The following is a 57671-nucleotide window of genomic DNA, read 5'->3' on the forward strand; positions in this document are numbered from 1 at the left end:
CCAACCGCAGAACTTACTCTTCCTTTGATGAACTGAAACTGAGCATTTTTCAGTATATCAACGGTTTCTACAATTCTTTCAGACCTCATTCTCACAATAACGGCCTCTCTCCTGATCAGGCAGAAATAAATTTTTTGTGAAATTTGCTCTTTTACTTGTCTACTTTATTGACTATGGTCCAGAGTTGCCCACACACGAAGTTACAATTCAATCCGGCAGGACGTTCTATCGTTTTACGGGAAGCTACGACGGAAGCCGAAGCCTACCCCATAAAGTTTTACGGCTTATGGGGCACTCCCCTATTGATGAAAAAGACGAGGAGCGTTAAAATGAGTATAAGCAATCCTGTAATGGCAGACTGCCCGCCGATGAAAGGAGCAGAAACGATGTTAAGGCAGTCTGGCAAGATTACCGCCCTCTATTGCCGCCTATCCCGCGACGATGAACTAACGGGCGACAGCAACAGCATTGTAAATCAAAAGGCGATTTTAAGTAAGTACGCAAAGGAAAATCATTTTTCAAATCCATTGTTTTTCGTGGACGATGGATATTCCGGGACAAACTTCAACCGTCCAAGTTGGAGCGAACTTTTGGAAAAAATCGAAAACGGCGAAGTGTCCACCTTGATCGTCAAGGATATGTCGCGGCTTGGGCGTGATTATCTGAAAGTGGGATTTTATACCGAAGTCCTGTTCGTGGAAAAGGGCGTGCGTTTTATAGCTATTAACAACGGCATAGACAGCGCAAACCAGCAGGACAGCGACTTTACCCCCTTTCTCAATATCATCAACGAGTGGTATGCGAAAGACACCAGCAAGAAGATACGCGCGGTGATGAAGTCAAAAGGCGAAGCGGGGGAACACCTCTGCACCAACCCGCCATACGGCTACAGGAAAGACCCGGAAAACAAAAAGCGGTGGATTATCGACCCCGAAGCTGCCGAAGTTGTCAAGCGGATATTCGCCCTTTGTCTGGACGGTTACGGGCCGTCGCAGATTGCCCGTATTCTGAAAGATGATAAAGTCATAACGCCGACAATCCATTTTCAGCAGACAGGCAGGGCGACAAGGAACGCGCCGCCGGATAATCCCTTTAACTGGACGGGCGATACAATAGCCGACATTTTGGAGCGTCCGGAATATCAAGGGCATACAGTAAACTTCAAAACCTACAAGCAGTCCTACAAGAGCAAAAAGACCTGCAATAATCCCGAAGAAAAATGGCTTGTGTTTGAAAATACCCACGAAGCAATCATTGACGCTGACACATGGGCGCGGGTGCAGGAATTGCGGAAGAACAAACGCCGCCCGACGAGGACAGGAAAGACAAATATGTTTTCCGGCATTGTGCGCTGCGCCGATTGCGGTGAAAAGCTGTATTACTGCACAAGCAGGAACTTTGAAGCAAGGCAAGACCACTTTGTCTGCTCTACTTCAAGGCTCAAAGGGAAAGAGGTTTGCGCGACGCATTTTATCCGCGCCGTTGTCTTGGAACGGGGCGTACTCGCCCACATGAGAATGACGATTGCCTGTGTTGCGAACCATGAAGAACAATTCCGCAAGGCTATGGGTGCGAAGCAGAAAGCCGAAGCAAAAAGAGAACTCGCGGCGAAGCGTCGGCAACTGACGCAGGCAGAACGACGGATAGAAGAACTTGACCGACTATTCAAGCGTATTTATGAGGACAACGTAGGCGGAAAACTATCTGACAGCAGATTTCAAATGCTCTCTGACGACTACGAGCAGGAGCAGAAAGAACTGCGGGAAAAGCTGTTGCGGTTGAATGAAGAAATTACAGAACAAGAGGAACAGGCAGAGAATATCGACAGGTTTATCTGCAAGGTGCGGAAGTATCTCGACTTGAACGAGCTGACACCCACTATCCTAAACGACATGGTAAAGGCGGTATATGTTCACGCGCCGGACAAGTCGAAGGGTTATCGGGAACAACAGATTGACATTTCCTATGACCTTGTAGGAATACTCCCCGCGTCTTTACTGATTGACCTGCAAAACGGAGAAACGGCATAGCCGAAGCTACGCCGTTTCCTGAAAACATTCTTATGCTGTTTTATGCGTGCCGCCCCGACGGAAATCTTTTTGCGGCGCAAGCCGCCATAGCAGGGTTTGGGGAAGGCACTCCCCAACAAGTTTCCCGCGAGGGCCAAAACCGCAGAATTGCGGATTTTGGCACCGTGGTAGAAACTTGCTCTGTAACTGCCGCAGACTGCCCCTGTCTGGTTTTTGCGTACATAGAACGGACAGGGCGGGGCTTCCGGCCCGCTGTGGACGGTCTTTTTTCCTTTCGCCAAAGATACTTTTGAAAGGCTGTTAGCTACCCGCTGGACGAGGATTTTTCAAAATTTCTTTTGCCTTAGTAATCCGGGAACGGCGGTTTTGGCAACCGGCGGGGCAGAGAATTTTCCCTTTCACTCCCCACACCACCGCGTTTTGAAATTTGCCAAACAGGGCAGGCAGCTTTTTTCGGCTTCATCTACCTACTACGGGTGATTTTCGATTTTGCCAAATAGACAACAAAAAAAGCAGCAAATCTTTTTCAGACTTACTGCTTTCACTGGCCGCGCCGGTGGGCGGCTGGTATTCAATTTTGAAAATTCGAGTAAGGTTAGCCCAATGATGACATAGCAATTAAAGCAGGCTACCTTTTAATCCTTTCTTGAAAACTAACACGGCTTTGTCCGTTCCTAAAAATGACATAGTCTTAATCTGATAACTCTCCTTTTCCATTTCTGTTACTTTTTCATTGATTTTTTGCTCCACATTTTCAGTCGTAATTCCTTCAATCAATATAGTTCTATACATTACGCATACCTCCGTAAAACTCGATTTTATTGGTCTTATTATACTACGACTGATTTCTCTTGAAAATAGATGAATTGTAAACTTGCTGAGTAGCACCGCCAATGACGGTCGGTATTCATTTTTTCAATCTATCGGTCAAAGCGAAACTTGAACAGCGCGGCAATTAGCTTCTGCTTCACATATTCCTCAACCTCGGCGTTGACTTTCCCGTGTACTTTGGAACAGTAGAGGATATATCCGGCGTAGTGGGAAAGAACGGTGTCGATTGCGTCCGGGTCGCCCTCATGCGCCTTGACGATTGTTTCATAGGGGAGAAGTTTATTCATACAGGCTCACCTCCATTTCCTTCCGAAGCCGTTGCAAGGCAAGCTGGATATGCCGCCCTGCTGTGCTGCGTGTCCGGCCGATATGTACGCCGATCACTCGCTGCGGCTGGCGCAGGAAGTAATAGCGGAAAATTTCTTCCTGTGCCTGCTCCGGCAAAAGGGCAAGGGCAGCGGCAAGTTCCGCATGGTACAGAACGGCAGTCTGGCCGCAGGCGGTAAAAAGATATTCTTCAAGCTGCTCCGGCCCGGCAAGCTGGACAAACTTCTCATTCATCAAATAGTCAAGGGAAACTTCCCGTTCCCACCTCCGGCGCAGATTCAAGATTTTATCTATGGCTGCGTGACGAATGACGATCTTACAAAAGGCGTTAAAGGTGTACTGGATATGCACTTTGTAGGCTTCATCTTCGGTCATGGAAATCCCCCCTCTCTGAATAATAGTGCGGGGCGGCAGCACTCCTTGCTGTCGCCCCATGTAAAGTGATATCATCAAGGATTATTTTCGTAAGTCTGATTTTCTTCAGAAATTGGTAATTGTTCAACATTCGTGTATTCCCTGTAGGAGTTGTTTGATATAACGCCTACAATAACAAAGAATATATTGATAACAACAAATGCTACAATTATTCCAAGTACGACTTTCCAAATACGACGGGAACGACGATTTTTGATTGCTAACTGCTCATTGATACGGGAAAGCTGCTCCGCAAGCTCGTTTGTATCTTCGCAATCAGGGATATTTCCACCCAGCAGCTCGGCGACACTTACTTCAAGGATATCCGCCAGTTTTACCAGTAAATCAGCATCTGGTACTGATAAGCCAGTTTCCCTTAGTTAAAGATATTGTTGGGTATCTCAAGATGTGTCATTCGATTTTGCCGATAAAGCGGTAGAAGATTTCTACCTCCTGTTCCCGGCTTCCGTCCTCACCTTTGACCGCTTCATGGACAACGATTTTTTCAATCAGCGTATTCAAAAGTTCGGCGGTCAGTTCTGTTGGATTGACGCACTCTTTCATCAAGGCAATCCATTTTTCTGCGTCTGCGGCGCTCTGGCTTTCAGCGGCAATAGCAGATTGAAGCTGTTCAATCTTTTCTGCCAGTTCTGCCTGTTCGCTTTGGTACTTCCCGGACAGCATATTGAAGTTGTATTCCGTGATACGCCCTGCCGCCCAGTCCTCATACATCCGGGTAAACAGGGTATCGACCTCGGCTTTCCGCTTCTCCGCTTTTTTCAGTTCAGCGGCCTGCTTTTTTCTTGCGGCGGCCTGTCCTTTGTCATTGGCATTCAGCAGCCGTTTCAAAAGCTGTTCTTCATCATGCTGTACCAGCCCCGACCAGTATTGCAGACGGGAGAGAACATAGGCGTAAAGCACATCATAGCGGATGTAGTGCATAGAGCATTGGCGTGTGCCTTGCCCGTTCTTGCTGCAATGGTAGTAGCCATAGGGCTTGCTGTTCTGCCTGTTCTCCCCGTAGGCCAGCGACCAGCCGCAGTCTGCACACTTTATCAGTCCCGCAAAAATCTGTGTCGTGCCGTTCTTGCGTTCCCGTCGGCGGCTTGCGATTTGCTCCTGTACCTGCCAGAAAACCTGTTCACTGATAATCGGCTCCTGCGTGTTCTCCACCCGCACCCATTCACTTTGGGGCTTGCGTATCCTCCGCTTGTTCTTAAAGGAAATATTGGTCTCCCGGTAGTGGATGGTATGGCCGATGTAGGTTTCATCTTTCATAATGCTTTTGACCTGCGCTATCGTCCATGCGTAGCCTTTTTCCTCTGGTGCGCCAGCGTAGATATTGGCGAAAGTCCCGTCACGCTGGAAGTTGATAAATCCCGGCGTCGGTACTTTTTCCGCAATCAATATCCTTGTAATGCTGGCCGCCCCTTTGCCGTGAATGGCAAGGTCAAAAATCTTCTCCACGATCCAGCGGGTTTCCTCGTCGATTACCAGCTTGTTCTTAATTTCCGGGTGCTTCTTGTACCCGAGGGGAGCATAGGCGCTAATACGCTGTCCGGCGGCAAACTTTGCTTTGAAAGCGGTCTTTACCTTGCGGCTGGTGTCCTTTGCGAACCATTCGTTGAACAGGTTTTTGAACGGCACAAAATCGGACAGCCCCTTTTCTGTGTCCTCGTTCTCCGCAACGGCGATGTACCGCACCCGTTTTTCCGGGAACAGAAATTCCAGATAGTAGTCCATCATCACATGCTCCCGCCCGAAACGGGACAGGTCTTTGGTGACAATGCAGTTTACTTTTCCGGCGTCCACATCGTCCATCATGCGCTGGAAACTCGGACGCTCGAAGTTTGTCCCACTCCATCCATCGTCCACATATTCCCCGACCACATGAAGCCCCTGCTCTTTTGCGTACTGTTGCAGGATTGTCCGCTGTGTTTCAATGCTTACGCTGTCGCCATAGCTTTCATCGTCACGGCTTAACCGCATATAAAGAGCCGTGTTGTAAATCGTAGTATTGTAAGGTTGTTTCACCGTAAAAATCCTCCTTCTAAAGAAACAACCCACGCTTACAATACTTTTGCTCTATGGCAATTATATCATAAGCGTGGGCGTGTATCAACGATGGGTCACGAAGAAGCGGCCTTTGCCGCCGTGTGCCGGACGACATCCACAATCAGATCGCCAATCGGACGACCGCCAGCGGCGAAATGTTCGGAGATTTTGATACGGTTTTTCCCACATACAAAATACTGTGTGCCGTTCTCGTCAGTAATGACCTGCCCGGTGTGTATTGTATCAATAATGTCGCTTTCGCTTTTTACCATCCAGTGTCCTCCGTATGATTATTTTTCATCATGTAGCTTGAATTTCTGTTCATAGCGTTTACCTCTCTCTTGTTCGCTGCTGCTGTTTCAGTTCCGCCAGCACTTCCGGCGGGATGCGGTCAACCAGTCTTTGCATATTTTCCAGTTCGCTTTCCAGTTTTGCCCGTTCCATGCGGTCTTTCATCTTGCCGTTTTCGCTGGCCTTTGCCCTTGCTTCCAGCTTTTGATTTTCTTCCAAAAGGTCTTTGATCGTGACCTTGTATTTTTTCAGCTGCCCGGAGAAGTTCTCCATCTGCGGAAACCACTTTTTCAGCATGGAGAGGGCTTCTTCCTTTTTCTTTCCGGCGTTCAGCGGGTTCATGCCGTCAAGCGTGGCTTCGATGGCTCTGGCCTGTTTGGAGAGGGAAACCGCCTGCTTGAAAAGCCGGGTGGGGATATGCTTCCGGCCTGTCTTGCTGGCGCTCTCCCCACGCTCCAAGTCAGGATATTTCTCCACCATGTAGGCGTGAAAGTCATCCTGCCACTTCGTCAGGTTCGCCCGGTTGCCGATGATCTCTTTGGCGCACAGGCGGTTGTCCTTTGTCAGCGGCACAAAGGTCAAATGCAGGTGGGGCGTTTTCTCGTCCATGTGTACCACCGCCGACACGATATTTTCACGGCCTACCCGGTCAATGAGGAAATCTGCCGCCCGCTGGAAAAACGCCTGTATCTCCTTTGGGGATTTCCCCTTAAAAAACTCCGGGCTGGCAGTAATCAGGGTATCGACAAACCGGGTGCTGTCCTTGCGGGTGCGGCATCCGGCCTGCTCGATACGGCTCTGAATGAAGTGGTAATAGCGCCCCTCCGGCTTGACGATATGGAAGTTATACTTGCTTTTGGCTGTGTCAATGTCGGGGTTGCTGGCGTACTGTTCTTTCTGCCGTTCGTGATGTGCTTCCAGCGGCCTTGCCGGGTTGCCCTTGTGCTTCTCAAAACGCAAGATTGCGTGTTGTGCCATGAAACTCCTTTCCCCATTCCTTTCCCATCCGGGGTTTTCCACAGGAAAAATCCCGCCGGAAATAGCTCGGATAGGATAGGAATGGAATAGATATAAATCAATCATTTTAATCTTTGTATTTCTATATACCGTCCGGTTTCCGTACTTCAAGAGGATTGGTTATCGTACTTGCCGGGTACGGTTTTCAACCCTCCGGCGTACCAGAACCGAATTTCTTGAAGTCGGTGTTTGGAACCGCTTCATAGGATTTTGAGTAAATACGGTTGGGTTTTCCACAGCCTTGCTTCTGGATCTCTATCAGTCCGGCGTATTGCAGTTCCCGCAGGGTATTCACCGCTTTTTGTCGCCCACAGCGGAGCAGGTCAACCACTTCGCAGATGGGATAATACAGGTAAATCCGCCCGTACTCGTCCGCCCACCCATTTTTCCGGGATAACTCTGTCCGGCGCAGGATAAAGGCATACAGCAGCTTTGCCTCGTTAGACAGGGGCTTGAATGTAGGTGCTTCAAAGAGAAAATTAGGGAGCCGGGTGAAGCTGAACGCTTGTTCCGGCTGATGAATGTAAATCGTGTTTGTCATAATGTGTTTTGTGGACGGTTAGAAGCCCGTTTTCCGGGGTGGGCGATAGTTTATATCACCCGCCCCGGTTTGGGGCTTGCGAAGCCTGATAAATCAAGGCTTTTTTCGCTCCTAACTGTCCACACAAGACCTCCTTTTCCGTTCACTTTCGGTTTTTTGCCGCCTGTGAACTTTGGCGGCGCAGCCGGGGCAGTATTTTGCCCGGTTGGATTTGGGGACGAATACACCGCCGCAGACTGCACAGCGTTTCAAGTCCTTATCCCGGAAAATCTCTGCTTCCAACGCCCCGTCCAGCGGCAAGACCGCCCAGCGGAACCACTTGCAGCAGACTGAGAAAGAAACCGTCTGCGGGCAGATGCAGGCGTCCCCATCGTCAAGGGCAATGCAGTTGCCGTCCTCACAGCAACAGCACTCCCGGCGTATCAAGGCGCTTGCCCGTTTCCGCTGCGCTGGTGTCATGCGGTAAAGGGAACCGTCTGGCCTGCGTTCCAGCGGCGGCAAATCTTTGTAGGGGTTATTTTTCATGCGTTCCCTCCATTTTGCTTTCCGCTGCCGTTCTCCCCGAAAAGGCTTCCTGCCTCGTCGTCGCAAGCTGCGTATCGTTCGTTTCACCGCAAGCGGCAAAACTCACTCGCTCCGCTGCTCCTCCTCTCCCCACAAAGCCATGCGGCTTTGCGGGGGCCCCGACAATAGCGGCGTGTTCCGGCGTTGGCACGCTCCCCGCAACTTCGGGACAACTTGTCCCGAAGTGACCTCTGGACAAAGTGTCCAGAAGTACGGCTCCTTGCGGTGCTTCCCCAGCCGGGGTATTCCTTTTCGGACGGTCATTTGGTTTTCAAGGTGCTGTCCATCGATGAACTAATCTAAGTCTACACCTAAATGACCGCCCGTCCCGTATATCCGAAAGGTGGGAAATCGGCCTAAAAAACAGCCTGTTTCCACGCTCTCGGAATTGTGGTATAATGAAAAAGCAGAACAATAAACGATAATTTTGGAGTACATACCGATATGGAAATTATAGAAATCAAAGAGAATAAAAAACAATTTCTCCCCTTATTACTGTTAGCCGACGAACAAGAGAGCATGATAGACCGATATATTGATAGAGGAACGATGTATGTATTAGGCGATAATGGGGTTAAATGCGAGTGTGTAGTAACCGACGAAGGCAAAGGCATTCTTGAAATTAAAAATATTGCAACTGCGCCAGAATATCAGGGCAAAGGTTACGGCAAGGCACTAATTGATTTTGTTGCTGCGAAATATAAAGGGAAGTATTCGATACTACAAGTTGGTACAGGGGATAGCCCGTTGACCGTTCCTTTTTATGAAAAATGTGGTTTTGCCCGCTCACACAGCATTAAAAATTTTTTTATTGATAACTATGACCACCCTATTTTTGAAGGTGGGGTTCAACTAACAGATATGATTTATTTACAGAAAAAAATATAAATTCCCATTTATCGAGCAGACAAGGAGGGAGAGCATGGAACTATCTATACAGGAACGCCTAAAAGACTTGCGTGTGGAGCGTGGCCTGACGCTGGAGCAGCTTGCGGAGGAAACCCATCTCTCCAAGTCTGCGTTAGGCAGCTATGAGGGGGACAAGTTCAAGGACATCAGCCACTATGCCCTTATCCAGCTGGCGAAATTTTACGAAGTGTCCGTTGATTATCTGCTGGGCCGCTCCCAAACAAAAAATCACCCAAACGCCGATCTTGCAGACCTGCGTTTGAGTGATGATATGATTGAATTTTTGAAAAGCGGGCTGGTGGATAATGGCCTCCTGTGTGAACTGGCGACGCACCCGGATTTTCCCCGGCTCATGGCTGACCTTGAAATCTATGTGAACGGCATAGCGGCAAAGCAGGTACAGGGGGCAAACGCCATTGTGGACGCTGTGAGCGCAACCATTATGGAGCAGCACAATCCCGGTCTGACTGACCCGCAGTTAAGACAGCTTATCGCCGCCCACATTGACGATGACAGCTTTTGCCGCTATGTGATACAGCAGGACATAAACAAGATAGCCCTCGACCTGCGGGAAGCGCATAAGAACGATTTTTTCAGCGTTCCGGAGGACAATCCACTGGAAGATTTCTTGCAGACCGCCGAGGAAACCGCCAGAGAGGACAGCGACCCGGAGCAGGCGGCTATGATGTTTATCTGCAAGCGGCTCAAACTGAATTATAAGAAGCTGTCCGAGGAAGAAAAGAAATGGCTAAAAAGAATTGCACAAAAGTCTGACTTGCTGAAAAATCCAAACCCACAGCGGGGGAGAAAATAAGTGGGCGACAAAAACAAATTTTACAAAACGGAGGATACCATGAAGAAAGACGATAGAGAAAGATGTTCGTGGGCAACCACAGAACTCTATAAAGAATACCATGATGAGGAATGGGGAAAGCCCGTTCATGATGATAGAAAACTATTTGAAATGTTGGTTCTTGAAGGTATGCAAGCCGGATTATCATGGCTGACGATATTAAATAAAAGAGCTGCATTTAAGGAAGCCTTCAACGAGTTTGATTATCAAAAAATTGCTCTCTATGACGAAACTAAAATTGATGAGTTAATGCAAAATCCCAATATTGTTCGCAATAGATTAAAAATTAAGTCGACAATCACAAACGCACAGCAATTTATCAAAATCCAAGAAGAATACGGAAGTTTTGATAAGTTTATTTGGTCTTATGTTAAGAATAGACCGATTCATAATCATTTCAAATCGGAAGCGGACATTCCTGCAACAACGCCACTTTCAGATAGAATCAGTAAAGACTTAAAAAAACGAGGCTTTAAGTTTGTAGGCAGCACGATTATATATGCGTATATGCAGGCAATCGGAATTGTAAATGACCATGTGAAAGGTTGCTATTTGTATGTACCAGAATAATTCAATATTTCGGTACAATTTATCGAGAGATAGCAAAGCCAGCCGAGCCAGTCAACGGTCAAGATGAACGGCGCATAAATGCGCCGCCGTTGACAGTCCCGCCCGTCTTTGCTAAAGGGTAATCAAGGCGGGAAAGCCCTAAAATGGCTTCACACCTATTTCAATAATTGGAGGAGATAAAAATGAGATCAGAAAAGGAAGTTTATGATATTGTTTTGAATTTTGCAAAAACAGACAAACGCATTCGCATGGTTACTTTGGAAGGATCTAGAACAAATACAAATATTCCGCCTGATGATTTTCAGGATTTTGATATTACTTTTTTTGTTACGGATATGGACAGCTTCACAAGTGATGATAAATGGCTAGATATATTTGGTGAAAGGTTGATTCTGCAAAAGCCGGAAGATATGGAATTATTTCCAGCTGTAGAAAAGGGATTTTCATATTTAATGCTGTTTACTGATGATGTTAAGATAGATTTAACTTTGCTGCCGCTGGAACTGATAGACGAGTATTTTACATGGGATAAACTGGTAAAGTTACTGTTGGATAAAGACAACCGTATCGTAAAGCCGCCAATACCAACGGATATAGACTACCACTTGCAGAAGCCTACTCAAAGAATGTTTGACGATTGCTGTAATGAATTTTGGAATACTACAACATATGTAGTAAAGGGCTTATGCCGCAAAGAAATTCTTTTTGCTATTGACCATATGAATGATATAGTACGGAAAGAATTGCTTCGCATGATTTCCTGGCTGATTGGTATCAAACAGGGATTTCATTTCAGTTTGGGAAAAAACTATAAATTTATGAAGCAATATGTCCCAGAGGAATTGTGGGAACGACTTATGTCCACTTATAATATGGATTCCTATCCCCATATGTGGGAATCCTTTGAACAATGTATGGCATTGTTCCGGGAGGTTTCGTCAGAAGTGGCATGCCAGTTGGATTACCAGTATCCACTATATGATGAAAAAATCAGTAATTATGTGATTCGGCAAAAGAAAAAATATGGCATTGAAGATGATAACAAATAAAATTTTTTCAATCGAAAAAATTTATTTTGATTATTCAATTTTGAAAAACTGAATACCTCAAAATCAGAAAGAGAGCGGCCAAGCACTTTGAGGGATTGGCCGCCTTGTCCACCCATCCAGCGGGGCGGCGGGCGGCGGTCAAGGCCGGGTGTAACCCCGTTCATTTCAGCCTTGACGGTTGCCCGCTGTCCTGCTACTTTTCCGGGAGTGTGGCCACAACTTCGGGACACTTTGTCCACAAGTCGGAGCGTAGGACGAGGGACGGGGGCTTTCATATACGCCCAGTCTGCTGTTGAAACCAGACCTGTGCTTACGGCTCTACGCCACGCAAGCACAGCCCTGTTTTCCTGCCGCTTCAAATGCCCTTGCCCTCCCCGGCGGCAACGGCATTTTCACGGCAACGCCGACAGAGCGTATAACACACTACACTTTGCTTCGCAAAGTCGTGTGCCAAATGGGGGCGTTGCCCCCTTTGGAAACCCCCACAAGAAAAGGCGGTACGCTACCCCTCCACGGGGCGCATACCGCCTTTTCTTGTTATCCAGCCCTCCGGCTGTATCGGTTGAGCAAAAGTCAGCGTGGGATTGATGTGGTATCTTTATCTAAGTGAAACCCCCTTTTCCCATTTTGATACAGTCTGTCGAACGATATTGAGCCGAACAGCCAGTTCCTCTTGCGATAGTCCTTTTTTCTTTCGCAGGAATTTAAGATTCTCACTAAACATACACTATACCTCCTTTGCCTTTGGCGACTTCATTATAGCTAAAGAAGTCTCGTTGCGGCAAGCAATGCAAATTAACATCTGTGCATTTTCAGTATTATAAGGGGCGACAGCAAAAAATGCTGTCGCCCCTTGATTGCCTACCAGCAAAGGCGGGCGGGGCTGTCAACGGCGGCGCGTATGCGCCGTTCATCTTGACCGTTGACTGGCTCGGCTGGCTTTGCTATGAGTTCAGACCCTACCTTTTAGTTCTTCGAGAATTTGTTGATACTCTGGATTATCAGATAAAAACGAAAAGTCGTTACCGCTTTCCATTTCATTTTTCATCATATCAAATAGTCGTTCTGAAAAGCTATTTGTTTCACTGCCATGCAAATGACGATAAAGAGGACAATCTTGTGGTTTCCATTCTTCTTGGATAGCTGGTAACATAGATTTAAGCGCAGTTAAGCATTTCGTTTTATCCTGTTCGATAACAGAAAGCTGGAGTTTTGCAATGTAGGGAATATATGGTGGGACATGGCACAATTTTGATACTTGCTCATAAATTTCTGCGTAAAAGTTTGCGTCCTGCATTCGGTTCTCTTTTACTGCTATCTCCAACATATTCATTAAGGCAGTTTGAATTTCGGTTGCGCTATTTAAGACCCTGTGTTCCCATATTTTTAAAGCGTCCAAAAATTTATCTTGCGCTGTATAGAGAATGGCAAGTTGTTCTTCCTTATCAACAGAAGTAGATGGGTAGGTGTTAATGAGTTCTTCTGCCTTAGAGTAATTTTTTATCTTTCGATTATAAGAAATCAACATACTGATTACAGTTTCCTTGATTTCAATATTTTCACTGGTAGACAATCGTTCATAAAATTTTATGAAGGTTTCTTCATAGCGTTCCGGCTCTGCAACTCCGTAAAGAAACAACGCGCCATGTAAATACATGATTACGGAATATGTTAGACTTTCACAAGTTGGGTATTCATGTATCTTGTCAATTCCCATTTTGAAAGCAGTATCATAATCTTTTTCGCGAACAGTCTTATCGACTTCATCTACAAAATTGACTATCTCTACATCACTCAAATCGTCTTGAAAAGACATAAGTGTATTGAGGTCTATCTTTAGTAATCGCGCCAATGCGGGAAGAAGCGTTATATCGGGATATGTACTGCCTTTCTCCCATTTATTAACTGCCGGTGTCGATACGCCTAAATACTCCGCAATTTGCTCTTGTGTGAGAGATAAGGCTTTCCTTTTTTCTCGGATGATTTCATTGATTTTCATATTGCACCTCCGTTCTTCTGTAAATCATAATAGCAGAGATAATTTCACGGAACAATGGAGCAAATATTAAAAATTGAGTTTACAAAATTAACCTATGGTTAATAATTGGAATTGTGGGCTGCTGTCTATAAATTCTTGCGTGTTACTTTATGGCACATGAGCATTGAGCCGTCGGTTGTAGCAGTTGCCGGGGTGTCGATGATCCATTCGCCGGCGGTATGCGCTGCTGTATCTTTCTTATCGCCGCAGGAGCACTCATGCCAGTGGTTGTCGGCATCGTTCTTCCACTCGCTGCCGTAGCTGTGAGTATGCTCACCGCCGCCGGTTGCCGGGATGGTTTCGGTTGCCATCGTATAACCGCAGACGGTGCATTCCTTATGCTTTGAGCCGCTTGTGGTAGCTGTTGCCGGAGTGTCGATAATCCATTCACCGGCGGTATGCGCCGCCTTGCTGCCCTCGATGATCACGCCGCAGCCGACAACGGTGCACTCTTTCCAGTGATCGGTATTATCGGACTTCCAGTCGGAAGCGCTATGACCTGTTGCCGCAAGGATTACGCTTGTCTTGTCGGTAATTTCGGATGCACCGGTTGCATCCTCAAACCACTTGTCACAGCCGTCGCAGGTGTAATATGCCGTGTTGCCTTTCTCCGTGCAAGTAGGAGCCTTTGCGGGAACGAGGGTCAGATTGTGCGTATGCGGTACTGTCTTGTCATATCCGCAGGTGTCGCAGATGTTATCGCTACCGTAATCGTGAGCCGCCTCGTCCTTCTTTTCGTGGCAACGAGAGCATTCTTTCCAATGATTGTCTGTGTCCTTGCTCCAATCGCTTGCCCATGCGTGCCCGAGCTGTGTACCTGCTGCTGTAAAGGTTTCTGTTGTGCTGATCTCTCCGCAGGAGCAGCTCTTGAAATATACTGCATCGTTGGTGCAGTCGGCAGCCGACTTGAGGGTTTCCGGCTTCTGAATTTCCTGATCGTAGGTATGGGTATGGGGAATTGTGTAGGTCGCTTTCACGCTGACTTCACTGTCAGGCATTATGAAAGTAGTGGTTTCACTGTTCGCATCTTCAAGAGTAGTGTTGCCGCTTTCTACTACCCACTTATCAAACACCTTACCGTCAGGAGCCGCATTTGCGGTCAGAGTAATGGTTGTGCCTTGCGCCGCTTTACTGATTTCGCTTCCTGCACCGATTGTCGCTTTGCCGTCCGTTACGATGATGGAATACTCTTTACTCTCCCAGATTGCATAGAAGGTAGTATCCGAGCTTACTTCATAGGTCGTGCCGGAAATAACCGAACCGTCGGCACTGGTTGACCAGCCCTTGAATTGCTTGCCTTCCGGTTCAGTAAAACCGCAGGAGGGCAGGGTGTAGCTGCCGGAAACGCCGGTGACATCTGCCATTGTGCCGCCGCCACCGTTGGCATTGAATCTGACGATATACTCGGCAGGCGCGGCTTTGGTTATCGTAATAGACAGCTCCTTCGTATCGCTGCCCGCGCTGTTGGTAGCCTTGACGGTGAAGGTGGAGGTTCCCGCTGCGGTAGGCGTGCCGCTGATCCCGCCGGTATTCTCATCCAGCTTCAGACCGTCGGGCAGAGCGCCGCCGCTGATGCTCCATGTGATGGGCGCAGTGCCGTCGGCTGCCAGGTTCTGGCTGTACGCCTCACCCACCTTGCCGTCCGGCAGGGCATCCGTGGTGATGGTCACGGTATGACTGCCCGAATCATCAAACAGTACCGTCAGCTTATCCACATCCGCCGGAACATTATCGCCCGGTGCGTAGAGCTTGCCATCGCTGCCACGCCACTTAAAGTAGCTGCCTGTATTTCCGTCCGGGCGGGTCAGACCGTCAGAGGCAGGCGCGGTAAAGCTCTCACCGTTTTTTACGATGATTTGAATATCCTCAGAGCTGTTACCCAGCTTGCCGCCGCCAAGGTCGAGGGTAATGGCTTTCAGCCCGTCAGCGCCCAGGGTTTTCGGGTTCAGGACCTCAAGGACAGGACGGAAACCGATGCCAGAGCGGGACCACGTAGCATTCCAGTCGCTCCAGTTGCGGGCGGAATTGTACCCGCGACGCGCACGGTTCACCAACAAAGAACTATCAGTATCCTGCCCCCACGAATGTACCTCACCACAGTTTTTGATATATCCATCGTCCTTGTCCAGTATCCTGTCCCATTCGTTGCTTTGGGGCGTGCCGCGTCGGGAATTGCCCGAGCCTGTACCATCACTTCCCGTGGACGGCGCACGCAGCGTATAGCTTATGCCGCCGGTGGCGTAATTTTTGCCAAAAATCAGACTTGCGTCATCCAGGTTATCCCATCCTACTGTATGTGTCACGACATAATCCGCCACAAACAGGCTGTGTGCATATTTGTTCTGCTGTGCATACTCCTCTGTGGTTGCCATCGCTGATGCGAGCTTGTAAGCATCCACTGTCCCGGCATAGGTAAAGGGAACATAGTGCAGCGACGCATCCGGCAGACTGCCGTTCGCCGTGCCGGGGATGCCTACGCCGGAGAGGTCAAACCAATAGGTGTCGCCGATCGTAAGAGTAAACTGCTCATCAAACTGCGCCGTCAGCCTGGTTACATCCGCCGAAACATTATCCCCCGGTTCGTAGAGCTTGCCGTCGCTGCCAAGCCACATAAAGTAGCTGCCTGTATTTCCATCGGGGCGGGTCAGACCATTGGAGGCAGGTGCGGTAAAGCTCCCGCCGTTTTTCACAATGATCTGGATATCCTCCGAGCTGCCGCCCAGTTTACCGCCGCCAAGGTCAAGGGTAACGACTTTCAGCCTGTCAGAACCCATCGTATCAGGGTTCAGGACTTCAAGGACAGGGCGAAAACCGAGGCCCGAGTGGGAGGTCATAGCATTGTAGCTGTTCCAGTAGCGGGCCGAACCGTACCCGCGAAGTGCTCTGCCCTCCTTCGTATTACTCGCAGTATCCTGCCCCCACGAATATATTGCGCTCCAGTTTTTGATATATCCGCTGTTCTTGTCCAGTATCCTGTCCCATTCGTTGCTTTGGGGCGTGCAGCGTTGGGAATTACCCGAGCCTGTACCATCGCTTCCCACGGACGGCGTACGCAGCGTATAGTCCACGCCACCGGCAGCGTAGCCTTTGCCGAAAATCAGACTCGCATTGTTCAAGGTATTCCAACTTGCCTTATGCGTTACGGCATAGTCTGCCACGAACAGGCTATGGACATATTCGTTCTTCTGTGCATACTCCTCGGTGGTTGCCATCTCTGATGTGAGCTTGTAGGCGTCCACTGTCCCGGCGTAGGTAAAGGGAACATAGTGCATTGTACTGTCCGGCAGTGCGTCATTCACCGTGCCGGGAATGCCCGCACCGGAGAGGTCAAAGTAATAGACGCCGCCGGGCTTGAGGGAAAACTGTTCTGATAAAGCAAACTGCGCCGTGAGCTTGGTAACGTCCGCCGGAACGTTGTCGCCGGGGGCGTAGAGCTTACCGTTGCTTCCGAGCCACATAAAGTAGCTGCCTGTATTTCCGTCCGGGCGGGTCAAACCGCCGGACGCAGGCGCGGTAAACTCGCTGCCGGTTTTCACAATGATTTGAATATCCTCGGAGCTATTCCCCAATTTACCGCCGCCAAGGTCGAGGGTAACGGCTTTCAGCCCGTCAGAGCTCAGTGTGTCCGGGTCCAGGACTTCAAGGACAGGGCGGAAACCGAGGCTCGGGTAGGAGTTCGAAGCACGGTTGTGGAGCCAGCGGCGGGCCGAATAGTACCCGCGAACCGCACGGCGCGACGCAATATCTCTCGAAGTATCCTGTCCCCACGAAGACATCCCGCTCCAGTTTTTGATATATCCGTTGTTCTTGTCCAGTATCCTGTCCCATTCGTTGCTTTGGGGCGTGCCACGTTGGGAATTGCCCGAACCTGTACCAGTGCTTCCCTCAGACGGCGCGCGCAGGGTATAGTCCACACCGCCGGCGGCGTAACCTTTGCCGAAAATCAGACTCGCATTGTTCAAGGTATTCCAACTTGCCGTATGCGTTACGGCATAGTCTGCCACGAACAGGCTGTGGGTATATTCGTTCTGCTGTGCATACTCCTCGGTGGTTGCCATCTCCGATGTGAGCTTATAGGCATCCACTGTCCCGGCATAGGTAAAGGGAACATAATGCATTGTTTTGTCCGGTAAATCATCGTTTATTGTGCCTGGAATGTTCTCACCGGAGAGGTCAAAGTAATAGGTGCCGCCAGGAGTGAGGGCAAACTGCTCGGTGGCTGCCTCCTCCACCGTCAACGCTACCGTCTGAAATTGGCTGGCGTAGTCAGTCTGGTAATCACCGTTATACTGCTCGGAGAACACATGGAGTTTATAATTTCCGCTGGCAAGGTCATGCGGCAGTGTAAAGCTGAGCTGTCTGTCTGCGGCAGTGGGCTTCATGATCCTTCCATAATAGGTCGCACCGTTTTTACCCTCGATAATCGCAGAAATATATTCATTCTGCCCCGTTCTCGGCCCGGAAAAGTTCAGCGTAACCGTGCCGCCGGGTTTTCCTGCTGCGGTAGTTTCCGTTACCCTAAAAGTACGGGTATCGTCCAAAAGTGTCAATTTCCATTCGTCCCCGCTGTATTCCGGGATTTTGAACATTCCGTCAGCAGTACCTTTGCCGCCAACGGCTGCAGAAACGAGGAGGACAGAGTCCGGCTTCAGGTTGAAGGCAGGGCGGGCGGCGTTGGTTTGGCCTACCCATTCACCGATCACAGCGCCCTTTTCATTGACCGTCCCCGCAGAATCAGGGTTCATTCTCCTAGGAGAACGGAGCCACCATACGTATGCACTATCGCCATAATTGGCGATACGCGCATTGTCATCGGTAAATCCGTAGGCTGCATTTTCCGCTTCCTCTGCCGAGAGAAAAAACACCTTGTCCCCATCCAGGATGTTGTCAGAAGCGTCATAGTACATACCATATAGAGCATCACTTTTGCTGGTTGCCAAAACAGCTTTTTGCTCCGTAATGCTGAGACTTCTGCTGTAAAAGTCATTACACCAGTCCTGCCCACGGCTGCCCTTCCAGTCGTTGAAATATGGGGTCGTATAATCAAATTCTACGCCGCCATATTCCCCTGTCCCAAGCAGCACCTCGGAGAGGAGGAAAAATCCGTCCCCCCTCTGGGCATTGGCTATATTTGTTTTTGTATCCAGCACACGCCATTTGACGGTGCTGTTATTCCATGTGCCAAAATGAATATAGTCATAGCTGCTGTTTGTACTGTCATAACCGCTGATCCCACTTGTGCCAATCTGTATGGCTTTTTTTACACTGTCATTATCGGCAAAGGCGGTTGTGGGCAAAAGACCCAATACCATGCAGCATATCACCAGGATGCTGAGTATTCGTTTCTTCATTGGCTTGTCTCCTCCTGTTCGTATCGGTTCGGCTTGTCCGCCCCGTCTTTTTTCTGGTTTTCTCTGATTCTGAGCCGGAAACACAGGACTGTAATTACCACCGCTGCCGCAAAGGAAACGATGGCCACCAGCACATAGCCGCCCGCGTCCTCCCGAAGAAGCATCGTGCCGAACACTCCCCTTGTGGCAGTCTGTCCCTTCCCGATGATCATGCCCGCCGCCTGCATCAGCACTGTACACAGCAGCATACACGCGGTGCTCAATCTATATATGCCCCGCCGCTGCCTCCGGCGGGTGTTTTCCCACACCCGCTGTTTGACGAGTGCGACCCGTTTTGCGGTATCGTACATATCCTTTGACCCCCTTCCCGGTTTGTCTGAAACTGTAATAAAAACCCTTTCACTTATATAGGTACAAAAAATCGAAAAAACTCTCACCAAAAACGAAAAATTTTTTAAAAAAATTTGAGAGCCGCCAAAAAGCAGCTCTCAAATAGAGGATGTTCAGTTATTTTCTCTGCGATAATCGGAAAGCAGACAATCTTACCGCCGCCACCAGCAGCACCGGCATGGCGTAGGCGATGTACTGCACCGTACCGCCGTAGGCAATCAGCAGATTGTAGGTGGCGTGGAATGTTATCGCCGCACACAGCAGACCGCAAGTGCCGGCCACCTTCAGCCACGTCCGCTGCCATGTGTATGCAAGACCGCCGCCTACGATCAGTCCGCAGAGGACATGCATGGCTCCCGTGCCGAAGCCCCGGAAGAAAATAAAGGAAAAGCGGTCCGCTCCGTTTTGGATGAGATAGCAGACGTTTTCAAAGGTGGCAAAGGCTAGGGCAACCATGATGGCGGCAGCCTTGATTTTATTCCCCTCAGGCTCGAACACCAAAAGATAGAACACCAGCGGCAGCAGCTTCATCATTTCCTCCACCACCGGCGCAATCTCCGCCGTGGCGGCAAGGGCGTCCGCCCGGCATACCGCCGCAAGAAAGGTGTTAATATAGGCCGAAAGCAGGCACACCCCCATCCCGACAATGCAAAACAGGAAAAAGCGAAGCTGCCGCCTGCCCATGCACAGAGCGGCTACCAGCAGGGGAGAGACTATGCAGAGAAAGATGTTTTCGATGTAGGTCACGCTTCCACCGCCTTTCTCGTGGCGGGCAGCAGCCCCAGAATCGCAAGCGTCAGCATCATATCGCACCAAAAGGTAGGGCTTGCCGGTGAAGTATCCGGCCAGAAGCAGCCCACAGTCCAAAGCAGATACTCCGCAAATACAAAGCACAGCACGCCGCTATGGAAATACCGCATATTCTGCACCGTGCCCATCTGCGTTTTCGCATAGGCAAGCCCTCGAATGGCGCAGTAAGAGAGCCATATCATCATACCGCACCAGATTAGGTTGGAGAGAATGTCCCCGAAGGTGCAGTAAAACACCAGCAGCGGCACGCCAAACGCAGGCGCAAGCCATGCAGAGCGGCTACGGAAGCTGCGCTCGTCCTGAGTGGCGAGAGTTTCTTGCAAAATGTGCAGGAAGATGAGGCTCGCCACCCAGCCGAACTCCGATACATAAAAAACGTGCGGCGTGGTATTGAACAGCAGCAGATACAGCGTCCAGTAGAATGCGCCGAGGGCAAAGCAACCGTAGAAACACAGCAGAAGAAAATCCGCCTGCCTGCGGCTTTTCCAGTAGAAGATACCCGAAAGCAGCGCACCGACGAATGTGACCAGCAGTTGCAGCAGGTTTTCAATCAGCTCCATGCACATCCTCGCTTTCCTCATCCTGTCTGTCCTCTCGGTTCATCTGCCGCAGCAGGAAGCAGAGAACGGTCACGCACACGCCGAGTAAAAACGCCAGAAGCCCGATGACGATGTATCCCAAAGCCGCACCGTCGTGAAAGATGCTTGCCGCCGTTTCAAAGCACACATAATCCCCAGTCCGGATGCTTGCAGCAATGCCGGGCATGGCGAGGGACGCACCGATGAGCAGCACAAGGCACGCCGCCACGGCAGAAACCATGGTAATTGTATTACGACGCAGCCGTTTCTCCCGCTCAATTTTGGCGATGCGCCGCTTTGTCTCCGCAACACGCTCTTCATAGCTCCGCATTAGTGATTCCCTCCAGTTCTAATAGCCTTCGCAGGCTCTTTTTTCCGCGATACACCATGTTGGTGATCTGCTTTACCGTTTTTCCCGTGACCTCCGCTGCCTGTGCGTAACTCATATCCTCAAAATAGGTGAGATACAGCACCTCCCGATAGTCCGGGTTCATTTCGTCCATGCAGAAGTGCAGAACGCGGTTTCGCTCCTCCGTCCGAATGACCTCCTCCGCCAGCAGCCGTCCGTCCGGCTCGCCGGTCAGCGTATCGAGGCTGAACAGGGGCTTCCGTTTGCTCTTATGGCGCAGCGCCATGTGCCGCGCCGCCTTATAGAGATACGCCTTGAAGCCGCCGTCCCGTATCTTCGGCTTTTTGGTGAACAGATAGGCGAAAACGTCCAGCATCAGCTCCTCCGCCTCGTGAACGTCGTGCAGATAGCCGTCGATATACAGGGTCAGGGGGTCGCCGTATTTTTTCATCAGGGCATTGAGCCCTTCGTCGTCGCCGTTCAGATATTGGCGGTACAAGCTCTCGTCGCAGGCCATAGCGTTCACCTCCTTTTTGCGGATGCTTCCCATGCAGAGGGGTATCCGTCAGGTGCTTGTCCTGCCGGAATCGCGGTGCTGTCCTTGAAAGCGCGGGTCGGACGGTTTCTCCGCATTTTCCGGGATCGCCCATGAACGCCCGAACCGGGACGCGCCGGGGATCCGCCCTTCGGCGCAGTATTGGTTGACCCGCCGCTCTGACACGCCCCAACGGTAAGACGCCTCCCGAATGGAGATATAGCCCTTGATCCCGTTCATACCGCACCTCCGCATGGATAATACTCAACACGATACATTATATACGAATATCCGAATAAAAGCAAGCCCACACGGACGTTGGGACGCAGAATCTCTCCCACGTCCTCATATCTATCTGGCTTTATCTTCTCTTACCTTTGATACTTCCTTATGTGACGCTTCCTGCTTCACCTCATCCGCACCTCTAGCCTCAAATGCATCTGCATTATACTGATACTCCTGTGGTTCAGCGACCATCGGCGAATTTACAATCTCTGCTTCTACTCGCTCAGCTTCTGCCCTCTCCGGCTCTGTCTGTTTCAGATTCTTCGTATTCTCTATACGCTTTTCCTTATCTATCTGCACATTCATCGCCAGATTATCCAGCTTATCAATCGAAGCGTCCAGATGCAGCTCCATTAACACAAACATCTTTTTCACTACTTTCATAGGTGCAAGTACTGCCTTTGTAATGAAATGTTTCTGCTCTTTCTGTGAATAATCCGCCTCCGGTTTGTCAGCAAAAGTACGAAATGCATTGGCTACTGTCTGACCAGCTTCACGAAATCCTTTTGCAAGAAGCGCTGTCTTTGCTATATCATTATCCGTTGTCTTGATTGCACCTCTTACATTTTCTCGGATATCAAGAAGTCTTTTCTTAATTCCTAAGAACTCAGATACCCTGTATAATGCAGCTCTTCCCTTTGCCTTTGCTTCATCAACTATGCTCTTTGCTGTAGATTTGACCTGTGCTTTCACTTCTGATACCTGCGACTTTATCTGCTCACATCTGGTATTAAGTCGCTCCCGTGCTTCCGCCAATGCCTTTTTAGCATTATTGACAAGTGTATTCTCCTGCATTTCTTTGATCTGGTTCTGCATGTTGGTTAGTTCTTCCGTCATGGAATCAATCTTTTTCTCCAGTCCATCCACATAGCTGCATATCTCAAATACATCGTTTGCCTGCTCTTTCATGGCATTTTTCTTTAATAATTCGAGAAGTTCCCTTATGACCTCTTCATTGGTAAGTGTTTTTCCTGCTTCCATATCCATTCTGTTTCCTCCATTCTATAAGTGGGGCAGCCTTGGCCGCCCCAGTAACATGATTATTGATTATCGAAAGGGTGTTGCCTCTTTGTCCTTCTCTTTATCGGGATTGCCATGATGTTTCTCGGCACTCTCCCTCGCCTTTTCGTTGCTCTTATCCTTTGCTTTCTCATATTCCGAGATAATCTCATTATAGAGTTTTTCCCTGAAATCCTTTGTGACCGGATAGCAGACATCCTGATAGATTGGCTTGCCCTGCTCATCCACCTGCTTTGTCTTATAAGAAGGCATTGATACAAAGATTTTCTCTTTACCCTGCACGATATTGATGTTATTTACGATGAAACTGTTTTCAAAGTAAATGCGTGCAAGTCCCTTGATGTTACTGCCTTCCCTCTCATAAGGTGTCACAGTTACGGAAAACTCAGGCATTTCCTGTATTCTGTCCCGCTTCTGTGTCTCCTCTTTCTCCGGTTCCCTGATTCTTGCATAGGCATCAAGGATATTGGTATAGAGTTCCTCACGAAACTCTGCTGTGATAGGATTGCACACATCCTTATAAATCACACCATTGCTTTCATCACGCTCATTGGAGCGGTATCTAGGCATTGATACAAAAAGCTCTCCCTTGTCCTTATTCTCAAGGATTGCAATATTGGTGATCTTAAATGAATCACCGAATACCACTGTTGCAAATCCTTTGATATTGCTGCCCTCTTTTGCCCTTACTTCGTTTACCTTAATTGAATACTTCATATGCTATTCCTCGCTTTCTTTTTGTTCTTTGTTTTGCTCCGGTATGATAAACTCACACCAAAGCTGTTCTATCTGTTCACAAGACAATCTGCCATTTAACCAGTTGCCAAGTGTAACGACCATTCCGTCCTGCTCATAGTAGAGCCACTCCTGTGTTTCAATGTTCCCCTCATACACGATGGTCACATCAAAATCAGGCATAAATAATCCTTCCTCTGCATCCCATACACAGGCTATTCCCTGTCTGAGTGTCAGATTCAGGCTTTCGACATACACAGACCAGCCGCTTACGACTATCTGAAATTCATCATCAATCTCTGCAATATCATCCTCGATGTCAATTAGCTCTTCCATTTCCGATACTGCCTCTTCTATCTCACCTAACCGGTATCTCTTATTCATCCATCACCGCCTCCTTATAAATGCACCTGACTACAAAACGCATGGTTCCTTTCTGGGAACAGGTAAAAAGAGTTAGTTCTTTTTCATCGCCCTGTGTCTTGATGCTGTTATCATACGGATTTACTACCTCTGTCTCTGTTACCTCATAGATATGCTTCAGCCCATTTTTGTCGGTTATCATTACTTCATCACCTATGGATATCTGACTTAGTGGTGTAAAAAATGTGCCATATCTGCTGCCATTGTGACCGCACAATACACAGTTGCCACTCTCCCCAATCCCTGCTGTTTCTTCTATATGACCAATCCCGGCATTAAGCACTTTACTTGTGGTTCCTTCCATTACCGGATACCTGATATCTAAGCCCGGTATCTCAATGATGCCGATAACACCGCCTTCTTTAAGAATGGCTTCATCCTCTTTACTAATGGAGGTTTGCTCTTCCTCCACATCTGTTTCTTCATCGTAATCATCCTCCAATGTCTGCTCAAATTCACTTATGAGCTGTTCTGTCTGTTTTTCTCCGGTTGCCCGCCAGAAAAAAGGGACTTCCATAATGGCAATCCCTGCTGTAATCAGTAGTCCTGCGACCACTTTTCTTATGCTCATATTATTCACTCTCCTATCGTGTTCTGCCCTCTCTGTCCGCTTGATAAGCACCTTTATCCTCTGCTACAATTGCTGCAGATTCCATTCTGTCATCAGCTTCTCTTTCTTCCTCCGGTCCGCTCAGGTCTGCATCCACAGCCTTTGCGTTCTCAAGGTCAAGCTGGGCATTCAGTTCACACTGTCTTGCCAGCTTTTCTTCCAGTTCCTTGCTGTACGCAAATGGCTTGTCATACTCAGTCTTTGATGCTTCAAGGTCATTCTGGTACTGCTCAATCTTCTTTTCTAAAAAATCAATGTTCTCATGAAGTCCATTGAACAGGTTTTCCAACTTCACCATGCTGCCGACAGGACTTGTGGAAAGCTCTGCTTTGTACTCTGTCTTTCCTTGAAGCACCATATAATTGATGCCAAGGAAGTTCTTTTCCACAAGCAGCTCAAATCCGTGGAATTTACCTATTGCAGTTGTCTCTCCGGTCTTGCACTTGCTGATTGCTTCAAGCATCATGGTTCCGCCATCCACTCGCTCTGTGTAGGTTGCTTTGCCTATAGTAATGGCAAATTCCGGATTATCAATCAGCTCTTTATCCCTTGCCTTTACATCCTCTCTTACATTGGCAAGCTTTTCGGTTGCTGTCTTAATGAGCTTCGGGTACTTAATCATAAAGTTATCCTGCAAGCCATATCTCTGATTGTCATAGGATGCCTTTAAGAGCTTTAATCTCTGGACATCATTGTCAATCTCCATCTTTTCCTTGATCAAAGGATTACCTGTAGCAACCGCCTTGATCTCTGCATATGAAAGTGTAGCCTCGTCGATATCCTCGCAGCTTCGGCTTACAGCCTTGCTTGTCATAACCTGACTGATAAAACGCTGCTTATTCTCGACGAGTGACCAGTTGTATGCATCAAAGGTTCCTTTGGTGACATATCTGTAGATTGCCACCTCTTCATTTTCGTTGCCTTGTCGTATGCCTCGTCCTTCCCTCTGTTCAATAGAAGAAGGCTTCCACGGACAATCGACATGGTGCATTGCAACAAGGTGTGTCTGCACATTGACACCTGTTCCACACTTATCTGTTGAACCGATAAGAACTTTCTTTTTACCTGTCCTCATTTCCTTAAAAAGTGCATCCCTCTGTGCATCCGTTTTGGCATCATGGATAAATGCTATCTCATCTGCCGGAATACCATACTGGATAAGTGTTTCCTTCAGATAATCGTAGATGGTAAAGTCCTTATCCGGTCCCGGTGTGCCGATATCTGAAAAAATAAGCTGACAGCCTATATGACCGTTGGCATTTCCTTTCTCATATTCTTTCCAGACATTCTCCGCTACCTTATTGAGCTTTCCATCCGGATTATTTGGTGCATCCTTATCAATCAGTCTTGCATCTGTTCCAAGAAGTCTTGCCTCATGGGTAATCTTTAAGAAGTTATCCTCACTTGGATCTACTCCACCGCCTCTGATACGCTCTGCCCTCACAACAAAGTCTTCCATGACCTGTTTTACATACCAGTCAGGCTCCGACTCCACAATAATAGGCTTGCCTCCACGAAGTGCTGGCACATCAAGGTCAAGCATATCTGCTGTCTGCACATCTGCTACTTCACGGAAGATATTCATAAGCTCCGGCAGATTCGTAAACTTATTAAATCTGCTCTTAAAACGGAATCCGCTTCCCTCTACAGTAAGCTCAAGTGCTGTTGTCACTTCACCAAAGTTTGCTGCCCATGAATCAAAGTGATAAATCCCCATCTCTTCAAGTGCCGCTTTCTGTAAGTAAAGCTGCATGACATACATCTCACACATGGTATTGGATATCGGTGTACCTGTCGCAAATACAATGCCCCTGCCATCATTTATCTCAGACAAATACTGGCATTTAAGCTGCATATCCGTTGACTTCTTCGCTCCACTGCTGCTGATACCTGACACATTATTCATCTTGGAAAAAATCGCAAGGTTCTTAAAATTGTGTGCCTCGTCCACCATGATAGAGTCCACACCCAGCTCCTCAAAGGTTATAAGGTCATCCTTTCTGCTCTCATCAGATAGAGATTTCAGCTGTTCCTCCAGCTTTTTCTTCTGGCTTTCCATCTGTTTTACAGTCCATCTCTCTCCGTTACGCTCCTTCATCTCATCAATCGCATAGCTGATCTCATCAATCTGCTCATTGAGCATTCTTTCCTTTCTCTCTGCTGAGATTGGAATTTTCTCAAACTGCGAGTGCGACATGATGATACAGTCATAGTCACCTGTTGCAATCCTTGATACGAACTGCTTTCTGCGGCTTTTTTCAAAATCACGCTCTGTAGCAACTAAGATATTTGCTGACGGATAAAGCCTTAAAAACTCTGATGCTGTCTGCCCGATAAGCGGCTTTGGAACAACCATGATTGTCTTATTGGCAAGTCCGAGTCTCTTCTGCTCCATGCAGGCAGCCATCATCTCAAAGGACTTTCCGGCACCAACGCAGTGTGCCAACAGGGTGTTTCCTCCAAGAAGGATTCTTGCCACCGCATTCTTCTGATGTGGCTTTAACTCAATCGCCGGATTCATTCCCGGAAACTGTAAGTGGCTTCCATCATACTCACGCAGACGGATGTTATTGAATGTCTCATTGTAATATTCCACATACTTCTGTCTTCGCTCCGGCTCGGCAAACAGCCACTCCTTGAACTTTTCCTTGATCATGTTCTGCTTTTCCCTTGCAAGCATTGTCTCATTCTTATTGACTTCGTAATGATATTTGCCATCACCGTCATCAATCCTGTCCCTGACTGTTACAGTTTTAAGGTTCAGCGTATCCTCAAAAATAGAATAAGCATCCATGCGGCTTGTACCATAGGTCTTAGTAGCTGCCACTGAATGCTTATCCATGCTCTTATTCTCGATGAACCATTCCATGCTCATCTTATTTAAGTGTACCTGAATGCCTGTATTGTAAAACTGGCTTCTGACTGCCCTTGCCCGTCTTGGTGTATTGAGAAGCTCATAGATAAACTGCTCATAATCAAGCGGCTCAATCCATGTCGTACCAATCTTTACATCAATATCCGAGGCTTCAATCCATTCCGGCTGCACCTTTTCAAGTGCTGCCACATTTCCTGCAAATCTTTCTGCCTGCGGATTGTCTGTATCAGCCGCCATAGCCTTTGCTACACGAAGTTTGTCTCTCACATTTCCCGAAAGATACTCGTCTGCTGTCTCCCAGCCGATGTCGGGATTGTTCTCGTTGTAGCGGTCTGGATTTAGGAAAACCAGTCCGTCCAGCTCTTCCACAAGGACTGCCCTTCTAAGCTCTGCTAATGCATCATCACTTAGCGTTATCTCATCAGCTGTCTGTCCGGACTTTTCTGCAAGCTCTTCCTTTGCATTTGTAATATCCGGCTCATAGATAGAGAGCATATAGGCAAGGTTTACATATCCAAATTCATTGACGGATACATTTAATGCTTCCACAGCGGTCTCCACTCTGTCTATGACCGTCTTTGCCTTAATCGTCTGCTTATAAAACATATCCGCTTTTTTCACCTCCCCGTCTTCATTTACTTCCTCAAGACTGCAAAGAAGTGGGTAATCGCTGTCATCTCTGAAAGCTATTCTGTTTGCTTTTGAGGTAATGGCTCCATACTGCTTTATAAAGGCATCATATTTCACATTAAGAAGTCTCTGCTTATCAGAAAGCTCCTCCTCACTGCAGCCATCCATCTGGATATCAATCAGCTCTCTTGTTATCTGTCTGATTTCGTCAAGACTTCTGATTCTCTCCTCGGCAGTCTGTGATACTTCTTTTCTTACCATCTCGGAATTTTCCCTGTAATAGAGCTTTCCTTCAAAAAATGTGTAAGTGTAATTTCTCACATCCGGATCAGCCGGGATAACTTCCTCCGTCTGCTCCGCCTCATCTGCCACTCTCTCAAAATCTGTCATCTGGGCTTTGATATTACCGATAGCTTTGTTTAATACTTCATACATATTGAAGTTCTCATCATCATTCACACAGACTGTATATCTGCTGTCCTGTCCGTAAATCCTTGTATCATATTTCATAGATCCAAGCATCATTTCCGGATGCTCTGCAAAATAAGAGTTGACTGCAATGCCATTCTCAGTCACACCAAGGTGTACCCAGTCCGGCTCAATATCAATCTTTCTCTCCCTCTTCTGCAGAAACAGGATATCTGCTGTCACTTCGGTTCCTGCATTATCTTTAAATGCAGTATTCGGAAGTCTTATCGCTCCCACAAGTTCTGCTCTTTCAGCCAGATACTTTCGGATAGTAGGATTTGCCTTATCAAGTGTTCCCTTTGTGGTAATCACCGCAACCATGCCTCCCGGTCTTACCTGGTCAAGTGCTTTTGCCAGAAAATAATCGTGGATACGGAAGTTATACTTGTTGTACTTTGGATCAAATACCTTGTAATCACCAAATGGCACATTTCCGACAACCACATCAAAGAAGTTATCCGGATATGTGGTATTCTCAAATCCTGTGATACTGATATTGGCATTCTGATAAAGCTGCTTTGCAATTCTTCCTGAAATGCTGTCAAGCTCCACCCCATACAGCTTACTTCTCTGCATAGGTGCCGGCATACTTCCAAAAAAGTTACCGATACCCATAGATGGCTCTAATACATTGCCGCCTCTGAAACCAAACTGGACAAGTGCCGAGTTCATGCACATGGCAATCTCCGGTGAAGTATAAAAGGCATTGTTTACTGTTGCCCTTGCAGCACTGTATTCCTCATCGGATAAAAGTTCTTTCAGCTCTGCATATTCTTTGCTCCAGCCTGCGTTTTCCTCGTCAAATGCCTGTGACAGTCCGCCCCATCCGACAAACTTCGACAGAACTTTCTGCTCCTCCGGTGTGGCAAGCCTGTTTTCTGATTCTATCTGCTTTAAAGTGCGGATTGCATCCATATTCCACTGATATCTGGTCTTGGCACCGCCTTTTTCCATTTCCCAGAGATTGTAGTGGAAGTTGTGTTTTTTCTGTACTGCATCATCTGAAACCACATGTCCATTCTCATCAATCTTGGTTTCCCAGCCATTCGCTATTGCTCTTTCCCTGGTTTCAAGACGGTTGGCTTTTACACTATCCTCGATATCAAAGAATCTCTTATAGACCGGATTCATCTTATCCCTGTCAGCCTTCTGTTTTGTCTCCTGATAATACTTCTTCTGGTCTTCTCCACAGTAAAATGGCTGTTTTACCATATAGGATAAAATCTCGTATAACTCACGCCAGTCGAGTGCACCTTCCTTACGCACACCATTCCTGTTCTTATAGCTGATCTTCACATAACCGCTTCTGATTGAGTACTCCACAAGACCATACTTATTGTTGGAATATGCCTTTCTTTCTGCATTATCTGTCCCTAATGCAATATCCCTGATAAGGTCAAGTTTATTGGGCATAAATGCAAAATCAGACTGCACCACATCCATAAGGAATGCCCTAAACGGAGTGTAGCAGTTGCAATCTGTTACAAGAATCTCCGCCACATCACGCAGGTCTTCATCAAGCTCTGCAATACGCTTGGCATAATCAATCGGTGTAATATACTGAAGCTCTGATGGATCTTTTTCAGTTGTTTCAGCTTCTATCTCTGCACCATATTCTGCCTGTGTTACCATGCGGTCTTCATCGGCAGTGTCATGTGGTGTCATGCCTTTTGCACTTACATAATCTCTGTTAGAAGCATAGCTCTCCGGCTCATCCGGTATTGCATAATCATCAATCTCTGCTTCTGCCTCCTCCGGTTCCACTTCCCGGTATTCGGCATCAATGACCTCATCATCCTCACGGAGTCCGTCCATCGCAAGCTCATCAATACGAGGTGTCTCAGGCTGGTATTCCCCTGTAAGAATAAGTACACCAAGCTCTTTTTCGATATCTTTCCACGAAACATATCCTTCAACCTCTCCATCCTCATCTCGCCATTGAAAACGCAGTCCATTCCCATGAAATGTGTCATATCCGTGCAGTCCTAGTCCGTCAACCGGCCAGCCTGCACCTCCCTGACCATACTCTGCTTTGATACGCTTTGCCCTGGTTCCTGCATCAATCTCTGTTTCAAAAATCTTGCATACCCTGCCCTTGCCACCGATAAAACCTGTACCTCTCATAAGCACCTGTTTGATATACTCACCTGGTACTATTGCAGACTTTTTTGGATTCAGGTAATTATATTTACCTGCTAATGCAGCTTTTCTGTCCTGCTCGAACTGACGCATAAACTGATTATTGTTTTCGTCCTCAGTATGAATGGTGCCAATGCTTGCCTGCCCGTTCTGGTCGAAAAAAAAGGAAGCCTGTGTATATTCGGCTTCCTTACTAACACCCAATGAATTGATTTCATCAAGTTCCCTATTCAGTTCTGTATCCTCAGATTCTAGTGGAATCGCATCACTATCTGATGGAGTACCACTTCCTCTGCCTGCATCTTCGCCTGCTCCCTTATCTTCCACATCTCCATTGTCGATGACGGATTCTGTGGCTTGTGCTTCGCCAGATACTGCATCTCTAACTGGTCGTACAGCTGGTTCGCTTCCTCCTCTACCGCTGACATCTTCTCGTACATCTTCCCGAATCTCATCAGCGTCTTGTATCTTGCCGGCTCGTTCTCCTGAAGATAACTCATCGCCATCCTTCCGTATTTGCCCAGCTTCGTGAGATCCTCCGTCTCGTCCGGCATCTCTATCTGCGGGTAAAGCAGTCCGTCCACTTCCTTGTAAGCCATTTCTTCTAACATATCCAATTCTCCTTTCGCTCTCGATTGCCTTTAAGTTACGACTAAATTCTCTAAGAACACTACAGGAGACATCGCATACAATGGAACCAAGACGGTAAATGATCTCTTCGTCTTTGATATTTACGATCTGACTAAAATCCTGTTCTTGCACAGATAAGTCAAATCCGCATCTCGTCCCTACAGCATACATGACACTTGTATATACAAGCTGCTCCATGTCCATTTCCTGCTGTAAGCCATTGCGTTTCTTACTTTCTTCCTTTATCACACTACCTGATAGCTGCATAAGCTCGGTCATTCGGTCTCCGAACTCTTCTTTTATTATAAGCCAAACATCTGTTCCTGTAAACTGTTTTAATATATTTTTTAGAGACTCCCTGTCGCTGTTATCGTACTGCTCAATCTGACCTTCTGACACAAGAAAATCCACATAATCCTTAAGATTTTCTCCCTCAAGGTCCCATGTCAGTTTGACATTCTTCCCTCCGGTATCACTGATATCAAAGATATATCTCATGCGTGGATTCAGTGCCCTTGATGGGAAGATAGCACAGCCTTTCGCACCACGCTTTACATATCTTCCCACCTTTTTCCAGGTATCATAATCTGCCATGAGTGTGCTTTTTTCCGGAGGTCTCTGAGCTGTTACCATAACGATATTGTCAAATTCATAGCGGTATAACTGACCTGCAACCTTTAACACATCCTTCCAGTTCTTTTCTGATCTTGTGATGTTACCAATTTCAGAATCGTATATCGCTTTGACCTTCATATCAACGCCCATACCTTTGTCCTCCTCTACTTAAACATCTCTGCAAACAATCCCTTAAATAGCTTTAACTCATCCTTATCCAGCTCGATTGCAAATTCATTGTCGATTGCCTGTTTTTCGCATTTATCCTTTTTCTTTGCAATCTTACGCACCACACGAAGAATCACATAGCACTCCTTGGACTTTGCAATGCTCTGTTTAAAGGTCAGCTCATCCTCATCGACTGACTTCTGTGTCTGATAGATAATCTCTTTTAACTTATCATTGATACCATCTACTTCCTCAAGGGAAATAATAACGGATGCCTTAGAAGCACCCGATCTGTCCCACTCCTTATGAAGTTCCTTTACTAAAAACTCCATGTTCTTAATTACTGTTGTTGAATCACTTTTCATCTTGCTTTTCCTCCGTTTTCTTTTAATGAATAAGGGAGCTGACCTTCGCTGATAGGCGCAAAATCAACTCCCTTCATGTCCTCTGCTCCAAGGACTATCTGCTCTGCATAATACATATCCATTGCCTTATTGATGGCATCGTCAAGCGACTCTGCCTTTACTTTCTGTACTCGTGAAAGCACTTCTTTTATCTCAACATCAAATTCCTGTTCCATATGATATCGCCTCCTGTAAAAATCTCATCACCGGCTCTTTTCTTCCTTTACCTGTCTTTCCTTAAAGCCTTCATCGTACTTTCCATCTTCCAGCCTGTCGTAAAAACAGTCCTCTTCAATCGTTCCAAAATCCTCATACATCTGGTGAAGGAAGTCATTCTGCAGCTTCTTCGGTACATCATCATCCTTTGACATATCCTGATAAAAATAGAACTTCTGCTTTAGCTTTGCCCTGTAATCATAGATATCCTCTATCTTTTCCGGTGTGCCATACTCCCTCTTGCATGCCTTGAAATTTGTAGTTGAAAGTGTGGAACCTAGATAAATGCCATGCTCCCACGATACCCCGATTGTGGTATTGTCCTTTGTAGGCTTCTCATCCTTCGGATAACGCTTATACTCTGTCGCACCAAGGGCGATTGTAAGAGAACCTGACTTCATATCCATCACCACAAGATTTCTTGGTGATAATGCTTCAAGCACCATGTAATCATGGTCATTGAAGTTATGAAATGTCTGTCCCCTTTCAAATGAGCGGTTCTCCATTTCATAATGCAGGTTAAAATCATCCACCCAGCCCTTATCGGTCATTCCAATCTCCTTAAGCTTTGCAACACATTCATAAGAACTGGCTTCTTTATCAAACCGAAATTCTTTGGAATCGTTATAAAATCCCTGAAGAAAGTGTCCCAGCTGAATATCATCCAGACAGAATCTCGCAGATACCGTTACATTTGCTGCCCTGTAATACTCTGTGAAGTTATCTGGTTTACCAAGCGTCCTTCCAAGCTGCAACAAATTGTCTGCAAGCTCTGACATGTCATCAACTGCTATAAAACTCTTATAATCATCCAGAGTCATCAGCATATTTGTCTCTGTTCCCCTGTCGTTTTCTGTTACCAGTATCATATCTTTTAAATCCATTCTTACCTCCAGTCTCAGAGAGGGACTATGCCCTCTCTGCAAATTTCCTGTTATGGTCTTCCTATCACAACTATCTTCCCTGTGCTTGCCACATCCCTGTAAACAACGCCAAGACTTTCATTAAGTGCCTCTACCACCTTGCCATTTCCGACGTATACTGCCACATGGCTGATGTTCTTATATCTTCCATTACTTGTAAAACTGTAAAAGATAAGGTCTCCCGGCTGTAACTCATCAAAGGAAACAGTCTTTCCGGCTTCATCCAGTCCCTGTGCCTCCGCTGCCGCTGTGGTTGCACCACCGTAACTAATATCCACACCTGCATCCTTCCATGAATAATAGGCTAAGGAACTGCAGTCATAATAGTTACCGCTGTCTCTTAAATCCTGACTATAAGGGAAGCCAACTCTGTGTAGTGCATAGGAGCAGACTGTTTTCTGCCTGCTGTCTGTAATTCCACTAAGGATGGCATTGATTTCATCCTCAGTCATGGAGCTTACTCCCGGACTTCCGCCTCCGCCACCACTTCCGCTTCCGGCATATCCAAGCTGTCCCATAAACTCCGGACTCATGATCTGCTCAAGCATTTCCACCTGATCAGAATTAAATCCATAGACCGAAATCATATCTCTGTACGATTTCAGTGTGACATTCACATACAGAACCGACTTCGTAACAGTAGTTACATTACCGTCTGCATCCGTTTCTTCCACATCCTTTGTTCCTGTGCTTGTGGTGTATGAACACATATCATTTACAACTGCCTGCAGCCAGCCTTTTGAAGTCTCATTCATGACTGTTGCAGTATCTCCGACACCATGCTTGACCATATAGACTGCCATGATGTCATAGTAATTGCTTGGGGTTTCTTCCATACCTTCATAATCCACATAGACAAGCTCTCCAAGGTCATATCCGGTATGCTCATTCACTTTCGTATTCACATCCCGGTTAAACTCCTGCACATAAGCACTCGTTACTATCTGCACGGTATCTCCTGATTCAAGTGGTGGCAGAAATAAAGCAAATGGAGAATTGTAAAGGATTGCTATCACCGCTATAACCGGAACCGCAATCATGGCAACTACAAGTACAAGTAACAACAGCACCAATCCAATAATCGGTGCAGCTGCCTTTACCCAGGTAATCACTTTTCGCACAATCAGATCCTTTACCAGCTTTGCCACGCTATCTGTCTGATTCTCCTGTGCTTTCATCTTATCCAGAAAGAATTTTATCTTCCTGCTCCGGTTGGTCATCTTTTCATCCTTGACCTCTATGGACACACCTGCAGCATATCCGGCTGCCATGCCGATTGCCGTGCCTACTCCCGGTGCAACTGCTGTTCCTGCCGCTGTAGCAGCTGCCTTTGTAGCAGTTTTTGTTGCAACCTTGGCAGTAGTCTTGGCTGTTTCTTTTGCTGTCTCTTTAGCTACAGTCTTTGCAGTATCTTTGGCAGCTTTCTTTGCTGTCTTTTTTGCCAGCTTCTTTCCTGCATCTACCTTCTTGATACGCTTCCTTGCCTCGGCTGCCGCCTTTTTCCTGAAAAGTGCTGCACCCTTAGAAGCAGTTCCGGTAACAGGTCGGCTCGCTTCATATGCAAGATATGCTGCCTGCGATACCTCCTGCCCGCCTTCCACCTGCTCCGTTACTGCCCCGGCTGCAAGTGCACCTGTTCTTCCTGCTATGTGAAGATTGGTGTTCTTGGTCTTGATGGAAGTGTTTGATTCTCTATAGTTTCGCTTAAATCTTGATAGTCCCCTATTCTTCGGCTCTGACTGATGAATGGTACTCTTGCGATAGGACTTCTTTTTATCATCAGATACCTTTGCACCGATAGTCTTAGGACCTCTCTCTACTGTATAGATGTTGCTGCCTTTAATCTTGGCACCCTTTGGCTCGTGGGCATGAATCTTAGCTTTCTCCTTTGTGTGAATGATCATCGGCTTGTCATCCACCTTTTTTATCTTCAATGTTCTCACCTTCTTTCACTCAAAATGCAAAACAGCCACCCAGCTTCCCGGATGGCTATGCTTTGAGGTCGCAAATTGCGACCTCTATCAACATTATTCGACATTTTTCTGCATTTCACGTTTCTTCTGTTCCGCAATCTTCTCATGAATGTTGGTATTATACAGCCTGTACAAATCTGTATCCTTACTAATCTGATTATCAAATGGAATCACCACAGAACCACACTTGATAAGTCCCATTCCCGATGCAGTATTGGTTACGAATCTTAGCTGTGCCTCTGATACCCCGATAACTTCCGCCATCTTGGAACTGTCCGTATTTGCCTGCTTCAAAAGTGCCACAAACTCAGAGTTTGCAAGCATTGTGGTTGCTGTGTAATTCTGCAACAGATCGACGACATTCTGCGTGATACCTGTACAAAGACCTCCCTGCTTTCTTACTTTCTTCCAGAGCTGCTGCAGATATTTTGCAGAATACTCAGAATTAAGTAAGACGTGGAACTCATCAATATAGAGCCATGTTGCCTTGCCTCTCTTGCCATTCTCAACAATCCTGTTCTGAATAGACTCCATCATGACAAGCATTGTGATAGGACTAAGCTCTGTACCTAAGTCCCTGATGCCATATACTGTGAATCTGTTATCCACATCCACATTTGTCTGGTGATTGAAGATGTTAAGTGAACCATTTACGAAAAGCTCTAGTGACAATGCAATGTCCTTTGCCTCGTCCTCCGGCTGTGCCATAAGGATATCGTAAAAGTCACTCATTACAGGGATATACTTCTCTTTGCTCCTTGCAATGTCGATATACAGTTTTCTCACACAGCGGTCGATGATTGACTTCTGTCTTGAATTTAAACTGTCCCCGATACACTGCTCACAAAGTCCAAGCATAAACTCGCCCTTCTCTCTAACCATTCCCTTGGAATCATTCGGATCAAGGCTCCATACATCCATCTCCAGCGGATTCACATAGTTATCCGTGTAGGTAGACATATTTACCACTGTTCCACCATAAGTATCAGCTATATCAAAGTACTCGTTCATTGGATCTATGACGATTATCTCATCATCTCCCGACAAGAATACGCTGCCCATCTCCATCTTGCAGAAGAAGGATTTACCGGAACCCGGCACACCAAATACAAAGCCATTTCCGTTGATAAGCTTCTTTCTGTTACCGATATTCACATTCTTGCTGATCTGGTTGATACCATAATAGTTGCCTGTGCTGTCATTAAGCTCCTGCACATTGAATGGCATAAGTACCGCAAGTGACTGAGTAAGAAGGGTACGCATTGTCTCCACCTGTCTTACACCAATCGGAAGTGCTGTGTTGAGAGCTTCCCTCTGCTTTAAGTAGTGTATATCAATCGTGCAGCTGTTACGCTTTCCGATGGTCTCCACAGTCTCACATACACTCTCAAGCTCCTTCTTGCTTTCTGCCATAAGAATAATGGTTACTCCCACGAAGAAAAGGCACTGGTCATTCTCACGGACGTCATCCATGATTTCCTCAATTTCTTTTTTCTCCGTTCTCTTGGCGTATGAAATTTCCGTAGAAAAATCGTTATTCTTATTACGAACTCTCTGCTGTTTGATAATATCCGACTCAATACCAAGGTATTTTTTCTGAAGCACCTTTGTTGTCAGATCCTTTGGAACAGGCACCACATCAATACTCGTGATAGAATGAACCGGAAGGGAAGTAATCTCATTGATGAATCTGTCTGACAAACTGCTCGGATACTTTTTGATAAAAAGTGCCTTGCAGAATTTACTCTCATCCTCAAAATGGTCCGGGAAATATTTCACCATCCCATTGCACAGGTCATTTCTAAAATCTGCCCCGACCTTCTTTGCCTTTTTGATATCAAAATCAAAGCTGCCCTCATCTCCAAGATGATAATAGTCATAAAGCACTTTCAGCCTCTCATTTCCATTAAGAGGCACAATCTCCGCACCAAGCTCAATGAAAGCCTTGTGTATCGTTGCCTCAAGGGTTGCAAACTGTGCCTTCGCCTCCTCAAAGTTCTTTCTCTCAATCGTGATTGTCAGGTATCTCTCCTGCTCAATCCCCTGTCTGCCCTCAATAATCTTCTCTTCAATGATGTCATTGTAAATTCTTCTGTAATTATTGAAACCATCATTTTTCTCAGCAATCAGAACCTTGTCACGGAGTTCATCCATGTTTTTGTTCTTATTGTTGATCGTAATCTTATAATTACAGTCCAGCGAATTTAAGAACTTGCAGTATCTCTCGAAAATACCGATCTGCTCATCCTCGGTTGCTGTCGTGTAATTGATGTCCTGAAAGCGGTAGCATTTGGAATACTTATTTTTGCTTACTTCAAAAATGCCGTTTTCAGCCACCGCCATAATCTCTATGGTTTCCTGAATGGATTTAGGTGTCTTATACAAAGGCTCACTCGCCTTCTTTAATAACTTAAATCCGTCTGTAAATAAACCCATGTCTCTAACCTCGCTTTCTTATAATGAAAGCCCGCCGGGAACTTCACCCTGCGGGCTGTGTTCCCGACCTTTCGGTCAGATACTATTCGTTTCTAATGCATTGCCTTATATGCTGCAATGCCTGCTACTGCCGCCACAATGACTGCAACAAGTCCAAACAGCATGTTTCTCGTCTTTTTCTTCATTGCTTCAAACTCCTCCTGCTTCTTTACAGCCGAATCAGCTGTTACAGTCTCCGGTTCAGCCTTTCTGCCTTTCTTCTTTACCTGTTCATTCTGCTCTACTTCTAACTGCTTTATTGCAGGCTCTCCTTCTGTTGATACATAGGTAAGTGCCTTGTTTCCAAACATAAAATGCAGTTTCTTTCCCATATACTCGTAGAAATTCATCCCGTTAAAGGAATAGAATCCGCCAAGTGCAATCGGTGCCACACAGGGAATTGCCACATAAGCAGAACCCGTAAGACCGATATACTTGTAAAGAAGAAGGACGATACCGCCACCGACTACTACGCTTGCAATAGAAAATATAAGCTGCCTTGCAGTAAGTCCCATCGCAACCGATTCCTGATAGCGGTCAATATCCTTGTTTACTTCGATTACCATTGTCCCTGCCTCCTATCTTGATAAATCCTTTGTCTCCGGCTTTCTTGTCATTCCAATATTCGCCTCATACTTATCCATTCCATCCGGACACAGTTCTCTAAGCTTATCTACATTGAACAGATAAAGCGGATATTCGCAGAAACCACTCCTTTGCGTGAATCCTGTAAACTCTCCAAGGTCGTTATCTGTAATAAACTTTTCAATATCCGGCATGTCATTCACATTCAGATATCCGCAGTAATTTGGTGCTGCAACCGGCAAATTCACAGTCACATCCCCAAAAGGCTCCTCATATCCATCTTCATTACACATAAGACCGATAAACATTGCCCTGTTATTCATATACTGCTGGATATCAAATGTCACCTGCGTTTCTCCGGTTATGCTTGAATTATAAGTAACCTGTTTCTTTTCATTATCCATTTCTGCCTCCTTCTATAATCCAAATGCCTTGCTTGTAAGTGTCTGTGCACCCTTCACACTTCCAACAGTCATTGCTATCGTAAATGTCATTTCACACAAATAAATAAGCGTCTGTGCCCAGTCAGCGTAACTTCCTGTAAATGCTGGAAGTCCTGCATTGATAAATGCATTACATACCACAATTGCAAGTGCCATCGTTACTGCCTCGAATACACACGAAAGAAAATATTTGCAGTAGGTAGCCATTGTATGACTGACCATTCTGTTTCCTGCCATTGTGGAGCATGCAATCGCACCAAGCGGCACAATAATCAGTATCTTTAAGAACCTGAAATACACTGTGTAGATGATAAAGAATCCACAGATAATAATGATGATTGCAAGCAAAGCTGTAAGTATCAGCATTACCAGACTTTCACCAAATCCGAGTCCTTTAATGATATCTGCCTGTGTACTGTCAATGGCAAGCTGCGTCGTTGTCCCGGCAGATATAAGTCCTACCAGATTTCCTATGGAAGTAAAAAATGCTTTCATGATCGTGACATTATTTGCAACAAACCATTCTGCAAGTCCCAGTCGGATAAGCATACGCAGGATTGATTCAAACCTCATCTCATCTTTTACATCTATGCTTTCCGAGCAGAAACCGATAACAAAGAACAGCACAACGAGGGAAGAGCCGACCGCTACAAAGACCGGCTCTATCCCCTCAATGACTGCCCAGGGACCTCCGCCCTTGAAACTGACCGGTGACTGTCCAAGCATTGCAAAGACCAGGGATATCTGATTGTTCCAAAACCCAAACACTGCCTCAAGAAGTGCAAGGATCTTGTCTCCAAGCTTAAAAATATCCATACTTGTTATTCACCTCTTTCCTTTTACTAAAAGGGGAAATGCATTTCCCCAATCTTAGAAGCCTAAGAATGTCAGTACTGTTGAAATACCAGCCATCATGACACCTGCTACAATTCCTTTCAGTGCAGAGTTCATGGTAGATGAATCCTGCTGCTGGTAGGCTTGTGCGAACTCCATAACATTCTTTGCAAGAATGATGACACCAACCGCACCAATGACTGCAATGATAAGTGTCTTTAAATTCTCAAGCGGCTGTGTTACTGCGGAAGTACCTGTACCTGCTGCAAAACAGGTAGTGCTCATAAGCATCACTCCCATAAGTGCTCCGGATAATGCCGGAACGAATCTCTTTTTTAAGTGAATGAATCTACTCTTCATGCCTTTCTCCTCCATCTGATTGTTGTTTGTTGTTGAAATAACCTGTTCTTTTCTCATGTTGTTTAATCTCCTTTTTTGAAGTGACAGAAGCGGAAAAAGCCAGAAAGGAATACACATATTCCAATCCGGCTAGCTTTCCGAACGGAATATATGCATTCCTTTCTGTCCTGTTGATAGTTACTCTATGATAATCAGGCAATGCCTGTTGTACTGGTTAATCGGGCTTTCCCCGATGCGTTTTTGCTGTGACCATCTCCTTTCAAGGTATGAAAAAAAGCACCTTAACCATATGGCTAAAGTGCTAATTTACTCTCAAATTTGCTTTATTCTAAAAGCATTCCATCAATTATTGCAAACTTTGTCTTAAATATAGATCTATTCTGGCAATATCGTAATATGACATCCTGTACATAAGGTCTTGTACAATAACTGTCTACCACAATCTGTTTATCTTCCTCTTTCTCTATCCTCTTAAATATGCCTTTTGCATTCCAATCCGTCTTTACAGCATCTACTAAATCATTACTCATCTCAAGATGTGATAAAATCGTGGAATTCAACTCGGTTTCTTTAATTTCAGATATTTGTCCATAGTCATTAAGTTGCTTCAATTCTCTCTTAATTGCCTCCGTGTAACTTGTCATACTATTATCTCCTATCAATAAGTATTCAGGTGTTACATCTAGTGCCTTTGCTAGTTGTAAAAGATTATACGCACTTGGCTCTTCATTGAGTCTACCTTGTTCATAACGTCGTATACTCTGAACAGATATATTTGTTATCTTACCCAGCTCTTCCTGTGTATAGTTTCGTATATTACGCAACTCTTTTAATCTATCTGCAAAAGTCTTTTCCGTATTCATCCTGTACCTCCAATATAAAATAATTTCTGTCTTTTGTAACTGCTCACATGTTAGTAGTCCAATAAGCTGAAGCATACTATGTGAGCAAATTATATCATATACTCTGTAATATATCTAAAAACATTACTGCTTCTTTCGATATGAACTCATCTTCTCCACAGTAACCTCCGGATAAAAGTAAGTAAGAATCGTTGCCTTCGGAACTCCTGCCGCAAGTGCCTTCTTCACTTCCTCTTTCTGCTCCGGTGTATATGACCAGTGCAGCATTCGGTTTGTGATTGTATCCTCCCACTTAGGCTTTTCCCTCTCAGGATTCCTTACAGGCTTAGTACCAGCACTTCCATTAGAAGAGTTAGCACATTCTGTAGTATCAGACTTCTGTGACTCATCGACATACTCAAGCTCATTTGCCTGCTCCCTGTCAATCTTTGCTTTCTGCTCTGCCTCATCCTGCATGGAGAATCTTCTGCTTAACTCCGCATCACCAAGCATCATAAACTGCTCATAGGTAAGAGAATCTATATACACATTCTCGCCCTTATCCCTCAGCTTTTCATAATACTTAACTGCCTTGTCTGAAAGAATCTCAAATGGCGGACCGATAAGATTATCTGCTCCTCTTATCTGATGAACATAAGGCTCTCCCTTGCCATCTGCTGTCTGGTTAAACATCGAATGATTGAACGGTATGAACTTATTGTCCATGATAGGATCAAAACCACGGATAAAGATAATACATTTCTTATTATCCAGCTTTCTGACTTCATCGGGTGTAAACAATTCTCTGCCTAATACATCATAGTTTCTTGAAGAGCTTCCCTGTCTGCCCTTTGTTTCTCCACTTGACTTCTTATCAATCGTACCTTTTCCAAGCAGCTCTGACACATACTTATGCGTACTCTGCTCGTTTCCACCGAGATAGATGAACGTATCGCAGTTGCCGGGAATTGTCTCCCAGGTATCTTTAAAAAGTGCTTTTAACTGGGCAAAGTTCTGAATAATGATAATACTTGAAATCTCACGGCTTCGCATTGTCGATAACAGTGAACAGAAGTCATCTGGCAATGCGACATTCGCAAATTCATCTAACATAAATGTCACATGGATTGGCAGCCTTCCACCACAATTAAAGTCTGCCTGATAGTACAATTCCTGAAATATCTGCGTGTATAACATACCGATAATAAAGTTATAGGATTTGTCACTATCCGGGATTACACAAAAGAGTGCTGTCTTTGTCTCCCCATCTCCGTTTACACCAATACCGATATCGGACAGATTAAGCTCATCTTTGGAGAGTAATCGTAAAACCTGCTTATTTTCAAGAAATGCAAGTCTTGAGTTGGCACTGATGATAATGGAACGGACGGTATCTCCTGCACCTCGCATACATTTGTTGTACTGCTTTACTGCCGGATGATTAGCTCCGAGTGGGGAACTCTCCTCTAAGAACTTCATTCGCACATCCAGTTTCGACGCCTTTCCCTGCTCTGTCACTTCTGCTTCTCCAAGAAGCTTCAGTACTGTCTCAAAGTTTCTCTTTGCCGGCTGTACTTCAAGCCACACATAATAAAAGATTGACTGTAAAAATAATCCTTCTGCTTTCTCCCAGAATGGATCACTTGGAGTGGAACCCTTTGGTGTGGTATTACTGATAAGATTGGTAATCAGCTTTACAACATCTGTTTCCTCTCTGATATAGGAAAACGGATTATAGCAGTCCGACTTATCCATCTCAAGCAGATTGATGACCTTCACATTGTATCCGTTATTCTTTAACATCTGCCCGCAACTTCTAAGAATCTCACCTTTTGGATCAGTACAGATAAAAGAACAGTTATGTGGCATCTGCATCAGATTCGGCTTTACTTCATAAAATGTTTTTCCTGCTCCGGAACCACCACAGATAAGTATATTTCCATTGAGCTTGAGTCTCCTAAAATCCAGCGACATCTTCACATTTTGGCTGAGTATCCGGTTGAAATTCTCATCCTTATCTGCAAGTATCTTGTTGACCTGCTTCGGATTTTCAAATCTTGCCGTACCAAATTCCTTACCGGGCATATAGTTTCTCTGACTGGTGTAATACATGACAATAGCCATCGCATAGATACCTAATGCAATGGCTACTGCTTTTACTGTATTGGAATTGTAATAGTTGGCAAAGGGAACAGCACATACTTCATTGAATCTGTCCATAAATTCATTAAAGGCAATCCCTTCTGCCCACGCACCATTTATCAGATAACCAAGATACCCGGCTAACACTGCACCCACAAGGATGAATATCAGTGACGGCTTTTTCTTTGTTGTCTGCATAGGCTGCTACCTCGCTTTCTTCGTGGTAACAGTTTTCTTCTGTGTGGTCTTTTTCTGCTGCTTCTGTACTTTCTCGTAACGCTCCCTGACAGATGACTCCACCTTGTCGTAGTGAGTATAAAGCTCGGTTCCTTTCTGGGTTGTCACCACACGATTCTGCTCATCGTAAAGCTTATAATCCTTGGTGGAATCAAGGAAAGTAAGCATTGTCTTTCCACCATGAATCTCCATGATGTTTTCCTTACGGAGCCATACATATCTTGCCTCTTCTCCCCATGTGCCGGGAACTCTGGTCTTAACAGCATGGTCATTCTCTTCGATAATCAGCTTCTTGCTGATAGTCACATCTGATAAGTTCGCATTCTTTGATGCTGCAACTGCCCTCATTCTCTCAGCAAGGTCCTGATAGCCTCTAACACGATTGATAAATGCATCCTTGTCCATCATGACTGTATGGGTGCCATCCTCATTTTTCTTTCCAAGCACACCGATTGTCTCTAGCTGTTTGATAACACTTTCAGCCTGCTCACCATTGATACTGAAATTCTCCTTGACCTGATCCACACTGATAGCTTTCTTTTCCATTGCAAACATTCCGACCTTTTCGATCAGTCCGTCAATAGCGGTATTAACCCTATCCCCTTCTATCGTGTGGCTTTTCTCGTTTCCCTGCTGTTTCTTCAAAAAATCCATCAGCTTGCCAAGGGATTTTTCATCTCCATTCTTCAGATAATCGTCAAATGTGGCAATCTTACCAAACTTGAGCTTCTGTATCATCATATTCACACGGGGAACTGCCTCTGTATGAAAGATTACCTCACTCAGTCCATCTTTCCTGTTACAGTCTGGAAGTACCGAATACAGGATTCCATACTTCTTTGCCATCTTTTCAACCTTTTTCATATCTTCGGTATTAAACTGTAACACCTGTAAATCGCCACCTTTTAAGATCAGCTTTCTCATGGATGTCTTGCCAAGTGACTTTTCATAATCAAGCATCCCTTTTAAGAAATCTATTGCCTTCTGCATGGCAGCAATGCCGCCGCTTCCTACCTTCATGGCAATCTCAATGCCATCATAAGCTACACGGATGATCTGCACCGCTTCCTGAATCTCTTCTGCCATTATCGCACCTCCACTTTCTCTCTAACTGTTGTTTTAAGCGTTTCTGTCTCTGTAGTACGGATTTCCTCGGCTGATACATCAATACCATAAGTAGTCAAAATATCTGCCAGATGATTGATTGCTTTCTCCTCCTCGATACGATACATTTCAAGTGCCACAAGCAGGTTTTCCACCTGTTCCACCCATGCAGGCTTCATATCATATTTAGACCTGTATGTGACCATAATCTCGTCCGACTCAGCCTTATCCGCTGAATGTGCCAAAGCTTCAATAAGAGAAATCGTGTCTTCCTTGCTGCCGCTTCTGAATGCGAACTGGACAACAAAGTTTTTCTCTTCCTCTGTAAATTGATGCTCCACACCATTCATCTCTGTTACTGCTTCATTTACTACTGCTAAATTCATAAGTTCCTCCTAATCTGCCATGCTGTTTTCAAGCACAGCAATCTCAATGATCTCCTTCATCTTTTCCGCTGAAATGTTGTTGTTTATAAGCTCTACAAGCTGTGACTCAGTAAGTCCCTTTTCTATTGCACTCTTAATCTGCACAAGCTGCGCCGGAACAAGGTCTCCCGATGCAACCAGCTTTACAATGTCTGCTCTTGACTTTTTCTTAAATGACAGTCTTGCAAAAAGACTTGCCACTCCGCTGTTGCTGCTCTTTCTCACACTTCGCTCAATCGGAAGTCTCTGCACCACATTTCCAGTACCATCAACTACCGGAATCTGATAATAGACCGGAATTCCATTTGCCACAGCCTGCATATTCTGAGGAACTGCAACTGTATCAACCATCTTTTTATCTGCCTGTGATACGGACTGGCTTTCCTGCGGCTCTGCCTTACTTTCTGCCTCTTTCTTATTCTCTGTGGCAACACTTATGATCTTATCTTCCAATGACTCTATTCTGTCTCCCATACGCTTCATCTCCTTATCCTTTTTCTCAATATCATCCCTAAGTCTTGCAATCGTACTGCTTGCCTTATTCAGTTCATTCTGCTGACTGTTGATAAGAGCGTCCTTATCCTGGTTCTCCTTGACCAGACGCTCCCTGACTTCCTCGTCATCTTTGGAAGTTTCTATTTCAGAAAGCTTCTTATTCAGGGCATCATACCTTTCATTCTGATGATTAATCTTTGCAACCACTTCATCCATCTGAGCTACAAGACTTTTCACATACTCTAAATCCTGTGGCATCTGCTCTTTGGCTTTATTAAGCTTTTCTAATACCACATCAAACATCCTGCGCATGTTTACTGCTGTATCATCTTTTTGGACTACCTCTCTGATTGCATCAATCGGCACACCTTTTTCATAGTAATCCAATGCTGTCTGCATCTTAGGTGCTGCCATCCTGCTATCTTTCAGCAGCGTTAACAACTCTTCTGATACACCCTTATGCAGACATTTTGATAACACCTTCATCTGCTCAATGTCATAACTTTTGTTAAGATACAGACCGATTTCATCATCAGTCAGTCCATATTCATAATCGCTTTTGACAAGAGCAATAACCTCACTGTCCATATGCTTATTACGAAGAATCTGTATCTTTCTCTCAATCGCCATTTCACTTAATGGCTCTCTTTTTTCTTCCATATATGCCTCCTAACCACTAAAAAAAACAGCCTAACGTACCGGCTGTTCTTTTCTGTCTCTTATTGTTTCTTTGTCATACTGCTTCTCTTCTGCCGAAGCTGATACCGTAAGTTCCTTCCATATTGATCTTCCAAGATTAAGTTCCTTTGATACCGCCCGTTCTGCCTTACAGTCCTGTGCATACTTGCTCTCATATTTTTTTCTAAGACTCTCGACCTCTTCCACACTGTATCCCTGTGCCAGAAGCTCAGTGTTAAGCCTTTCCCATGCATTGTGCTCATCTTCAAAAAAGGTATCCCCACTCTGATAACACGATTCCGCATCATCAAGCCCCCGGATCTGTTCAGCCTTGTCAAAAATATCTTTGAATCTCTCCTTAGCCTTATAGGTCTTACTCTTTTCCTTTGATGCTTCTTTTTTCTTATCCGTCAGATTATCAAGTACCGATACAAGTTCTTCCGCACTCTCAATCTTATGCCTTACCAGAAATAGATACTGCTCCTGCAGCTTATGCATCTTTCGGATATCATCCTTATACTTCCATACCTGACTATATGGCTTCTTTTTCAGCTTTCCAATCCGGTAAAGCTTTGCATAATATCTTTTCTGCAAGCCTGACATCTTCGCCCTGCGGTATCTTTTGACATAGCACTTTACTATCGCTGCCTGCCTTTCCTCATTCTGTGACTGGTAAAAGGATAAATCTTCCTTCGCAATACGCTCCACAATAGCTTCCTGTGAATAATTCTCGCCAAGAGTCTTACATCTTCTGAATCTTGTCATCCCCTGTGGTCTGACTGCCAGATACTTTCCCTGCTTGACCTCATATCCTTTTTCCGACAGCAGCTCCAGAAATCCACTAAAATCATTTGCCTGTAAAATGCAGGCATCAAAATCTCTTTTTATCATATCTGCCCACACAAAGCTGCCTTCACGATATTCGCTCCAATCCTTATAATTCTCGTGCTGTTTCTCTTTGCTGCCATCCTCCACATCTATAATGGAAAGACCATACTCCTGACACAGCTTATTGGTAATTGGCTGGATATACTTTGCCCAGTCACCTTTCTCGTAGCGATACTTTTTCCCATCCACAAAGCTTACACTGTTAAATACAATGTGTGAATGAACATGGTCTGTATTATCATGAACCACAAATACCGCTTCATAGGCATCACCAAGATATTCTGCTACAAACTTCTGTGTTATCTCAAAAGCCCTATCCGGTTCCACCTCATCCTCTTTGAAAGAAAGAATGATGTGATACCCCTGTCGCTTGTCTGTTTTTCCAAACTGCTTCTTTGTATCCATCATCTGTTCAAAAGCCATATCTGCCTGGCAGTTTATAGCTCCCACAAGTCTTCCTCCCTGCGTTTTCTCAGGATTCATCACATAATCCAGTGCCCGTTTCAAATGCCTTGCATGAAAAGAATTCCCGCTGTCCTTCATATGAAGTATCTTACTGATTGCCAATCTTTACCACCGCCTCGCTGACAGACTGATTCAGCTTTTTCATATATGCCACAAGCTGTTCCTTATCTTTCTTGGAATACAGCTGTGCATTGCTGTTAAATACAATCTGATTGATGTTAATGCCGATTCGGTTTATCTCATTGATAAGCTCTTTAAGAAGTTTCCTTACTTCCGGATAGTCATTTGGTTTCTGACTGATTAGAAGCCTGATATATTCGGCTTCATTCATTCCATTTGCCTTTGCCTTATCAGAAAGTACCTTCGCTTCCTGTGGCATAAGTCTTAGTGTTTTCCTTATACAATGAACTTTATCAGCCATAGAATCACCTTCCTCTCTTACCCGTACTGTATTCTCTTACTCCTTCTGCTACTGTTACAGCAGCTTTTTCCAGTTCTTTATTACCCAGCTGGGCAATAACCCTGTCTGCAAGCTCTGTAGCAACTTCTATAAGTTCCTTACCATAACTGGTTTTATCAAACAATCTGTCCAGTCTCTTTTCATCTGCTTTCAGACTTTCATACTTGCTCTGATACTCGTTATAGTCGTTAAAATCCTTTGGATCACTCCTGTGTGCTTCCGCATCAAGTATCAGTTCATAGTTCCATTCACAGACAATATCTATAACATCATCAATCAAATATGGTTCTATCTCGCCATTCTCTTCAGCAATATCCTGCCTGTACATCTTCCCATCTGAATCTATGCCAATGGCATAATCATGTCCTTCCATATAGTTAAGCAGAATTGCAGCATCTTCTATCGAAGGGTTTAGTAAGATATCAAATGTGTCTGCCCAGGCAATAAGTTCCTCTGGTTCTGTGATTATTGTAAGTTCTTTATCCATTGCTTTCCTGCACCTCCCTTATCCGTGTTTTGTATATCTCTTCCACCCACACGCCTGTCTGAATCTCTTAGGTTTACGGCTAGATACGCATTAGAGACATCTCTGTCCTAATGCCATCTAGTTAGGGAGAAAATCTCCCTAAAACCCTCTGTTTATGAAAGTGGGGGCGCTTTTTGCCCCCACTTTGCTATTTTGGGGGCGCTTTCTGCCCCCACTTTGTTATTTTGGGGGCGCTTTCCGCCCCCACTTTTATTTTTACTTCAGTCCGGATTTTCTCGTGTCCAAATTGTGGGGGCACTTTCTGCCCCCACTTTGACATTTTGGGGGCGCTTTCTGCCCCCACTTTGCTGTTTTGGGGGCGCTTTCTGCCCCCACACATCAAAATCCGTTTTCTCATGCCCTGACTGGTTCATCTGCTCGCTTATTCATCCTGTTCAGATTAAGCTTTGCCACTACAAGCCACTCGTTGTAATCCTTATATCCGGCAGGTGGCGGACAGTCTTCTACCTCATATCCAAGCTCATAATACTTTCTCATAAGTTCAGCTGCTGCTTTTCTCCCCGGCTCATCTCCATCAAGGCAGAACCGGATGGAAGTAATCTGCGGATGTTCCCGAAGAAAAGTCTCAAGTGGTGCATCTGCAAGCATCCCAAGTGCCAGCTTATTTGATTCATAATCCGCGAAGATATCGACATAACTCATAAGGTCGATTGCAGCCTCAAATACTACAAGCTCTGTACTGTTAACATTTACCACATTAAATCCATAGTTCTTATCATTTCCTGTGACATCACACTTGAATGGCTTGCCCTGCTTATCAAACACTCCCCGCATACTTGCAAATCTTGTCACTCCATTTTTATCATTTCCTTTGAAAACAACATTGTGGTAATGCCTGCTCTCATAAATCAGTCCTTCTTTTAAAAACAGATCTATGACTGCTCTGCTGATTCCTCTCTCCTGATTCAGATAGGAAATAATATAGGAATTATCTCCTGCCGGTTCCGGTAGGACAAATGGCTTTCTCTCCTCTGCCTGCTTCTGCGATACCTGATGAACAAGAGGCTGCTTTACAGGCTTCTCAATTCTTTTGTATCCTGCGAAATCTAAAAGCCAGAACACAGCCTCTTTTACACTCATTCCACAAAATACCCGTAAGAAATCTATCTGTGAGCCGCCATTGTTGCCTTTGTCAAACTGCCTTGACCATCTGTACCAATGGCTTCTGTTATAGATACGGATGGAATCCATCTCCTTTAAAGTGTGGTATTTGCCAATCCTCTTTACTGTATACCCAAGGCTTTCAGCAACTGCACACAGGTCAACACTCTTTGCTATGGCAAGCTCTTCATCCGTAAATCTTCCATCCATGCTTTCACCTTGCCTTTCCCTGCTCTGCTACAAGCGGTGACTTGATATCAAGTGTCCGGTAATCTGTGCTCAGGGTAATCTTAGGATTATCAATCATGCCTTTTTCCCTGAAACTGAAAAATTCACGATTGTCTCCACCGACTATGATATGGTCAATGAGAGGTATTCCCATCAGCTCACACAGCTTGTTCATGCGATCCGTCATCATCGTGTCTGCCTTGCTTGGGAATACGTTCCCGGATGGATGACAATGGATTAACATCATGCTTGCAGCATTGCTTAAGATACTTGATTTAAACAGTTCTCTCGGATGTGCCATTGCCTCATTTAAAGAGCCAACACTTGCAAAATGCACATTGATAGGTTTTAAATCTGACCTTAGATTGACCACACACACTACTTCCCTGTCAAACTGGCACATACAGTCTCCCATGACAGCAGCTATATCCGCCGGATTGTTAAAGGTGTGCTCCGAATAAATCGGAGCATCCTTTACAAGTCTTACCGAAACCACATCAAGCTTGAAGTCATTCTTCTTTGGCATCAGACACCGCCTCCTCTCCAAACTCGACACGGATAACAAAGTCACCTTTCTGGCTGTTTATGAGAGCAATGAGTTCTTCCATTGTAAGTTCCTGCTCCATAACTGCCTCCTATCTGGACTTTTCCTTCGCATCATATACAAGGGGAGGTTCTGCAACGATACCATCAAGTCTCTTGTTCGGTGTATCAGTTGCAAGGGTAAGTTTTCTTAAATCCTTATCATAGTGATATACCTGATTGGAAAGTCTCTCGTCCAAAGACACCTCCTGCATATTTACCTCAACTACCATCTGTGCAAGCATCTCAGGGCTTCCCATATCTGAAGATACAGCAATAACCTCATGCACGCTCGAAGGGAGAATATAAAGGTCACTCTCTAAACTCTCTGCCAGCTCATGAAGCTCATTCTCATAAAGCATGGATGCTGCGCCATTGATACCCTTTTCATTGGAAATCACCCACATTGTCTGTTCCGGTGGAATCTCGGCTATCATCATATCTGCAATCTCCTGTGGCATCCCATCCCTTGCGAACATTTCTTTCATAATGTCATTCATGCTTCGTACTACAGGTGGAAAGAGCCTTCTTGTGTTTTCAGCAGCACACTTAAAGAGCTGTTCCTCGCTCATCCCAAGTCTTTTTGCAAATTCATTTGTAATTTTTGAACTCTGCACCGCATCCTTATCGGCACTGATAATTATCTTGTACACAATAGAAAGATCCTGGAACTCCCTGTGAGGTACCTGTTCCAAAAAGGTCTTATTCTGCTCTGTATTGATGAGCTGGAATACAATCTTCTCGTTAGCATCTCTCATAATGCTGTCCACATCAACAACCGGAGCCTGCTCATATGCCCTTTCCATAAAGTCACATGCAGCCATAAGTGTTTCCTCAAGATCACCACAGTCCTGATACTTCTTATACATGTCATTGATATAAATCGTAGGCGAAATGTTCCTGCCTTCTTCTCTTAAGATGATGCCATCAAGAGTCACATTCACCTTTTCCACTGGCTCTGCCACAAGCTCCATTCCTTTGAACTTCTCAGGCATATAATCCATAAACTTTTCTTTTACTACTTCCTTAAAAATCTCATAATTCATCATATTACGGTTCCTCCTTAATCTAAATTGTCATACAAAATCCCTTCATCCTCGGGATTTTTGTGTTCTCTGTAACTGTTGTCTTCTTCGATTCCCATATCAAAAGTGGTATGAGATTTTCTTTTCTTTCTGTAATAATTCTTGAGAAACATGCACTTTCTACAGTCCTCACAGAATAATTCTTCCGGCGGAATGCCAAGTGCCTTTGCAATCCTGTTCAACGTTCCCGTCCTTGGAACTCTTGAACCATTTTCGTATTGGGCAATTCTTACATCACCTCTATTTTCAAAACCACTTTTCTCGCCCAGTTCCCTGAGTGTCATTTTTTGTCGTTTTCTGTAATATCTGATTCTTTCTCCTACCACTGTTTGTCCTCCAAATCAAAAAAGCGGAGAACATAAGTCACTGGCTTACATTCCCCGCAAGGTTAATTGTTACTGTTTATTCTTTTTCTTTCTTCCACGAAGTCCGACTCCAACACCTGTAATAAGTGCAAGTGCACCAATTCCAAGATAAAGAAGCGGATTTGCATTGTCGCCTGTCTGTGGAAGCTTAGGCTCTGTCGGTACATTGACAAGCTTAAGAGTTGTTACAACAACATCCGGTGCATTGTCATCATATCGAAGAGTTACATCATGAGCTGTTTCATCAAGGATATATCCGTCAGCTGCTTTAGTCTCAACAACTGTATAATGGATATCTTCTTTGAATGATCCATCCTCGTTGTAAGTACAGATAGGAAGCTCCTTGCTCTCTGCATGACCATTCTTGTCAGTAGTGAGTGTATCAAGCACCTTTCCGTCCTTATCCCTTACTTCAAATACAACACCCTCAATCGGCTTTCCGGTTACTTTGTCAGTTTTCTCAATGACAATCTTACCTACTGCCTGCTCATCCTTCATGGATACCTTCTGAATCTCGGCAGTCTCCTTTACCTCAAAGGTCACATCCTTCGCCACCTTGTATCCATAAGGAGCTGATTCTTCACGAAGTGTGTACTTTCCAACAGGAAGTCTTTCGATCATATAAGTCTTTCCAGCCTCAGATGTCCAGCTTTCTACAAGCTTTCCATCAGCATCAATTACTGAAAGCTTTGCTCCAGGCAACTCTTTCTCTCCTGTGATATCAGTCTTTGAAATTTCTACCTTAATAGGTGCATTTTCAAATGCTGCCTCAAACTCGATAACCTTTACCTTATCTCCCTGATATGAAGCATCCACATCAAAAATCTTATCAGACTTCACATAGCCCTTTGGGGCCTCAATCTCTTTGACATAATACTGTCCAAGCGGAAGGTCAGAGGTAAATGCAGCCTTTCCATCCTTGCCTGTTACTGTTCTCTCAATCTGTGTATCAGCTTTTACGATTACCTTGCCATCTTTGTTCACAATGTCTTCTTTCGCAAATAAACCGAATACTGCTCCCTCAAGTGCTTCCTTAGTCTCTGAATCAGTCTTGGTTACAGTAATCTGCACTTTCTGACGCTCATTTGTCACATCCATTCCTGCAAACACAACCTTTGTATTCTGGTCGATATAGGAAAGGTCTGCTTCAATCGGTGTATCATCTAATACAAATCCATCAATGGTCTTTGTCTCAACAAGATAATATCTGCCAAGTGGAAGGTCATCAATTCTTGCGATACCCTTATCATTTGTCACGATGGTTGCCACCTTGTCTCCTGCCTTATGATATACAGTGTCAAGTCCGTCAGCACTTACGATATCCTCTTTTGCATATACATCAAAAGTTACTCCTGCAAGGCTGTCCTTGAAGAAATTGAAGATAAAGTCGTACCAGTACCCCTTCATAAGAGTGGTATCTGTTACAAATTCGCCGTCCTTATTGATAACGATGGAACCTGTAGGAACTTCATCCTTCATCTCTACATGCTGCACTTTGCCTGTGTCCTCAACTGTAAACTGGATATCTGCTGCCTTGAGATATCCGTAAGGAGCAAATTCCTCACGAAGAGTGTAAATCTCTCCAACTACAAGTCTCTTGATTACATGTGCTTCCTTAGCATCAGATGTCCATGTGTCTACCACATTTCCATCCTTATCAAGTACAGTAAGTGTTGCACCTGTAAGCTCTGCACCGCTTGTGATATCTGTCTTTGTAAACTCAAAGGTTGTAGGAGTGTTCTTATACTCGCTGTTATATACAGCAGTCTTAACATCCTGTCCCTGATATTTTGTATCAAAGTTTACTGCTTCCTCATTTGTCACATATCCGGCAGGCTTTACAAGCTCCCTTGCAACATATTTTGCAAATGGATAATTCTTAACAAAAGCAATCTTTCCATTCTCATCAGATGTTGCCTTCTCAAGAAGTGTGCCTTTCTCGATAATAACTCTGCCATCAGCATTCTTGATATCCTCATCTGCATAAAGACCAAATACTGCACCTGCAATCGGTGTGTTATCTTCTGCATCAAGCTTAGTCACTGACATATCAAGCTTCTGTCTGTCATCTGAGAAAGTAAGGCTTTCCTTGATAACAGGTGTCTTATCATCCACATATGTGAATGTCACTTTCTGCTCATTCGGATTTAATACATATCCGTATGGAGCTTCCACTTCCACAACTCTGTACTGTCCAAGAGGAAGATTCTTTGCTGTTGCCTTTCCATCCTTGCCAGTTGTAAGAGTTGTCACAAGGTCTCCCTTGCTGTAATACTTAATGCGGTTTCCGTCTGCATCCTTCTGGTTGTCTGCTGTGTAAATATCTTCCGCAGCATAAACTTTGAATTTTGCTCCGGCAAGTGAGCCTTCCTTATAAACAAACTCTTTCTCATATGAGCTTGCAAGAAGTCCACCCTTGAATCCGTCAAGTACCTCTCCCTTCTTTTCTACAGTCAGCTCTCCGACTGCAGGGGCATCGGAATATTCCACGGTGATGATTGCATCATTTGTATCACCATCTGTCTCAAATGCTGTATCAGTATCAACCGAGATGTTGACATACTTATCATTTACAACATATCCAAATGGTGCAGACACTTCCTCAATGCGGTAGTTACCGATTTTAAGTGCCTCCGGTAAGATTAAATCTCCGTCCTCATCAGTAAAGAATGAAGTATGCTCTACCTTTGACGGATAAGTTGTGTACTGCTTTACATATTCGTTCTTATCAATATTGAAGATTTTAAACTCTGCATTTGGCACAAGTACTGTCTGCTTTGTATCGGAATCCTTCTTGATTACACGAAGCTTTGCAGTAAACTCCCTGTCAAGGAATACTCTCCATGTCTGAGGTTTGTCAGGATGGTTCTCGCTGATTTTTACCTCAAATGGCTTGATCGTCTTCATGTTATGCGGAGTCTTTGACTCAACTACCACATAAGTTCCATAAGGAATTGCAATGGAAACTGCATGCCCCTTGTCATCGGATGTGATTGTTGTTGCTCCGTTTTCCCCGATTACAACCGGAGATGCCTTGTCAAAGTCATAACTTCCATCTGCCTTTACAGGTAAAGATGATTTCAAATAAGCTGTAAACTCTGCACCTGCAAGCAGTCCTGCTTCAGTATCATCGCCATTGTCAGATACCTTGATAAGCTGGAATGGCTGCTTGATTACCTGCTCTGCTGAAGTTGTACTTCTTGATACCTCTGCTACAAGGTCTCCCTCATAATCACATACCACATCATGTTCCTCTTCGTCTAAGAGATACCCCTCTGATGGAGTGATTTCCTTTACATAATAATTTCCAAGGTAAAGGTTATTGACCTCTGCCTCTCCATTCTTATCTGTTGTAAGTGTTGCTACAAGGTCACCTGCTTTGAATACGACTCCTGTTGCTCCGTCCGGATGCACGATATCGTTTCTTGCATAAAGACCATAAACTGCACCTTCAAGGCTTGCATCTCCCTGGGCAACTGCCTTGCCTGATTCCTTGTCTACCTTGTAGATATGAATCTTTGCTGTCGTTCTGTCATTCACAAATGTATGACTGAATGATGCCTTTGCCTGTGTTTCAGGTAATACATTGAAATTGAAGCTGTAAACATCTTTACTGTTTCTGATATACGCATATGGTGCCTGTGTCTCTGATACATAATATCCGTTAGAGATTGGCAGATCCGCGCTGTAGCTTGCCTTTCCGTCCTCACCTGTAGTTACTGTCTCAAGAGCTGTACCCTTTGTCACAATAACCTGTCCGGCATAGTTTTTGATGTCATTTCCGGCATAAAGTGTGTACTTGCCGCCTTCAAGAGGGTTCTCTGTGTCAGAGTCCTTCTTTACGACAGATACATCCGCTTTCTGTCTTGTATTCTCAATCGTAGTTGATTCATACTGGACTGTCACAGTCTGGTGCTTATACTCAACTGCTACTGTCTGAGGTGTGGTATTGATTGTATATCCGTCAATGCTCTTAATCTCAGTAATCACATAAGTTCCAAGATGAAGGTCAGATAATACCACCTGTCCGTCAGTTCCTGTTGTTAGGCTTTCTGCTACAACATCGCCAGCACTATACACCTTTGTACCATCTGCCTTGTAGATATCTGCCCCGGCAGTTACCTTGAATGCTGCTCCGGAAAGCTTCTTTTTCTCATAGGTGAAATTGCTTCCATTCCATGAGCTAAGCACCTCACCCTCTTTGTAGATTGTGATTGCTCCAAGCTGCTCTTTATCTGTTGCAGAGATTCCCGTTGTCTGTCCTGCTTTTACAGTAAGTGTATGAACCTTACCGGAAAGGACATATCCCTTTGGTGCGGTAATTTCTTTTACATAATAAGTGCCTGCAACAAGTGCAGCTGACTTTGCATATCCGTTTCCATCTGTTGTCATGGTCTGTACTCTGTTTGTGCATCCGCTGTCAGAATAGATTCCATAAACTGCACCGGAAAGCTTCACTCCGCTTGACTCATCTGTCTTTGTAAGCTCACCATATCCGATGTTCTCTGTCTTGACCTTGATATAGGCTTTGACAGGATCTGCTGTCGGTCTTTCAGAAATAAACTCCTGATATCCGCTTTTTCCTGTAAGCCAGAATACACAGCTTGATGTTGTCTCAACCTTGCCTGCATTGGATGTGAATGTTCCTGTTGTAGCTGTAGTATTCACACTCGTTGAAGATATGGTAATACTGTTGCCATTCTTATCAACAGAATATCCGCTGATGCCAAAATCAAAATCCGATAAAACACCATTGCTGTCATATAATGTTGTTTCAAATCTCTGACTTCCCTCATTCCACTTCAGCTCATAAGTTGGTGCCTCACTGGTTCTGCGTGATGCAAAACTTGGAAGTGTTGCATTGTAGGAGCTGCTGATATTGTCCCTGAGTCTCTCATAATAACTGTATGAAGAATCAGGACTTGGTGCTGTGTTGCAGAGCTTTCTCGCTGCCGAATCACCACTTCCAGTTCCAAAAATATCTGCTACAATTACCCATACCATTGCCTGAGTTGCGATATACTCATCACACTGGCTGTTGCTTGGTGCCGCCTTTTGTGTACTGTTAAACCCATAATAAAGGCAGTAACTTAAAAGCTTTCTCTGCTGTGCTGACATTGATGTGCTTGCATCATCGTAGCTGTTCATAAGCTGACCGCCATCTGCTCTTAATCCGAAATTCATACAATATGCCGAATTTCCGTCAAGAATTGAATACAGAATCTTGCCATGATTAAATCCGGGCTTTAGCTCACTTACTTCTCCGGAATTTTTGACTGATGCATTCCAGAACGCAATATTTGCCTGCGGACTGGCTGCAAATGCTGTTGTACCATTCGTAAAGAGTGTTCCAACCAGTGTGAGCATAGCCATAAATCCTGCCATAAAACGCTTTAGTTTCTGTTTCATGTGCTCTTTCCTCCTTAATTTACGCATAAAAAAAGAAAGACATAAGTTTATGGCTTACATCTTTCTTCCTTCTGCTTCTATTCGTTTTTATTTATCTGTGACATCGAAACTCGTAATAGTCTGTGCCGCCTGTCGTGTAAACTCCATCATAACTGATGTAGAATACCGGATCTGTTTCCAAAAGTAACATACTTGCAATATATTCTGCGATTGCATCCTCAGATGATAACCGCTGTCCATCAATGGTACTTGCTTTGTTAAGGTCTGTCTCTACAAACACACTATAATAAGAGCCTTCCATACCA

General features: G+C 45.2%; 51 protein-coding genes and 1 pseudogene (1 of these 52 running past the window's edge). 6 read left to right on the forward strand and 46 right to left on the reverse strand.

The features are described from left to right. Together C9914_RS10305 and C9914_RS10315 are read left to right on the forward strand one after the other, a co-directional pair. Positions 1-140, forward strand: a 140-nt coding sequence (locus C9914_RS10305; protein WP_158707400.1) for an IS3 family transposase, incomplete at its 5' end; no start/stop codon positions are given. A 246-nt stretch (positions 141-386) separates the two neighbouring features. Further along, positions 387-2030: a recombinase family protein gene (locus tag C9914_RS10315; protein ID WP_106765277.1), complete on the forward strand. Its 1644-nt coding sequence runs from the start codon at positions 387-389 to the stop codon at positions 2028-2030. Positions 2031-2648: 618 nt separating this feature from the next. Here the strand turns inward: C9914_RS10315 and C9914_RS11620 are convergent. From C9914_RS11620 to C9914_RS10355, 8 genes are all read right to left on the reverse strand, one after another. Further along, positions 2649-2822: a hypothetical protein gene (locus C9914_RS11620; protein WP_181013451.1), complete on the reverse strand. Its 174-nt coding sequence runs from the start codon at positions 2820-2822 to the stop codon at positions 2649-2651. Between the two features lie 128 nt (positions 2823-2950). Beyond that, positions 2951-3148 (reverse strand): helix-turn-helix domain-containing protein, encoded by a 198-nt coding sequence (locus C9914_RS10325; RefSeq protein ID WP_106765238.1) that lies wholly within the window; start codon positions 3146-3148, stop codon positions 2951-2953. Beyond that, on the reverse strand, positions 3141-3563 hold the full coding sequence (locus tag C9914_RS10330; RefSeq protein WP_106765239.1) for an RNA polymerase sigma factor: 423 nt from the start codon (positions 3561-3563) through the stop codon (positions 3141-3143). Before C9914_RS10330 ends, C9914_RS10325 begins: the two co-directional genes overlap by 8 nt. 450 nt (positions 3564-4013) lie before the next feature. Next, the gene (locus C9914_RS10335; protein WP_242972109.1) at positions 4014-5636 is read right to left on the reverse strand and encodes a recombinase family protein; all 1623 of its coding nucleotides are present in this window, start codon (positions 5634-5636) and stop codon (positions 4014-4016) included. Between the two features lie 95 nt (positions 5637-5731). Then, complete coding sequence (locus C9914_RS10340) at positions 5732-5929, reverse strand: hypothetical protein (protein ID WP_009271129.1); 198 nt, start codon at positions 5927-5929, stop codon at positions 5732-5734. Between the two features lie 58 nt (positions 5930-5987). Continuing rightward, entirely contained in the window at positions 5988-6926 is a 939-nt protein-coding gene (mobV, locus tag C9914_RS10345) for a MobV family relaxase (protein ID WP_106765241.1), read from the reverse strand. A 184-nt stretch (positions 6927-7110) separates the two neighbouring features. Continuing rightward, the gene (locus C9914_RS10350) at positions 7111-7506 is read right to left on the reverse strand and encodes a replication initiator protein A (RefSeq protein WP_009271131.1); all 396 of its coding nucleotides are present in this window, start codon (positions 7504-7506) and stop codon (positions 7111-7113) included. A 111-nt stretch (positions 7507-7617) separates the two neighbouring features. Next, positions 7618-8031: a cysteine-rich VLP domain-containing protein gene (locus tag C9914_RS10355; protein ID WP_040012746.1), complete on the reverse strand. Its 414-nt coding sequence runs from the start codon at positions 8029-8031 to the stop codon at positions 7618-7620. Positions 8032-8514: 483 nt separating this feature from the next. On the opposite strand from C9914_RS10355, the gene C9914_RS10360 reads away from it, so the two are divergent. The 4 genes from C9914_RS10360 (at position 8515) to C9914_RS10375 (ending at position 11451) form a co-directional block, all read left to right on the forward strand. Beyond that, on the forward strand, positions 8515-8958 hold the full coding sequence (locus C9914_RS10360; protein WP_106765242.1) for a GNAT family N-acetyltransferase: 444 nt from the start codon (positions 8515-8517) through the stop codon (positions 8956-8958). Between the two features lie 34 nt (positions 8959-8992). Beyond that, positions 8993-9793, forward strand: coding sequence for a helix-turn-helix domain-containing protein (locus C9914_RS10365; protein WP_009271134.1), 801 nt, complete (start codon positions 8993-8995; stop codon positions 9791-9793). A gap of 39 nt (positions 9794-9832) precedes the next feature. Then, positions 9833-10402 (forward strand): DNA-3-methyladenine glycosylase I, encoded by a 570-nt coding sequence (locus C9914_RS10370; protein WP_005934810.1) that lies wholly within the window; start codon positions 9833-9835, stop codon positions 10400-10402. 182 nt (positions 10403-10584) lie between these two features. Then, positions 10585-11451, forward strand: coding sequence for an aminoglycoside 6-adenylyltransferase AadE (locus C9914_RS10375; protein ID WP_001255868.1), 867 nt, complete (start codon positions 10585-10587; stop codon positions 11449-11451). Here the strand turns inward: C9914_RS10375 and C9914_RS10380 are convergent. The 38 genes and pseudogenes from C9914_RS10380 to C9914_RS10575 form a co-directional block, all read right to left on the reverse strand. Then, complete coding sequence (locus tag C9914_RS10380; protein WP_242972110.1) at positions 11400-11810, reverse strand: hypothetical protein; 411 nt, start codon at positions 11808-11810, stop codon at positions 11400-11402. The two genes, C9914_RS10375 and C9914_RS10380, sit on opposite strands and share 52 nt — an antisense overlap. Before the next feature lie 245 nt (positions 11811-12055). Then, positions 12056-12175, reverse strand: a pseudogene (locus tag C9914_RS10390) (helix-turn-helix domain-containing protein); the annotation flags it as partial. A gap of 228 nt (positions 12176-12403) precedes the next feature. Then, the gene (locus C9914_RS10395; RefSeq protein ID WP_106765246.1) at positions 12404-13450 is read right to left on the reverse strand and encodes a helix-turn-helix domain-containing protein; all 1047 of its coding nucleotides are present in this window, start codon (positions 13448-13450) and stop codon (positions 12404-12406) included. Between the two features lie 125 nt (positions 13451-13575). Then, positions 13576-18840 carry a putative Ig domain-containing protein gene (locus C9914_RS10405; RefSeq protein ID WP_207654843.1) on the reverse strand — a complete coding sequence of 1755 codons (5265 nt, stop codon included), beginning with the start codon at positions 18838-18840 and terminating at the stop codon, positions 13576-13578. Next, positions 18837-19190 carry a glycosyltransferase gene (locus C9914_RS10410; RefSeq protein WP_106765248.1) on the reverse strand — a complete coding sequence of 118 codons (354 nt, stop codon included), beginning with the start codon at positions 19188-19190 and terminating at the stop codon, positions 18837-18839. The genes C9914_RS10405 and C9914_RS10410 overlap by 4 nt, the downstream gene beginning before the upstream one ends. A 157-nt stretch (positions 19191-19347) precedes the next feature. Next, complete coding sequence (locus C9914_RS10415; protein WP_242972111.1) at positions 19348-19977, reverse strand: PrsW family glutamic-type intramembrane protease; 630 nt, start codon at positions 19975-19977, stop codon at positions 19348-19350. Beyond that, the gene (locus C9914_RS11830; protein ID WP_242972112.1) at positions 19974-20600 is read right to left on the reverse strand and encodes a histidine kinase; all 627 of its coding nucleotides are present in this window, start codon (positions 20598-20600) and stop codon (positions 19974-19976) included. Before C9914_RS11830 ends, C9914_RS10415 begins: the two co-directional genes overlap by 4 nt. Next, entirely contained in the window at positions 20587-20949 is a 363-nt protein-coding gene (locus C9914_RS10420) for an ABC transporter (RefSeq protein WP_106765251.1), read from the reverse strand. The genes C9914_RS11830 and C9914_RS10420 overlap by 14 nt, the downstream gene beginning before the upstream one ends. Beyond that, positions 20936-21484 carry an RNA polymerase sigma factor gene (locus C9914_RS10425; protein ID WP_242972113.1) on the reverse strand — a complete coding sequence of 183 codons (549 nt, stop codon included), beginning with the start codon at positions 21482-21484 and terminating at the stop codon, positions 20936-20938. Before C9914_RS10425 ends, C9914_RS10420 begins: the two co-directional genes overlap by 14 nt. 48 nt (positions 21485-21532) lie before the next feature. Then, complete coding sequence (locus C9914_RS11545) at positions 21533-21742, reverse strand: helix-turn-helix domain-containing protein (protein WP_158707401.1); 210 nt, start codon at positions 21740-21742, stop codon at positions 21533-21535. Between the two features lie 111 nt (positions 21743-21853). Then, positions 21854-22774 carry a DUF6674 family protein gene (locus C9914_RS10435; RefSeq protein ID WP_106765254.1) on the reverse strand — a complete coding sequence of 307 codons (921 nt, stop codon included), beginning with the start codon at positions 22772-22774 and terminating at the stop codon, positions 21854-21856. A gap of 60 nt (positions 22775-22834) precedes the next feature. Continuing rightward, positions 22835-23524, reverse strand: a complete 690-nt coding sequence (locus tag C9914_RS10440; protein WP_055068865.1) for a SpoVG family protein — start codon at positions 23522-23524, stop codon at positions 22835-22837. A gap of 3 nt (positions 23525-23527) precedes the next feature. Then, a complete protein-coding gene (locus C9914_RS10445; RefSeq protein ID WP_106765256.1) occupies positions 23528-23926 on the reverse strand; it encodes a hypothetical protein in 399 nt (132 codons plus the stop codon). After that, positions 23919-24536, reverse strand: a complete 618-nt coding sequence (locus tag C9914_RS10450; protein WP_106765258.1) for a class D sortase — start codon at positions 24534-24536, stop codon at positions 23919-23921. Before C9914_RS10450 ends, C9914_RS10445 begins: the two co-directional genes overlap by 8 nt. Positions 24537-24549: 13 nt before the next feature. Then, positions 24550-32082, reverse strand: a complete 7533-nt coding sequence (locus tag C9914_RS11940; protein WP_106765260.1) for a helicase-related protein — start codon at positions 32080-32082, stop codon at positions 24550-24552. 14 nt (positions 32083-32096) lie between these two features. Next, on the reverse strand, positions 32097-32465 hold the full coding sequence (locus tag C9914_RS10460; protein WP_005340528.1) for a hypothetical protein: 369 nt from the start codon (positions 32463-32465) through the stop codon (positions 32097-32099). Then, entirely contained in the window at positions 32462-32680 is a 219-nt protein-coding gene (locus C9914_RS10465; RefSeq protein WP_106765261.1) for a DpnD/PcfM family protein, read from the reverse strand. The genes C9914_RS10460 and C9914_RS10465 overlap by 4 nt, the downstream gene beginning before the upstream one ends. Before the next feature lie 27 nt (positions 32681-32707). After that, positions 32708-33604 carry a hypothetical protein gene (locus C9914_RS10470; protein WP_106765263.1) on the reverse strand — a complete coding sequence of 299 codons (897 nt, stop codon included), beginning with the start codon at positions 33602-33604 and terminating at the stop codon, positions 32708-32710. Positions 33605-33654: 50 nt separating this feature from the next. Beyond that, entirely contained in the window at positions 33655-35586 is a 1932-nt protein-coding gene (locus C9914_RS10475) for a C40 family peptidase (protein ID WP_347561546.1), read from the reverse strand. Between the two features lie 84 nt (positions 35587-35670). After that, positions 35671-38052 carry a VirB4-like conjugal transfer ATPase, CD1110 family gene (locus C9914_RS10480; RefSeq protein WP_106765265.1) on the reverse strand — a complete coding sequence of 794 codons (2382 nt, stop codon included), beginning with the start codon at positions 38050-38052 and terminating at the stop codon, positions 35671-35673. A gap of 92 nt (positions 38053-38144) precedes the next feature. After that, on the reverse strand, positions 38145-38657 hold the full coding sequence (locus C9914_RS10485) for a PrgI family protein (protein WP_106765267.1): 513 nt from the start codon (positions 38655-38657) through the stop codon (positions 38145-38147). Between the two features lie 12 nt (positions 38658-38669). Then, entirely contained in the window at positions 38670-39080 is a 411-nt protein-coding gene (locus tag C9914_RS10490; protein WP_077326138.1) for a DUF4313 domain-containing protein, read from the reverse strand. A 12-nt stretch (positions 39081-39092) separates the two neighbouring features. Beyond that, entirely contained in the window at positions 39093-39845 is a 753-nt protein-coding gene (locus tag C9914_RS10495) for a hypothetical protein (RefSeq protein WP_456238923.1), read from the reverse strand. A gap of 144 nt (positions 39846-39989) precedes the next feature. Further along, positions 39990-40370 carry a hypothetical protein gene (locus C9914_RS10500; RefSeq protein ID WP_040894197.1) on the reverse strand — a complete coding sequence of 127 codons (381 nt, stop codon included), beginning with the start codon at positions 40368-40370 and terminating at the stop codon, positions 39990-39992. A 266-nt stretch (positions 40371-40636) separates the two neighbouring features. Beyond that, the gene (locus C9914_RS10505; protein ID WP_242972114.1) at positions 40637-41176 is read right to left on the reverse strand and encodes a helix-turn-helix domain-containing protein; all 540 of its coding nucleotides are present in this window, start codon (positions 41174-41176) and stop codon (positions 40637-40639) included. 123 nt (positions 41177-41299) lie between these two features. Next, on the reverse strand, positions 41300-43495 hold the full coding sequence (locus C9914_RS10510) for a VirD4-like conjugal transfer protein, CD1115 family (protein WP_077326140.1): 2196 nt from the start codon (positions 43493-43495) through the stop codon (positions 41300-41302). A 6-nt stretch (positions 43496-43501) separates the two neighbouring features. Beyond that, positions 43502-44620 (reverse strand): PcfB family protein, encoded by a 1119-nt coding sequence (locus tag C9914_RS10515; protein WP_004611534.1) that lies wholly within the window; start codon positions 44618-44620, stop codon positions 43502-43504. Then, on the reverse strand, positions 44620-45024 hold the full coding sequence (locus C9914_RS10520; RefSeq protein WP_077326142.1) for a hypothetical protein: 405 nt from the start codon (positions 45022-45024) through the stop codon (positions 44620-44622). The genes C9914_RS10515 and C9914_RS10520 overlap by 1 nt, the downstream gene beginning before the upstream one ends. A 9-nt stretch (positions 45025-45033) precedes the next feature. Beyond that, positions 45034-46218, reverse strand: coding sequence for a hypothetical protein (locus C9914_RS10525; RefSeq protein ID WP_077326144.1), 1185 nt, complete (start codon positions 46216-46218; stop codon positions 45034-45036). Positions 46219-46248: 30 nt separating this feature from the next. Then, positions 46249-47691, reverse strand: a complete 1443-nt coding sequence (locus tag C9914_RS10530) for a relaxase/mobilization nuclease domain-containing protein (protein WP_330394026.1) — start codon at positions 47689-47691, stop codon at positions 46249-46251. Continuing rightward, positions 47678-48010: a plasmid mobilization protein gene (locus tag C9914_RS10535; RefSeq protein ID WP_055262787.1), complete on the reverse strand. Its 333-nt coding sequence runs from the start codon at positions 48008-48010 to the stop codon at positions 47678-47680. The genes C9914_RS10530 and C9914_RS10535 overlap by 14 nt, the downstream gene beginning before the upstream one ends. A 4-nt stretch (positions 48011-48014) precedes the next feature. Next, on the reverse strand, positions 48015-48536 hold the full coding sequence (locus tag C9914_RS10540) for a multidrug transporter (RefSeq protein ID WP_106765270.1): 522 nt from the start codon (positions 48534-48536) through the stop codon (positions 48015-48017). A gap of 393 nt (positions 48537-48929) precedes the next feature. Then, positions 48930-49907, reverse strand: coding sequence for a DUF3991 and TOPRIM domain-containing protein (locus C9914_RS10550; protein WP_106765273.1), 978 nt, complete (start codon positions 49905-49907; stop codon positions 48930-48932). A gap of 4 nt (positions 49908-49911) precedes the next feature. Beyond that, on the reverse strand, positions 49912-50451 hold the full coding sequence (locus C9914_RS10555; protein WP_004611525.1) for a JAB domain-containing protein: 540 nt from the start codon (positions 50449-50451) through the stop codon (positions 49912-49914). Between the two features lie 109 nt (positions 50452-50560). Then, positions 50561-51556, reverse strand: a complete 996-nt coding sequence (locus tag C9914_RS10560) for a DUF5688 family protein (protein ID WP_106765275.1) — start codon at positions 51554-51556, stop codon at positions 50561-50563. A gap of 14 nt (positions 51557-51570) precedes the next feature. After that, positions 51571-51918 (reverse strand): helix-turn-helix domain-containing protein, encoded by a 348-nt coding sequence (locus C9914_RS10565; protein WP_055306798.1) that lies wholly within the window; start codon positions 51916-51918, stop codon positions 51571-51573. 69 nt (positions 51919-51987) lie between these two features. Then, on the reverse strand, positions 51988-57366 hold the full coding sequence (locus C9914_RS10570) for a SpaA isopeptide-forming pilin-related protein (RefSeq protein ID WP_172622379.1): 5379 nt from the start codon (positions 57364-57366) through the stop codon (positions 51988-51990). Positions 57367-57457: 91 nt separating this feature from the next. Beyond that, on the reverse strand, positions 57458-57671 hold the final stretch of the coding sequence (locus C9914_RS10575) for a hypothetical protein (RefSeq protein WP_242950293.1). The gene runs 575 nt beyond the window's last position; the window shows 214 of its 789 coding nt (coding positions 576-789); its start codon lies beyond the right edge, outside the window; it ends in the stop codon at positions 57458-57460.

Source organism: Pseudoruminococcus massiliensis, from assembly GCF_900291955.1.
Taxonomy (GTDB): Bacteria; Bacillota; Clostridia; order Oscillospirales; family Acutalibacteraceae; genus Pseudoruminococcus; species Pseudoruminococcus massiliensis.

What these genes read in the sequence shown, in the direction of transcription:
- C9914_RS10315 (WP_106765277.1), top strand. Translation starts at nt 387, where the DNA reads ATGTTAAGGCAGTCTGGCAAGATTACCGCCCTCTATTGCCGCCTATCC.
- C9914_RS11620 (WP_181013451.1), bottom strand. Translation starts at nt 2,822, where the DNA reads ATGTATAGAACTATATTGATTGAAGGAATTACGACTGAAAATGTGGAG.
- C9914_RS10325 (WP_106765238.1), bottom strand. Translation starts at nt 3,148, where the DNA reads ATGAATAAACTTCTCCCCTATGAAACAATCGTCAAGGCGCATGAGGGC.
- C9914_RS10330 (WP_106765239.1), bottom strand. Translation starts at nt 3,563, where the DNA reads ATGACCGAAGATGAAGCCTACAAAGTGCATATCCAGTACACCTTTAAC.
- C9914_RS10340 (WP_009271129.1), bottom strand. Translation starts at nt 5,929, where the DNA reads ATGGTAAAAAGCGAAAGCGACATTATTGATACAATACACACCGGGCAG.
- mobV (WP_106765241.1), bottom strand. Translation starts at nt 6,926, where the DNA reads ATGGCACAACACGCAATCTTGCGTTTTGAGAAGCACAAGGGCAACCCG.
- C9914_RS10350 (WP_009271131.1), bottom strand. Translation starts at nt 7,506, where the DNA reads ATGACAAACACGATTTACATTCATCAGCCGGAACAAGCGTTCAGCTTC.
- C9914_RS10355 (WP_040012746.1), bottom strand. Translation starts at nt 8,031, where the DNA reads ATGAAAAATAACCCCTACAAAGATTTGCCGCCGCTGGAACGCAGGCCA.
- C9914_RS10360 (WP_106765242.1), top strand. Translation starts at nt 8,515, where the DNA reads ATGGAAATTATAGAAATCAAAGAGAATAAAAAACAATTTCTCCCCTTA.
- C9914_RS10365 (WP_009271134.1), top strand. Translation starts at nt 8,993, where the DNA reads ATGGAACTATCTATACAGGAACGCCTAAAAGACTTGCGTGTGGAGCGT.
- C9914_RS10370 (WP_005934810.1), top strand. Translation starts at nt 9,833, where the DNA reads ATGAAGAAAGACGATAGAGAAAGATGTTCGTGGGCAACCACAGAACTC.
- C9914_RS10375 (WP_001255868.1), top strand. Translation starts at nt 10,585, where the DNA reads ATGAGATCAGAAAAGGAAGTTTATGATATTGTTTTGAATTTTGCAAAA.
- C9914_RS10395 (WP_106765246.1), bottom strand. Translation starts at nt 13,450, where the DNA reads ATGAAAATCAATGAAATCATCCGAGAAAAAAGGAAAGCCTTATCTCTC.
- C9914_RS10405 (WP_207654843.1), bottom strand. Translation starts at nt 18,840, where the DNA reads ATGAAGAAACGAATACTCAGCATCCTGGTGATATGCTGCATGGTATTG.
- C9914_RS10410 (WP_106765248.1), bottom strand. Translation starts at nt 19,190, where the DNA reads ATGTACGATACCGCAAAACGGGTCGCACTCGTCAAACAGCGGGTGTGG.
- C9914_RS11830 (WP_242972112.1), bottom strand. Translation starts at nt 20,600, where the DNA reads ATGGAGCTGATTGAAAACCTGCTGCAACTGCTGGTCACATTCGTCGGT.
- C9914_RS10420 (WP_106765251.1), bottom strand. Translation starts at nt 20,949, where the DNA reads ATGCGGAGCTATGAAGAGCGTGTTGCGGAGACAAAGCGGCGCATCGCC.
- C9914_RS10425 (WP_242972113.1), bottom strand. Translation starts at nt 21,484, where the DNA reads ATGGCCTGCGACGAGAGCTTGTACCGCCAATATCTGAACGGCGACGAC.
- C9914_RS11545 (WP_158707401.1), bottom strand. Translation starts at nt 21,742, where the DNA reads ATGAACGGGATCAAGGGCTATATCTCCATTCGGGAGGCGTCTTACCGT.
- C9914_RS10435 (WP_106765254.1), bottom strand. Translation starts at nt 22,774, where the DNA reads ATGGATATGGAAGCAGGAAAAACACTTACCAATGAAGAGGTCATAAGG.
- C9914_RS10440 (WP_055068865.1), bottom strand. Translation starts at nt 23,524, where the DNA reads ATGAAGTATTCAATTAAGGTAAACGAAGTAAGGGCAAAAGAGGGCAGC.
- C9914_RS10445 (WP_106765256.1), bottom strand. Translation starts at nt 23,926, where the DNA reads ATGAATAAGAGATACCGGTTAGGTGAGATAGAAGAGGCAGTATCGGAA.
- C9914_RS10450 (WP_106765258.1), bottom strand. Translation starts at nt 24,536, where the DNA reads ATGAGCATAAGAAAAGTGGTCGCAGGACTACTGATTACAGCAGGGATT.
- C9914_RS11940 (WP_106765260.1), bottom strand. Translation starts at nt 32,082, where the DNA reads ATGGGCGTTGATATGAAGGTCAAAGCGATATACGATTCTGAAATTGGT.
- C9914_RS10460 (WP_005340528.1), bottom strand. Translation starts at nt 32,465, where the DNA reads ATGAAAAGTGATTCAACAACAGTAATTAAGAACATGGAGTTTTTAGTA.
- C9914_RS10465 (WP_106765261.1), bottom strand. Translation starts at nt 32,680, where the DNA reads ATGGAACAGGAATTTGATGTTGAGATAAAAGAAGTGCTTTCACGAGTA.
- C9914_RS10470 (WP_106765263.1), bottom strand. Translation starts at nt 33,604, where the DNA reads ATGGATTTAAAAGATATGATACTGGTAACAGAAAACGACAGGGGAACA.
- C9914_RS10480 (WP_106765265.1), bottom strand. Translation starts at nt 38,052, where the DNA reads ATGGGTTTATTTACAGACGGATTTAAGTTATTAAAGAAGGCGAGTGAG.
- C9914_RS10485 (WP_106765267.1), bottom strand. Translation starts at nt 38,657, where the DNA reads ATGGTAATCGAAGTAAACAAGGATATTGACCGCTATCAGGAATCGGTT.
- C9914_RS10490 (WP_077326138.1), bottom strand. Translation starts at nt 39,080, where the DNA reads ATGGATAATGAAAAGAAACAGGTTACTTATAATTCAAGCATAACCGGA.
- C9914_RS10495 (WP_456238923.1), bottom strand. Translation starts at nt 39,845, where the DNA reads ATGCTTGGACAGTCACCGGTCAGTTTCAAGGGCGGAGGTCCCTGGGCA.
- C9914_RS10500 (WP_040894197.1), bottom strand. Translation starts at nt 40,370, where the DNA reads ATGAGAAAAGAACAGGTTATTTCAACAACAAACAACAATCAGATGGAG.
- C9914_RS10505 (WP_242972114.1), bottom strand. Translation starts at nt 41,176, where the DNA reads ATGAATACGGAAAAGACTTTTGCAGATAGATTAAAAGAGTTGCGTAAT.
- C9914_RS10510 (WP_077326140.1), bottom strand. Translation starts at nt 43,495, where the DNA reads ATGCAGACAACAAAGAAAAAGCCGTCACTGATATTCATCCTTGTGGGT.
- C9914_RS10515 (WP_004611534.1), bottom strand. Translation starts at nt 44,620, where the DNA reads ATGGCAGAAGAGATTCAGGAAGCGGTGCAGATCATCCGTGTAGCTTAT.
- C9914_RS10520 (WP_077326142.1), bottom strand. Translation starts at nt 45,024, where the DNA reads ATGAATTTAGCAGTAGTAAATGAAGCAGTAACAGAGATGAATGGTGTG.
- C9914_RS10525 (WP_077326144.1), bottom strand. Translation starts at nt 46,218, where the DNA reads ATGGAAGAAAAAAGAGAGCCATTAAGTGAAATGGCGATTGAGAGAAAG.
- C9914_RS10535 (WP_055262787.1), bottom strand. Translation starts at nt 48,010, where the DNA reads ATGGCTGATAAAGTTCATTGTATAAGGAAAACACTAAGACTTATGCCA.
- C9914_RS10540 (WP_106765270.1), bottom strand. Translation starts at nt 48,536, where the DNA reads ATGGATAAAGAACTTACAATAATCACAGAACCAGAGGAACTTATTGCC.
- C9914_RS10550 (WP_106765273.1), bottom strand. Translation starts at nt 49,907, where the DNA reads ATGGATGGAAGATTTACGGATGAAGAGCTTGCCATAGCAAAGAGTGTT.
- C9914_RS10555 (WP_004611525.1), bottom strand. Translation starts at nt 50,451, where the DNA reads ATGCCAAAGAAGAATGACTTCAAGCTTGATGTGGTTTCGGTAAGACTT.
- C9914_RS10560 (WP_106765275.1), bottom strand. Translation starts at nt 51,556, where the DNA reads ATGATGAATTATGAGATTTTTAAGGAAGTAGTAAAAGAAAAGTTTATG.
- C9914_RS10570 (WP_172622379.1), bottom strand. Translation starts at nt 57,366, where the DNA reads ATGAAACAGAAACTAAAGCGTTTTATGGCAGGATTTATGGCTATGCTC.